General features: G+C 47.9%; 61 protein-coding genes, 4 tRNA genes and 1 pseudogene (1 of these 66 only partly in view). 31 read left to right on the forward strand and 35 right to left on the reverse strand.

Features of this window, described 5'->3' with window-relative positions:
• From KGI06_00005 to KGI06_00030, 6 genes are all read right to left on the reverse strand, one after another.
• Window positions 1-485: hypothetical protein (locus KGI06_00005; GenBank protein ID MDE1870613.1), on the reverse strand; the 485-nt coding region annotated here is incomplete at its 3' end.
• Between the two features lie 8 nt (window positions 486-493).
• Complete coding sequence (locus KGI06_00010) at window positions 494-706, reverse strand: hypothetical protein (GenBank protein MDE1870614.1); 213 nt, start codon at window positions 704-706, stop codon at window positions 494-496.
• A 51-nt stretch (window positions 707-757) separates the two neighbouring features.
• Window positions 758-919: a hypothetical protein gene (locus tag KGI06_00015; protein ID MDE1870615.1), complete on the reverse strand. Its 162-nt coding sequence runs from the start codon at window positions 917-919 to the stop codon at window positions 758-760.
• A 105-nt stretch (window positions 920-1024) separates the two neighbouring features.
• Window positions 1025-1483, reverse strand: a complete 459-nt coding sequence (locus KGI06_00020) for a hypothetical protein (GenBank protein MDE1870616.1) — start codon at window positions 1481-1483, stop codon at window positions 1025-1027.
• Between the two features lie 500 nt (window positions 1484-1983).
• Window positions 1984-2092: transfer RNA gene (locus KGI06_00025), tRNA-Leu, on the reverse strand.
• Window position 2093: 1 nt separating this feature from the next.
• The gene (locus tag KGI06_00030) at window positions 2094-2831 is read right to left on the reverse strand and encodes a proteasome assembly chaperone family protein (protein MDE1870617.1); all 738 of its coding nucleotides are present in this window, start codon (window positions 2829-2831) and stop codon (window positions 2094-2096) included.
• A 178-nt stretch (window positions 2832-3009) separates the two neighbouring features.
• On the opposite strand from KGI06_00030, the gene KGI06_00035 reads away from it, so the two are divergent.
• Both KGI06_00035 and KGI06_00040 read left to right on the forward strand, forming a co-directional pair.
• Window positions 3010-3234, forward strand: coding sequence for a hypothetical protein (locus KGI06_00035; GenBank protein MDE1870618.1), 225 nt, complete (start codon window positions 3010-3012; stop codon window positions 3232-3234).
• 64 nt (window positions 3235-3298) lie between these two features.
• A complete protein-coding gene (locus KGI06_00040) occupies window positions 3299-3697 on the forward strand; it encodes a hypothetical protein (protein MDE1870619.1) in 399 nt (132 codons plus the stop codon).
• On the opposite strand, the gene KGI06_00045 is transcribed toward KGI06_00040, so the two are convergent.
• Window positions 3692-4093, reverse strand: coding sequence for a DUF192 domain-containing protein (locus tag KGI06_00045; GenBank protein MDE1870620.1), 402 nt, complete (start codon window positions 4091-4093; stop codon window positions 3692-3694). The genes KGI06_00040 and KGI06_00045 overlap by 6 nt on opposite strands.
• A 7-nt stretch (window positions 4094-4100) precedes the next feature.
• Window positions 4101-5729, reverse strand: coding sequence for an aldehyde dehydrogenase family protein (locus KGI06_00050; GenBank protein ID MDE1870621.1), 1629 nt, complete (start codon window positions 5727-5729; stop codon window positions 4101-4103).
• Between the two features lie 198 nt (window positions 5730-5927).
• Between KGI06_00050 and sufB the strand changes: the two genes are divergently transcribed.
• The 6 genes from sufB to KGI06_00080 are packed head-to-tail and all read left to right on the forward strand — an operon-like array spanning window position 5928 to window position 12510.
• Complete coding sequence (sufB, locus tag KGI06_00055; protein MDE1870622.1) at window positions 5928-8429, forward strand: Fe-S cluster assembly protein SufB; 2502 nt, start codon at window positions 5928-5930, stop codon at window positions 8427-8429.
• A 27-nt stretch (window positions 8430-8456) separates the two neighbouring features.
• Window positions 8457-9752, forward strand: a complete 1296-nt coding sequence (locus tag KGI06_00060; protein MDE1870623.1) for a SufD family Fe-S cluster assembly protein — start codon at window positions 8457-8459, stop codon at window positions 9750-9752.
• 8 nt (window positions 9753-9760) lie between these two features.
• Window positions 9761-10072 carry a hypothetical protein gene (locus KGI06_00065; protein MDE1870624.1) on the forward strand — a complete coding sequence of 104 codons (312 nt, stop codon included), beginning with the start codon at window positions 9761-9763 and terminating at the stop codon, window positions 10070-10072.
• Window positions 10073-10081: 9 nt separating this feature from the next.
• Window positions 10082-10822 carry a Fe-S cluster assembly ATPase SufC gene (sufC, locus tag KGI06_00070; GenBank protein MDE1870625.1) on the forward strand — a complete coding sequence of 247 codons (741 nt, stop codon included), beginning with the start codon at window positions 10082-10084 and terminating at the stop codon, window positions 10820-10822.
• A 7-nt stretch (window positions 10823-10829) separates the two neighbouring features.
• On the forward strand, window positions 10830-12101 hold the full coding sequence (locus KGI06_00075) for a cysteine desulfurase (protein ID MDE1870626.1): 1272 nt from the start codon (window positions 10830-10832) through the stop codon (window positions 12099-12101).
• Between the two features lie 4 nt (window positions 12102-12105).
• Window positions 12106-12510, forward strand: a complete 405-nt coding sequence (locus tag KGI06_00080) for an SUF system NifU family Fe-S cluster assembly protein (protein ID MDE1870627.1) — start codon at window positions 12106-12108, stop codon at window positions 12508-12510.
• A 32-nt stretch (window positions 12511-12542) separates the two neighbouring features.
• On the opposite strand, the gene KGI06_00085 is transcribed toward KGI06_00080, so the two are convergent.
• The 3 genes from KGI06_00085 to KGI06_00095 all read right to left on the reverse strand — a co-directional run bounded on the left by KGI06_00085 (window position 12543) and on the right by KGI06_00095 (window position 14114).
• A tRNA-Gln gene (locus KGI06_00085) sits at window positions 12543-12615 on the reverse strand.
• A 54-nt stretch (window positions 12616-12669) separates the two neighbouring features.
• Window positions 12670-13524 (reverse strand): proline dehydrogenase family protein, encoded by an 855-nt coding sequence (locus KGI06_00090; GenBank protein ID MDE1870628.1) that lies wholly within the window; start codon window positions 13522-13524, stop codon window positions 12670-12672.
• Window positions 13518-14114 carry an HAD family phosphatase gene (locus KGI06_00095; protein MDE1870629.1) on the reverse strand — a complete coding sequence of 199 codons (597 nt, stop codon included), beginning with the start codon at window positions 14112-14114 and terminating at the stop codon, window positions 13518-13520. Before KGI06_00095 ends, KGI06_00090 begins: the two co-directional genes overlap by 7 nt.
• Before the next feature lie 52 nt (window positions 14115-14166).
• Here KGI06_00095 and KGI06_00100 point away from each other — a divergent pair, with 52 nt between their 5' ends.
• Window positions 14167-15087: a carbamate kinase gene (locus tag KGI06_00100; protein MDE1870630.1), complete on the forward strand. Its 921-nt coding sequence runs from the start codon at window positions 14167-14169 to the stop codon at window positions 15085-15087.
• 11 nt (window positions 15088-15098) lie between these two features.
• Here KGI06_00100 and KGI06_00105 read toward each other — a convergent pair whose 3' ends face one another.
• On the reverse strand, window positions 15099-15953 hold the full coding sequence (locus KGI06_00105) for an undecaprenyl-diphosphate phosphatase (protein MDE1870631.1): 855 nt from the start codon (window positions 15951-15953) through the stop codon (window positions 15099-15101).
• Between the two features lie 174 nt (window positions 15954-16127).
• On the opposite strand from KGI06_00105, the gene KGI06_00110 reads away from it, so the two are divergent.
• Together KGI06_00110 and KGI06_00115 are read left to right on the forward strand one after the other, a co-directional pair.
• A complete protein-coding gene (locus tag KGI06_00110; GenBank protein MDE1870632.1) occupies window positions 16128-16778 on the forward strand; it encodes a hypothetical protein in 651 nt (216 codons plus the stop codon).
• Between the two features lie 24 nt (window positions 16779-16802).
• Window positions 16803-17642 carry a hypothetical protein gene (locus KGI06_00115; protein ID MDE1870633.1) on the forward strand — a complete coding sequence of 280 codons (840 nt, stop codon included), beginning with the start codon at window positions 16803-16805 and terminating at the stop codon, window positions 17640-17642.
• A 55-nt stretch (window positions 17643-17697) separates the two neighbouring features.
• On the opposite strand, the gene ilvA is transcribed toward KGI06_00115, so the two are convergent.
• The 5 genes from ilvA to KGI06_00140 form a co-directional block, all read right to left on the reverse strand.
• Window positions 17698-18948 (reverse strand): threonine ammonia-lyase IlvA, encoded by a 1251-nt coding sequence (ilvA, locus tag KGI06_00120; protein MDE1870634.1) that lies wholly within the window; start codon window positions 18946-18948, stop codon window positions 17698-17700.
• 4 nt (window positions 18949-18952) lie between these two features.
• Window positions 18953-19339: a Rid family detoxifying hydrolase gene (locus KGI06_00125; protein ID MDE1870635.1), complete on the reverse strand. Its 387-nt coding sequence runs from the start codon at window positions 19337-19339 to the stop codon at window positions 18953-18955.
• A 68-nt stretch (window positions 19340-19407) separates the two neighbouring features.
• Window positions 19408-20124: a DUF998 domain-containing protein gene (locus tag KGI06_00130; GenBank protein MDE1870636.1), complete on the reverse strand. Its 717-nt coding sequence runs from the start codon at window positions 20122-20124 to the stop codon at window positions 19408-19410.
• 31 nt (window positions 20125-20155) lie between these two features.
• Window positions 20156-20416, reverse strand: coding sequence for a hypothetical protein (locus KGI06_00135; protein MDE1870637.1), 261 nt, complete (start codon window positions 20414-20416; stop codon window positions 20156-20158).
• Window positions 20417-20478: 62 nt separating this feature from the next.
• Window positions 20479-20615: transfer RNA gene (locus KGI06_00140), tRNA-Trp, on the reverse strand.
• A 73-nt stretch (window positions 20616-20688) separates the two neighbouring features.
• Here KGI06_00140 and KGI06_00145 point away from each other — a divergent pair.
• Window positions 20689-21480, forward strand: coding sequence for a DUF929 family protein (locus KGI06_00145; protein MDE1870638.1), 792 nt, complete (start codon window positions 20689-20691; stop codon window positions 21478-21480).
• Between the two features lie 9 nt (window positions 21481-21489).
• Here KGI06_00145 and KGI06_00150 read toward each other — a convergent pair whose 3' ends face one another.
• Entirely contained in the window at window positions 21490-22911 is a 1422-nt protein-coding gene (locus KGI06_00150; GenBank protein ID MDE1870639.1) for a sulfatase-like hydrolase/transferase, read from the reverse strand.
• A gap of 183 nt (window positions 22912-23094) precedes the next feature.
• Between KGI06_00150 and KGI06_00155 the strand changes: the two genes are divergently transcribed.
• On the forward strand, window positions 23095-24258 hold the full coding sequence (locus KGI06_00155; protein ID MDE1870640.1) for a glycosyltransferase family 4 protein: 1164 nt from the start codon (window positions 23095-23097) through the stop codon (window positions 24256-24258).
• A gap of 29 nt (window positions 24259-24287) precedes the next feature.
• Here the strand turns inward: KGI06_00155 and KGI06_00160 are convergent, their stop codons facing one another.
• On the reverse strand, window positions 24288-24650 hold the full coding sequence (locus tag KGI06_00160) for a DNA-binding protein (protein MDE1870641.1): 363 nt from the start codon (window positions 24648-24650) through the stop codon (window positions 24288-24290).
• 153 nt (window positions 24651-24803) lie between these two features.
• Here KGI06_00160 and KGI06_00165 point away from each other — a divergent pair, with 153 nt between their 5' ends.
• Window positions 24804-25622: a P-loop NTPase gene (locus KGI06_00165; protein MDE1870642.1), complete on the forward strand. Its 819-nt coding sequence runs from the start codon at window positions 24804-24806 to the stop codon at window positions 25620-25622.
• A 7-nt stretch (window positions 25623-25629) separates the two neighbouring features.
• Here the strand turns inward: KGI06_00165 and KGI06_00170 are convergent, their stop codons facing one another.
• Complete coding sequence (locus KGI06_00170) at window positions 25630-26205, reverse strand: hypothetical protein (GenBank protein ID MDE1870643.1); 576 nt, start codon at window positions 26203-26205, stop codon at window positions 25630-25632.
• Window positions 26206-26389: 184 nt separating this feature from the next.
• Between KGI06_00170 and KGI06_00175 the strand changes: the two genes are divergently transcribed.
• The 6 genes and pseudogenes from KGI06_00175 (at window position 26390) to KGI06_00200 (ending at window position 30280) form a co-directional block, all read left to right on the forward strand.
• Complete coding sequence (locus tag KGI06_00175) at window positions 26390-28051, forward strand: TCP-1/cpn60 chaperonin family protein (protein ID MDE1870644.1); 1662 nt, start codon at window positions 26390-26392, stop codon at window positions 28049-28051.
• Window positions 28052-28085: 34 nt separating this feature from the next.
• Window positions 28086-28661, forward strand: a complete 576-nt coding sequence (locus tag KGI06_00180; protein ID MDE1870645.1) for an AAA family ATPase — start codon at window positions 28086-28088, stop codon at window positions 28659-28661.
• Complete coding sequence (locus KGI06_00185; GenBank protein ID MDE1870646.1) at window positions 28662-29183, forward strand: DUF106 domain-containing protein; 522 nt, start codon at window positions 28662-28664, stop codon at window positions 29181-29183.
• Between the two features lie 40 nt (window positions 29184-29223).
• Window positions 29224-29550: a 50S ribosomal protein L34e gene (gene rpl34e / locus KGI06_00190; GenBank protein ID MDE1870647.1), complete on the forward strand. Its 327-nt coding sequence runs from the start codon at window positions 29224-29226 to the stop codon at window positions 29548-29550.
• Window positions 29551-29568: 18 nt separating this feature from the next.
• Window positions 29569-30096, forward strand: a complete 528-nt coding sequence (locus KGI06_00195) for a cytidylate kinase family protein (protein MDE1870648.1) — start codon at window positions 29569-29571, stop codon at window positions 30094-30096.
• Between the two features lie 4 nt (window positions 30097-30100).
• Window positions 30101-30280: pseudogene (locus tag KGI06_00200) on the forward strand (50S ribosomal protein L14e).
• A gap of 75 nt (window positions 30281-30355) precedes the next feature.
• On the opposite strand, the gene KGI06_00205 reads toward KGI06_00200, so the two are convergent.
• On the reverse strand, window positions 30356-31558 hold the full coding sequence (locus KGI06_00205; GenBank protein MDE1870649.1) for a metallophosphoesterase family protein: 1203 nt from the start codon (window positions 31556-31558) through the stop codon (window positions 30356-30358).
• A 131-nt stretch (window positions 31559-31689) separates the two neighbouring features.
• Here KGI06_00205 and KGI06_00210 point away from each other — a divergent pair, with 131 nt between their 5' ends.
• Window positions 31690-32703 (forward strand): slipin family protein, encoded by a 1014-nt coding sequence (locus tag KGI06_00210; GenBank protein MDE1870650.1) that lies wholly within the window; start codon window positions 31690-31692, stop codon window positions 32701-32703.
• A gap of 6 nt (window positions 32704-32709) precedes the next feature.
• Here the strand turns inward: KGI06_00210 and KGI06_00215 are convergent, their stop codons facing one another.
• From KGI06_00215 to KGI06_00240, 6 genes are read right to left on the reverse strand one after another with little or no spacing between them, the layout of a single operon-like run.
• On the reverse strand, window positions 32710-33717 hold the full coding sequence (locus KGI06_00215; protein ID MDE1870651.1) for a DHH family phosphoesterase: 1008 nt from the start codon (window positions 33715-33717) through the stop codon (window positions 32710-32712).
• Window position 33718: 1 nt separating this feature from the next.
• Window positions 33719-34063 carry a prefoldin subunit gene (locus tag KGI06_00220; protein ID MDE1870652.1) on the reverse strand — a complete coding sequence of 115 codons (345 nt, stop codon included), beginning with the start codon at window positions 34061-34063 and terminating at the stop codon, window positions 33719-33721.
• Window positions 34064-34071: 8 nt separating this feature from the next.
• Complete coding sequence (locus KGI06_00225) at window positions 34072-35169, reverse strand: NADH-quinone oxidoreductase subunit D (GenBank protein MDE1870653.1); 1098 nt, start codon at window positions 35167-35169, stop codon at window positions 34072-34074.
• Between the two features lie 3 nt (window positions 35170-35172).
• On the reverse strand, window positions 35173-35544 hold the full coding sequence (locus KGI06_00230) for an NADH-quinone oxidoreductase subunit C (GenBank protein ID MDE1870654.1): 372 nt from the start codon (window positions 35542-35544) through the stop codon (window positions 35173-35175).
• Window positions 35480-36070 (reverse strand): NADH-quinone oxidoreductase subunit NuoB, encoded by a 591-nt coding sequence (gene nuoB, locus KGI06_00235; protein MDE1870655.1) that lies wholly within the window; start codon window positions 36068-36070, stop codon window positions 35480-35482. Before nuoB ends, KGI06_00230 begins: the two co-directional genes overlap by 65 nt.
• Window positions 36071-36115: 45 nt before the next feature.
• Window positions 36116-36412, reverse strand: a complete 297-nt coding sequence (locus KGI06_00240; GenBank protein ID MDE1870656.1) for an NADH-quinone oxidoreductase subunit A — start codon at window positions 36410-36412, stop codon at window positions 36116-36118.
• A 121-nt stretch (window positions 36413-36533) separates the two neighbouring features.
• Here KGI06_00240 and KGI06_00245 point away from each other — a divergent pair, with 121 nt between their 5' ends.
• The 3 genes from KGI06_00245 to KGI06_00255 are packed head-to-tail and all read left to right on the forward strand — an operon-like array spanning window position 36534 to window position 42089.
• On the forward strand, window positions 36534-37319 hold the full coding sequence (locus tag KGI06_00245) for a hypothetical protein (protein MDE1870657.1): 786 nt from the start codon (window positions 36534-36536) through the stop codon (window positions 37317-37319).
• Window positions 37306-39312: a hypothetical protein gene (locus KGI06_00250; GenBank protein MDE1870658.1), complete on the forward strand. Its 2007-nt coding sequence runs from the start codon at window positions 37306-37308 to the stop codon at window positions 39310-39312. Before KGI06_00245 ends, KGI06_00250 begins: the two co-directional genes overlap by 14 nt.
• Window positions 39313-39332: 20 nt before the next feature.
• Complete coding sequence (locus KGI06_00255; protein MDE1870659.1) at window positions 39333-42089, forward strand: DEAD/DEAH box helicase; 2757 nt, start codon at window positions 39333-39335, stop codon at window positions 42087-42089.
• A 3-nt stretch (window positions 42090-42092) separates the two neighbouring features.
• On the opposite strand, the gene KGI06_00260 is transcribed toward KGI06_00255, so the two are convergent.
• From KGI06_00260 to KGI06_00270, 3 genes are all read right to left on the reverse strand, one after another.
• Window positions 42093-42596 carry a tRNA (cytidine(56)-2'-O)-methyltransferase gene (locus tag KGI06_00260; GenBank protein MDE1870660.1) on the reverse strand — a complete coding sequence of 168 codons (504 nt, stop codon included), beginning with the start codon at window positions 42594-42596 and terminating at the stop codon, window positions 42093-42095.
• Window positions 42597-42665: 69 nt separating this feature from the next.
• A complete protein-coding gene (gene gyrA, locus KGI06_00265; protein ID MDE1870661.1) occupies window positions 42666-45095 on the reverse strand; it encodes a DNA gyrase subunit A in 2430 nt (809 codons plus the stop codon).
• 3 nt (window positions 45096-45098) lie between these two features.
• A complete protein-coding gene (locus tag KGI06_00270) occupies window positions 45099-47009 on the reverse strand; it encodes a DNA gyrase subunit B (GenBank protein MDE1870662.1) in 1911 nt (636 codons plus the stop codon).
• A gap of 152 nt (window positions 47010-47161) precedes the next feature.
• On the opposite strand from KGI06_00270, the gene amrS reads away from it, so the two are divergent.
• From amrS to KGI06_00295, 5 genes are all read left to right on the forward strand, one after another.
• The gene (gene amrS, locus KGI06_00275) at window positions 47162-48217 is read left to right on the forward strand and encodes an AmmeMemoRadiSam system radical SAM enzyme (GenBank protein ID MDE1870663.1); all 1056 of its coding nucleotides are present in this window, start codon (window positions 47162-47164) and stop codon (window positions 48215-48217) included.
• Between the two features lie 12 nt (window positions 48218-48229).
• Complete coding sequence (locus KGI06_00280; protein MDE1870664.1) at window positions 48230-49555, forward strand: GTPase; 1326 nt, start codon at window positions 48230-48232, stop codon at window positions 49553-49555.
• Window positions 49552-49947 carry a vitamin K epoxide reductase family protein gene (locus KGI06_00285; GenBank protein MDE1870665.1) on the forward strand — a complete coding sequence of 132 codons (396 nt, stop codon included), beginning with the start codon at window positions 49552-49554 and terminating at the stop codon, window positions 49945-49947. The genes KGI06_00280 and KGI06_00285 overlap by 4 nt, the downstream gene beginning before the upstream one ends.
• Window positions 49940-51079: an HD domain-containing protein gene (locus KGI06_00290; protein MDE1870666.1), complete on the forward strand. Its 1140-nt coding sequence runs from the start codon at window positions 49940-49942 to the stop codon at window positions 51077-51079. The genes KGI06_00285 and KGI06_00290 overlap by 8 nt, the downstream gene beginning before the upstream one ends.
• Window positions 51080-51123: 44 nt before the next feature.
• Window positions 51124-51233: transfer RNA gene (locus KGI06_00295), tRNA-Lys, on the forward strand.
• Between the two features lie 18 nt (window positions 51234-51251).
• On the opposite strand, the gene KGI06_00300 is transcribed toward KGI06_00295, so the two are convergent.
• The 5 genes from KGI06_00300 to radA are packed head-to-tail and all read right to left on the reverse strand — an operon-like array spanning window position 51252 to window position 55485.
• Window positions 51252-52214 carry a hypothetical protein gene (locus KGI06_00300; GenBank protein ID MDE1870667.1) on the reverse strand — a complete coding sequence of 321 codons (963 nt, stop codon included), beginning with the start codon at window positions 52212-52214 and terminating at the stop codon, window positions 51252-51254.
• A gap of 32 nt (window positions 52215-52246) precedes the next feature.
• Window positions 52247-52543, reverse strand: coding sequence for a hypothetical protein (locus KGI06_00305; protein MDE1870668.1), 297 nt, complete (start codon window positions 52541-52543; stop codon window positions 52247-52249).
• 42 nt (window positions 52544-52585) lie between these two features.
• Window positions 52586-53758, reverse strand: a complete 1173-nt coding sequence (endA, locus tag KGI06_00310; protein ID MDE1870669.1) for a tRNA-intron lyase — start codon at window positions 53756-53758, stop codon at window positions 52586-52588.
• A 4-nt stretch (window positions 53759-53762) separates the two neighbouring features.
• On the reverse strand, window positions 53763-54521 hold the full coding sequence (gene dph5, locus KGI06_00315; GenBank protein MDE1870670.1) for a diphthine synthase: 759 nt from the start codon (window positions 54519-54521) through the stop codon (window positions 53763-53765).
• Between the two features lie 4 nt (window positions 54522-54525).
• Window positions 54526-55485, reverse strand: a complete 960-nt coding sequence (gene radA, locus KGI06_00320) for a DNA repair and recombination protein RadA (protein MDE1870671.1) — start codon at window positions 55483-55485, stop codon at window positions 54526-54528.
• 75 nt (window positions 55486-55560) lie between these two features.
• Here radA and KGI06_00325 point away from each other — a divergent pair, with 75 nt between their 5' ends.
• Window positions 55561-55761, forward strand: a complete 201-nt coding sequence (locus KGI06_00325; protein MDE1870672.1) for a hypothetical protein — start codon at window positions 55561-55563, stop codon at window positions 55759-55761.
• Window positions 55762-56012: 251 nt separating this feature from the next.
• Window positions 56013-56445, forward strand: partial view of a DUF92 domain-containing protein gene (locus KGI06_00330; protein ID MDE1870673.1) — the 5' portion only. The gene runs 269 nt beyond the window's last position; only the first 433 of its 702 coding nucleotides appear in the window; the start codon lies at window positions 56013-56015; its stop codon lies beyond the right edge, outside the window.

Here is a 56445-nt window from a genome sequence, read left to right on the forward strand (position 1 = left end):
TCTTTTCTTATGCGTATTTTTGCGTTTTTATGCTTGGATATCGAAGCCAGTATTATCGTCCAGTACGCATAGGAATCCACATCCAGGCTGCCTTCGGCAAAATTCACGTTGTAATTTTTCGGGGGCTTCGTGGGATTTTCCCTGATTAGAGATACGTATTCGCTGAATTCGTCTTTTAGGTATCTAAGTGCGTGATTGAATACGATTTTATTGGCATTCTGGTGCGAAACTATGTTTGATATTAGGGGATCGTCTTTTCTGTAAGTAGCAACCTTGACCAGGTCGCCAAGTATGAATCCAGGGGTGTCCTTGCGCGTAGCTATAACATTTAGTACCTCGGATCTTTTTTCGTATCCGTAGGTTCTTGAAGGCTGCAGGATTATGTTGCTTATCAGGAGCCATCTTGGCATTGGATTGTTTACTGTCCTTAGGTCGTTTTCGAATTCGTTGAGGTGCCTATTTGCCTTATGGTGCATTTTGAACATAGATATCGCTATTTTCTTGTTTTGCGGGATGGCGTTATTCCCTGGGATACAAGATGACGCCGAACGGTTTGTATTGATATGCCAAATTCCTCTGCAATATCCTTCATTGTTTTCCCCTTTTCGTTAGGGGCATTTTCAAGATATGCCTTTTTTATTTCTGGGGCAATGGAGTTATAGTTTAACGGGGTGCCCCGCCTTGCCTTTATGTGGTGCTTTTTCATGAAGTTTGAAACGGTGATTTGGGTCGTATTGAGAAGGGCTGCAAGCTGCTCCTACGTCGAAGTTTCATAAAGCCTCTTTATAAGCGCCGCGTAATCGTCAGGGATCCTCTTCTGGTTTTTGTGCGATACGATTCTGGATCCGGCAAGGCGCAGCAGTTTGGCATATCCCTCTGCATTATGCGATTTGGCGCGTAGGGTATCTGTCATCGGCAAATCATCACTTGTCTTTACTTTTACTAATAGTAAATAATAGTTAGTAATGCGTTTTTAGTAATATTTATAATTATCTTACAGAGAGGTTTGAATTCACGAAGATGCTTATTTCGGCAAATTTACTTTAATTTCTAGGTTGCTAATTTTTGATTTAAGAATGTCTATATCTTTCTTTTCCTCACCTGCATTAAAATAGGACAGGTACGTAACCCCATTGGAAATAAATTTTAATGAATAATCCGGGCCGAGTATGAACTTTCCTATTTCTGCATTGGTTATGCTAGACCAATTAATATGATCAACTTTTAGCCCTAGCCTTTTTATTGTTTCCGCAGTAGGGCTGGCCCTTAATTCCTTACGCAAATTATCTATTTTCATCTGATCTTTCATCATTGGCGAGGGGAGACCATGACCAGCACCGACAGAATTGCCTCCCCACAATGTTAGGATATCATAGGCCTTTCTGGCATTTGAAAATTCAACAAAAGTAATTACAACGATCTCATCTTCCGCGAATATCAAGTCTTGATAACGGTTTTCTGTTTTAAATAATACATCATTCATTATTACCAATTGCTACTTAGTTATAAAATATGCCTTAACATTTTTTCTAGTCAGATAATATATTACGACCGACGCAAGTACGGCTTTTACTAACACGTTGATTACTGTAGATATAGGGTTAATTAATACGCTTAAAAAAGTAACAAGTATTATTAATATGGGGTATAAAATTGCAAGCGTCCAACCCCATTTAATCCTCGTCCAATAACCGTATATTACCATAACACCAATTATGCTCAGGACCAAATATAGTATTCCGACAATCAGATAATAGGAACCTGCTAAAGAAAGACCATAAGCTACAGACAAGTAGTATATCGCCACAAAAAACGTCAATAACATCAAAATGGTGATGCCTAGTGGTCTCTTAGGTATATTTGCCACCATTATTCATATTGTAATGTGCATATTTTTAAATGTTAGTAATTTGATTCTGGCAGTTCAAATCTTCTTCTGAAAATCTTACTTATGAATACTATCTTGTCATCTGTTTCCATGTGTGCAGGGGGTGAGATTTGAACTCACGAAGGTGCTAGACCACAGGATCTTAAGTCCTGCGCGATTTTCCGTGGCATAGCTTCTTGCCAGACCAGACTCCGCAACCCCTGCGTTAAGCATACATCGATGGGCCCGTGCTGTCCACAGTCTTCTTGTAATTGTCGTGCGTTTCCTTGTGCTTGTTTATCAGCTCCCTTATTTTTACCTCCACAGCTTTAGCCTCCTTCTCCAGCTCAGCCACGTCTATATTGAGGTTCATGAGCTTGTTTATGCTTTTTATCGCTATTTCAGCATATATGGGATTTATCACGTTCTGCTTCACCGGTACCATTATGTCTATCGCATTCAGTGAGTTTATGGAGGACCTGATGAGCAGCATGGCGCTTACTCCTGTTGCTACGCCCTCGTTTATGGACTTAAGTCCTGCGTCCTGCGCCTTCTTCAGCGACTTGGAATTTGAAGCAACCACGAAAGGAGTGTCGTTCCCGTCCTGCTGCATAGGTATGCCACCAATCGAATATACGTCGGTGATTCCGTTTTTCTTTATGAAATCGTACACCGAATCGCTGAGCGCGGATACGAGCTCTATGGTTATTGCAAACTCTGCAAATATCGTTATGATCCTCTCTTTCTCGGAGCAATACACGCGTATAGGCGGCATCGGCTGGCTCTTGTGTATTGAGATCAGCGGCGGAAAGTTTTCGCTTTCCATGTAGCCCACGTATTTCATCTGCAGCTTGTCTATCATGTAGCTTATTGTCATTGGTCCGACTAGCCCCGCGCCAGGAAACCCCTCTATGAAAGTATAGCCTTTGAAGTTTTTGTCCTCGAAAAGTTTTATCTCGATCATCGTATCACAGCATATATCCTTTAGCCGTAAAGTATATTAAAACAACACGCATTTTTATTCCTCGAAATCCCGTCGTCAGGAAAAAACACGTTGTTGCAAAAAAATGGTAATTCCTTTACTGACGGTATATCGACGATAGTTATTTAAACCTATTCTGAGATAAAAGCTTGGTGAATTTATGGCAGAAAGAATAGGCTCAGAAAGGCTACAAAGAGAAGACGGATATCTTTACTTCCTAGGTAAGGATGGCTTCGTATGGAGGACTCCAATGAAGACAAATCCAAGAGGCCGTAAGGCAAAGATTGGGAGTGAAAAGATAAGGAGGGAACAGGGATTCCTCTACTTCATAGACAAGAGCGGATATGTAGCAAGGGCAAAAATGAACAGGAAGGGAAGGAGATAATTAATTACTTTTTCTTTTATTCCTATTTTTTATATTTTTTCTGTGATAGTTAACCAGTGGTCTGATGGCCAGAGGTAAAAAGCGTAGAGTAACGGATTTCACCAGAGGCAAGAGGCCCCTGGGAGTTGCACTTATCACGGTATTTGAGGTAGTTGCGGCACTGTACATGTTGTTAGGTGTTGTTTCGTTCAGCGCCATAAGGCATTTTATGGGCATGGGCAATTTTGTCGGAATGATAGCAGGGTTTGGGGGCGCAATCCTTCTTTTAATCGGGATTGTGCTGCTTTTTTCTGCATATGGTTTCTGGAGCGGAAGCGATTGGGGCTGGTGGCTGGGAATTGCAATATCCGGTTTTCTCATATTCAGCATAGTGTTCCTAAACGTTTTGGGCCTTGTGCTTGGGCTTGCAATGGTATATTACATTACCAGAAGGCGCGTCAAGAGATGGTTCGGGGTTTTATAATCGGTTTAGCCTTGCCCCAATTCTTATCTTGTATTTCTTAACCGCTCCAGCATTGAGTTCCGCCACGTATTTTGCCTTTGCAACAGGCACATATGGTTTGCAGCCAAGGAAAGATTTACATGGCTTGAACCCTTCCATTATATCAACAACGCACAGCTTTCCGTCAAACCAGACAACATCTATTGCGAATTGCATATTGTACATCCATATCCCGTGGAAACCCTCGTAGGGAAATACGAAAAGCATGCACTTTCCACTCCCAAGGCTTTTCCTGAACATCAGCCCTATCATCCTCTTGGCCTCGCTGTCCGCAATTATGGCCCTGAGCCTCTTCCCGTTTATTGATATTGCTTTTTCCCTGTATTTCTGCATCCTGTAAATTAGCTTCAGCAGCAACACACCACTATTTCGTTATTGAGACGCTTTGCTCCCTCATGAACTGCTGCAGATAGAACTTGCTGCCCGTGCCCTTCCCGGTAAGGGCGCTTCCCTTCCATCCGACGAACGTGTGTACCCCTACGATAGCACCGGTTGTGGCGCTTATTTCCCTGTTTATGTATATGACCCCCGCATTTATGTTATCGATAAACCTCTTGATTTCCTTCCCGCTCTTGCTGTAGAATCCTGCAGTGAGGCCGTATTCCGTATCGTTGGCAAGTCTTATCGCATCGTCCAAATCTGAGAAGCTTTCTATTGTAAGTATGGGAAGGAAGAGTTCCTTGTGCACGAGCTCGTTGTCGTGGTGCACCTCTATTATTGTAGGCTCGACATAAAATCCGTCTGCAAACCCGGTTTTCACTATGTTGCCTCCATATAGTATCCTTCCGGAGGTCTTTGCCTTGCCTATCATCTCCGTATAGCGCCTGAACGCGCTTTCGCTTATTATAGGGCCTATGTATATGCCTTTTTCCAATGGATTTCCTATCTTTAGCTCCATCACCTTGCTTATAAGCTTGCTTACGAACTGCTCCTTTACTGACTCGTGCACGTAAACCCTTGAGAGCGCGCTGCACTTCTGGCCCGCGAATCCGAACGCCGCGCTGGAAACCCCGGCTACGGACCTGTCAAGATCCGCGTTCTTTGATACTATGGCAGGGTTCTTCCCACCCATTTCTACTATGAACACCTTCTGCTTCCCCATGCTGAAGCACTTCGATACCATTGACATCCCAGTAATTCGCGAGCCCGTAAATGCGATGCCGGATACGTCTTCATTTGTCACGAGCTCGTCACCAACCACAGAGCCGGGCCCTGTCACATAGTTGAATACACCTTCTGGCACGCCGGCATCCTTGAAAAGCTCATATATCTTCAATCCGGTAAGCATAGTCATGTTGTCCGTTGACGAGGGTTTGAAAACAACGGTGTTGCCAGTTATTAGCGCTCCGACGCTCATGCCTATCGATATGGATATAGGGAAATTGAACGGCGCTATGACCCCGAACACCCCGTAAGGCTTCATTGAGATCTTTATCTTTTCTGCGCCTGAAGGCGCACCCTGGAACCCGGAATCCACGCCCTTCCGGCTTTGCATTATCTTGTTGCTCCTGGAATACCCCTTGTTTATGGCCATTTCATTGGCGTAATACCTCATGAAGTCTATCGCCTCGTCCACTTCGCCGATAGATTCGTATCTTGATTTCCCGTTCTCGTAACTAAGTATTGCTGCCACTTTGAATTTCCTTTCCGAAAGAAGGTTTGCGGCATTTTCAAATATAGCCATTCTCTGCTTGTAGGGAGAATTGGACCATTGCCCAAATGCCTTTTTAGCTTCAGATATTGCGAGTTGCGCGTGCTCCTTGGTGCCTTTCTGGAAGGTTCCGAGAACCGTCTTGAAGTCTATTGGGGATTTTTCTTCTATGCGCTCGTTAGAGTATACCTCTTTTCCGCCTATGTACATCGGATGGTTCTTCCCGAATTCGTCCTTTACGCCGATTACTGCATCATCAAAAAGCCTGTCGAATTCATCCTCACTTCCGCCGTCCAAATAACTCTTGTAAGTTGACTCGTTGTTAAATTTATTTTTGGCCATCCTATCAACCTAAAATAAGTAGACTAATTTCTCTGTCAACGTTTTTAGCCTTATTGCCAATGCTTGCAGTGCATGTGCATATATTGGATATAAGCATGCATGCAATTTTTGTATCTGATTATCGGTTTAAAGCATAAGGTTTTAAATACCTTGAAAATAACTTATAACTGAGTTATAATTATAGCAAGAGGTGCATCTATGACGGATTCTTCTGTAAATGCCGAGAAAGTAGTAGTTGGAGATGAGGAGTACAAAAGGACATACGGGTTCAACGATTCGTTCGAATACAAGTTTAAGACAAAAAAGGGCCTGTCTGAGGAGATAGTCAGGGAGATTTCGGCAATGAAAAATGAGCCTGAGTGGATGCTGGAAAAGAGGCTTATAGGGTACAAGCAGTTTGTCAACAGGCCGACCCCGCAATGGGGTGGCAATCTCAATGAGATAGACTACAATGACATCTATTACTACCTGAAGCCAACGGACAAGAAGGGCAACACCTGGGAATCTGTGCCCAAGGAGATAAAAGATACCTTCGACAAGCTCGGTATACCGGAAGCGGAAAGGAAGTTCTTTGCTGGAGCAGAGGCACAGTACGATTCTGAGGTAGTATATTCGCATATAAGGGAGGACCTTGCCAGAGATGGTGTCATATTCACAAGCACGGACGAAGCAGTTAAGAAGTATCCAGAGATTATGAAGAAATATTTTGGGACGATTATACCACCAACAGACAACAAGTTCGCAGCACTTAATACCGCAGTATGGAGCGGGGGATCGTTCATCTACGTCCCGAAAGGAGTAAAATTGAAGATGCCACTCCAGGCCTATTTCAGAATAAATTCTGAGAAGGCAGGTCAGTTTGAGAGAACATTGATAATTGCAGATGAAGGAGCTGATGTTACATATATAGAAGGGTGCCTGCCTGCTGATGAATTAGTAAGCAAGGGAGATACTTTTGAGCCAATAGTGAATATAAACACAAATGACTCTGTTGTAACACACAATGGGACACATGAAAATGTAAGTAGATTGTTTGTGCACGAACATGAAGGGATAATGTATGAGATAACACCCGAGTCTGGCTTTAACGGATTTAGATTAACAGGAGAGCATCCAGTGCTATGCATAAAAAGAAATGATGTTTTGGCCAAAAGGGCAAAAAGGGGCGATTGGCTACCTGAAGCTTCTACAAAATTGCTTTTGGATGCAGAACCTCAATTCATAAATGCGAATCAGTTAGATGTTGGCGACTTTTTGGTATATGTTGCACCTACTTTAAGAGAAGATGATGAATCATTAGATGAGGACCTACTTCAAATATTAGGTTTATATCTAGCAGAAGGCAGTATATCACAGAATAAAGCTTTAAGAAATATAAAATCAGTATCATTCAGCTTTGGTTATAGCAATAAAGAAGCTTCCATTGCCAAATCACTGCATTCTCTCCTTAATAAAAAAGGGTATAGAAGTTCCATATGCAGAGGTAAAGGTAAATACTACATAGTAAGTTCTTACTCAAAAGAATTAATTGAAATATGTGAAACTCATTGTGGAAATGGAGCCGCTACAAAGAACTTATCATCAACGATAATGAAACTTCCACCAAAAAAACAAAAGATCCTCATAGATAATTATTGGAAAGGGGACGGTAGCATATATGTAAAATATGGTAAAAGATTAATGAGAGCTGCAACGATAAGCAAAATACTAGCATTGCAGATACAGGAGATACTTGCGAGAAATGGAATATTTGCAAATCTAAATGTCAGAAAAGGATCTGATGATAAGATTTTAGGCAGAAAGATTACAAGAAAGGACCAGATAATAATAGAATATACAGAAGATAGGAATATTGGTGGAGTGAGGAGAAAAGGAAATTCCTTCTTTGTACCAATAAAGAAAATAGGCAAAAAAGATTTCAAGGGTCCTGTTTATAATTTCAGTGTGAATAAAGACGAATCTTATCTTGTTAGAGGATTTGCAGTACACAATTGCACAGCGCCGATATACATGAGTTCATCTCTGCATTCCGCAGTAGTGGAGCTCGTAGCCCATAAAAATGCGCACATAAGGTACGTTACCATCCAGAATTGGTCAAAGAACGTTTACAATCTTGTCACGCAGAGGGCCTTTGCCTATGAGAATGCACATGTCGAATGGATAGACGGCAATATTGGCAGCAAGCTCAACATGAAGTACCCCAGCGTGTTCCTGAAGGAAAGGGGCGCGAGGGGGGAAATAATGTCAATAGCGGTAGCGGGCCCTAAGCAGGTACAGGATTCTGGAGGTAAGATATATCACCTTGCTCCGGATACCACATCGCAGATAATATCGAAGAGCGTTTCGTCTGGCGATGGGATAACGACATACCGCGGCTTGCTGCACATAGGCAAGAATGCGTCAAATGTAAAATCAACCGTGCGCTGCGATGCCCTGCTTCTGGATGATGAATCCAAGACCAACACGTTCCCATATATGGAGGTGAACAGGGACGACGCGACGATAACCCACGAGGCCAGCACGGGAAAAGTAGGCGAAGAGCAGCTTTTTTACCTGATGTCCAGGGGGCTCAGTGAGGAGGAGGCACTGACGACAGTGGTTCTTGGATTCCTGGACCCTCTTGCAAGGGCGCTTCCTTTGGAATATTCCCTTGAGTTGAGGAGATTAATAAAGCTGGACATGTCAAATTCTGTGGGCTGACCGACCCTATCAGGTGTAGTGATAAATTTGCAGGATTACAAAAGTTTCATTAGGGAGGCTGTTGAGCAATATGGCAAGCTGCCGCAAGAAACAAGCGAGCTTTACAAGCACCATTACGTGAACATACCATTTGATCTTAAGGCATTCAGTGGCAACCAGCAGGACGGCGATCCCATAAAGAGTTCCGTAAACCTATGGGCGTCAAAGCTGGGGATAAGGTTCGGTCTGGCTTTGGGAAGCCTTGATTCAATAGTAAATAATGACCTTGTCAGAGTGGAGAGGACAGAGAGCCTTGACAGCTCTTTGATCAACAGCATGTTTAAAAGCGAAGAGGACAAATACGTTGCCTACATAAATTCCAATTCGGAAAGATCCGTTTTTGTAAACGTACCGGAAGGTAAATCGGCAAGCATCAACATAATGCTGCTAAATTCTTCCAAACCGCTCAATGCAAGAATATTCATTAATGTAGGGGACGGCGCGAAGCTTAACGTGCTTGAATACTACGGCTCAGCCGCATCCATGCCCACCTCGCTTGGGGTAATTCATGAAGCAAGCATAGGTAATGGCTCTGAGCTAGAGCTGAATGCCGTGCATAACGAGGATGCCAATACCTTATGCCTGGGCTTCTGCAAAAACAGGATAGGTGAGAGGTCCCATTTCAGGTTCAACTCATTTTACAACGGCTCATCGCACACGAGGATCAGGAACTCTGTAAGGGCAGACGGCAATGAAAGCAAGGTGGACGTAAATGAGGCGATATTCGGATCCGCAAAACAGAAGTTCGACATAAACACATACATAATAAATGCTGCCAAGCACACCCATGCGAGCCTCGAATCCAAGGCTGCGCTAATGGACGAGTCTTTCTGCATAATGAAAGGGTTTGCAAAGATACTGAATGGCGCAGCCAAGGCAAGGTCTTACGTTCACGAAAGGGGCATACTGCTCGACAAGGGCGCTAAGGTTGACGGCCTGCCAGATATGTCCGTAGATGAAAATGACGTAAAGGCGACGCATTCTTCAGCCACTGCGCCTGTCGATCCCGAATCCGTTTTTTACCTCATGTCGAAGGGAATTGGAGGGGAAGGGGTCAGGAAATTGCTTGTAACAGGATTCTTTGCGGAGAGCATTTCAAGGATAGGCAATCCCCTAATGAGGGAAATCTCGATGTCTTTGATAAACAGCAAGCTCGCGGAAAGGAATTACGGGAGCATGCCGAGCATGGACACGAGGAACATTTGGGTGGGATTGGGAGGAGCCCAGGATGCCCCGGAATCCGACATGTTTAAAGGGCACTACAAGTATAGGGGAACCGAATAGGCGATAACATGATGACTGACTATGAGAGGGTCGTAAAGAGCTTCATACCTGCTTTCAGGCTGAAGGCAGCAAAGATTATGCTCAAGGAATATGGAATAAAGCAGCAGCAGGCTGCAGTTATCTTAGGGACGACGCAGGCCGCAATAAGCAAATACCTGAAGGAAAATCCAGGAAAATACGAAAATATCAAGATAGATTCAAAATCCTTGAGGGATTTTGTTGAAAGAATGAAAGAGAACAACGAGCATGAGGGACAAAAGGTAATGTGCAACGTATGCCAGAGCAACAAGAAGTTCGATTGCGCTTTTATAGTTAAATGAAGTGGTTAGATGATGCTGGAAATAAAGGATCTGCATGTAAGCGTGGAAGGCAAGGAGATAATAAAGGGGCTCAACCTCAGGATGAAGCAGGGGGAGACGCACGTGATCATGGGGCCTAACGGCTCTGGAAAGAGCACGCTTGCAAGGACCATAATGGGGCACCCGAAATCCGTAGTCACGAAGGGGGACATACTCGTAGACAATCAGAGCATCCTGGGCCTGACTACTGACAGGCGTGCAAAGTTGGGGCTTTTCATGCAATTCCAGAATCCCGTAGAAGTCGAGGGCGTCGGGTTCATCAATTTCCTCCACCTTGCGAAGCAGTCTTCAGGCGATAGCGCAGTAAGCACAAAGGACTTTATGAAGGACATAAAGAGCAACATAAGCGAGCTGAAGATGGGCGAGGATTTCCTCGGAAGGTCCTTAAACCAGGGATTCTCCGGAGGCGAAAAGAAAAAGGCGGAAGTGCTGCAGCTATCGATACTGAAGCCCAAGATAGCGATCCTTGACGAGCCGGATTCGGGGCTTGACATAGACGCGATAAAGGTTGTATCGAATTCAGTGAACAATCTTGCGGAAAGGATTGACTTGGGGTTGCTCATAATAACCCACTACAGCAGGATACTTTCGTTCATAAAGCCGCAGGTTGTGCACGTCATGGTGGACGGCAATATAGTTGCGGAAGGGGGGAACGAGCTCATAGAAAAGCTTGAAAAAGAGGGCTACAATACATATATAGATCCTAAATAGTGTGAAAATGGCGGAGAGCATAAAGTACTCAAAAAATGAATTCAAGGTCGAAAATATAAGGGCTGATTTCCCGAACCTGAAGGTGGAAATGAACGGGAAACCCCTTGTTTATCTTGACAGCGCGGCAACCTCGCAAAGGCCGCGGCAGGTACTTGAGGCAATGGACGGCTACTACAAGACCTACAATGCAAACATACACCGCGGAATATACAGGATTGCGGAAAAGGCAACGGAGGAGTACATAGATTCCAAAAACAAGGTTGCAAAGTTCATAAACGGAAGCTCAATTGAGGAGATAGTATACGTAAGGAACGCAACGGAGGCCATAAACCTCGTGGCGCTTTCATGGGGCAACATGAACATAGAAAAGGAGGACCACATACTCATATCCGAGATGGAGCACCATAGCAACATGGTCCCTTGGATGCTGCTTGCAAAGAGGAAGGGCGCTTCGCTCGACTACATACCGCTTGACAGGACCAACAGCAAACTGGACATGGCCGGATTCAATAAGATGCTGGACAAAAATCCGAAGATAGTTGCAGTTACGCATGCCTCGAACGTGCTAGGCACTGTCAACGACGTAAAGGAGATAACGAAAAAGGCACACAAGAAAGGCGCAAAGGTCCTGATCGACGGCGCGCAGTCTGTGCCGCACATGAAAGTTGACGTTAGAGAAATAGATTCTGACTTTTTCGCCTTCTCCGCGCACAAGATGCTAGGCCCGACCGGGCTCGGGGTTCTGCATGCAAAGGCCGAGATACTCAATGGCATGGATCCGGTTATCGGAGGAGGGGACATGATAAAGAGCGTAAAATACGATTCCTGCAGCTGGAACGACCTGCCGTGGAAGTTCGAGGCTGGGACCCCGAATATAGCAGGTGCAATAGGGCTTGGGGCTGCAATAGACTATCTAGAATATTTCGGAATGGATAGCATAAGGGAGCATGAAAAGGAGCTTACAGCATACGCGCTTGAGAAACTCACGAAGGTGAAAAATGTCACCATATACGGCCCCGGAATCAAGGATCTTGATGCCAGGCTCGGGGTCATAGCATTCAGCATCGACAAAGTGCATCCGCATGATGTGGCGCAGGTACTTGATGCAGAAGGGGTAGCGATAAGGGCAGGGCATCATTGCGCCATGCCGCTGGTGACCCAAAAGCTCGGGGTTCCAGCTTTGTCAAGGATGAGTTTCTACATCTATAACAAGGAATCAGAAATAGATGCGGCAGTGGAGGCATTGGAGAAGGTCAAAAAGGTATTCAAGGTTGTGTGATTGCATGCCGATAGACATTTATGCGGAGGAGATAATAGCACATTACGAGAAGCCCCACAACATAGGGGAAATTCAGAACCCCAGCATCAGCTTCCATAACAACAATCCGCTGTGCGGGGACGACCTGACAATGTACTTGATGATAGATGGGAACAAGGTGCAGGATGTGAAGTTCAAAGGCACGGGATGTGCGATAAGCATGGCAAGCGCGAGCATGCTTACTGATTTTGCAAAAGGGAAGACCCTAAAGGAGATAGAGGACATGAACGTGGATACCATAATAGATCTTTTAGGGATAGATCCGGGCCCTGCCAGGCTCAAGTGCGCTACGCTGTCCTTACGAACGCTGAAAGAGGCCACGTTCTTGTATGAGCACAAGGAAGTGGACAGGGAAACAAAGGAGCTTTAGGCTGTAAGCAATTCTAAGATTCGTAAATGAAGTAGCCCCGACCGGATTCGAACCGATGTAAACGGGTCCAAAGCCCGCTATCCTTGGCCACTAGATGACGGGGCTGCAGTAAGTCATTTGTTTTTGGTGATATATAAACTAAAATATTTTGGTATATACTTACCTTTCAAATAATGACATTAATATTAGGTACGCGTGCCGTTGCTCGATCATTCTCCTGTATGCGAATTTTATCCAGTCGCTGCCGAATGGAAGGTATATGTATACCTTTTGCCCTTGGTTTGCAAGGTATCTTGCGTATCCGTTCCTTATCCCGTTTAGCATTGCGAAATCCATCTTCCTTTTGTACCTTTTATTCAGTTTTATCGCCCTTTCTATGATGCGTATGTCATGTGTTGCGATCATGAATTCATTGGAATGCTTGAATAGCATATCCATCAAGAGCATGTAGTTATGTGTTGCAGCCTTTCTTGAATCGAATATCCCGTCGTCCTTTATCTTATATGCACCTTTCACAAGCCTTATCTTGGCCTTGCGTTTGATAAGCTCCTTGATGTCCGATTCGCTCCTTTTCAGGTATGACTGTATGCATATGCCCGTATTCCCATACCTGAGTGCTGACTTGTAAACCCTTATCGTATCGCTTACGCACTTGGGGGATTCCATGTCGAGCCATACGAACACGCCGTTTTCCCTTGCAAGTCTCACCAGCTCAAGGTAATTGCGGCGCATTTCGCCGTAGCTTATCGAGAGGCCTATTTGCGTCGGTTTTAACGATATCTGGGCTTTGAGTTTTTTTCTCTTTATCTCCTTTATCAACTGGGTGTAAGTACGCATCGTTTCCTTTATTTTATAGCGGTCCGACAGATCCTCCCCAAGAAAATTTATGGACGTGCCTATGCCTTTTGAATTGAGGAATGCCGTCCTGTCTACCGCGTCTTTCAGATAATATCCCGCAATCCATTTTCCCGCAATAAATTTTTCTGCGCTAGCATTCAAGTTCAAACTTACCATCGGATCCCTGTTTTTTTCAGCCCTTTTACAAGATCTGAATAGCCTGTGAATTGTATTACGCCTATGCCTACCCTCCTGGCTCCGTCAGTATTTCTCTTTAAGTTATCTACAAATATCGTTTCGTGTGGCTTGGCGTTCATCTTTTTGAGCACGAACCTGTATATTCTGCCGTCTGGCTTTGCCATTCTCAGGTAGCATGATGTGAACATCTTGTCGTATTTTACGTTTTTCAGGTATCTTTCCATCTTTGCAATATGCCTGCTCCTGCTCACATTGGTCAATATTGCGATGTCGTATTTTTTTGACAGCTTTGCTATCAATTTTATGACGTTTCCGTTCAACCGGTTTAGTTTCGTGAAAGCCACATCCCACTCCAGGCTTTTTTTGGTCACGCCGAACTTCCTTGAAAGCGCTTCTTCAAGCTGCACCAGGTTTAATTTCCCTACTTCCATTTTGTCGAGCATCGGGATTAATGCACCCTTGAATTCCTTCGGGTCAATATCTAGTTTCCTTGATATGTATTCCACATACTGGCTCTCGTCAAAAGTATCTATCACGCCGCCTACATCGAATATTATTAACTTGATCATCTCAATATCATCTTATATTTTAATAGACAGCATTAATAATAAAGTTGATTTTATGAAGACCGTCGTCATCGCGCTTGGAGGAAATGCGCTGCTTGATCCTTCCGGCAAGCAGTCCTTTTCCATGGAAAACGAAAACATAGGTAGGGTCTCAAAAAGCATTGCAGAGTTATGCAAAAACAGGAACTACAGGGTTGTCATAACACATGGCAATGGATCACAGGTTGGCGACGAGCTCATGAGGAACGAGCATGCAAAGATGCAAGTCCCGAAGCTCCCGCTGTACATCTTAAATGCCGAAACACAGGCCCTGATAGGAAGCATACTGGAAACCTCGTTGCGCAACAGCCTCAATGCAATGAAAGTGCGAAGGAGCGTTTGCGTAATACTAGCGCACGTCCTGGTTGATAAGGAGGATGGCGCTTTCAGGAACCCATCCAAGCAGATAGGCCCCTTTTATGGGAATAAGGAATTGGGACGGGAGCTTGCGCTCGGCAGATTTGACTACATAAAGTCCGGCTCAAAGTATCGCCGGGTGGTTTCATCCCCCAAGCCGAAGGGCATCCTTGAATTGGACCCCATAAAATCGGAGGTTTCAAGGCATATTGTGATAACCTGTGGTGGTGGAGGGATACCTACAGTGAGGAAGGGTAAAATGTTTTATGGGATCGATGCTGTGATTGACAAGGACCTTACAACGCAGCTGCTTGCCAATTCAATAAATGCCGAAAAGATGATAATACTCACGAATACTGACTATGTTTATGGGAATTACGGCAAGCATGCGAATAGGATAAAGGAGGTAAGGGCAAGTACAATCAAAAGGCGCCTTGAAAAATTTGAAAACGGTACGATAAGGCCCAAGATTGAGGCTTGCGTGAGGTTCATAGAGAATGGAGGAAAGGAGGCATACATAGGGGATGTTTTCAGCCTTGACGCCATATTGAAAAGAAAATCTGGAACGATGATTCACTGAGACTGCCAGTTTCATACCTTGAATACCAGGTATATTACACCGCTTGCCATTGCTATTATCCCCAATGCCGCAGTCACGTATACTATCTTTGATTTCCCGGCGACTTTGACAAGGAAATCTATAAGGAATACGCTTATGATCGTTGCTGTAGCAATTGCGACCAGTAGTCCGACTATGCCTATGCTTGCCAATGCAGTAGTTACGTTCGCCCTTGATGCGACCAGGGTCAGGCCGAATGCAGCTATGGCCGCAAATATACCTATAAGGAAGGAAAGCCTGAACGCCTCGTCAGGCTCAACACCCATCACCAGCATTGTGCTCGTTGTTATGCCCGACCTGCTTACACCCGGTAGCGCAGCGATTCCCTGCGCTATGCCAACCAGTATGTAGTCTTTCATCTTTAGGTCCTTGAATTTCTTAGTGCCGGCGCCCTTACTCTGAATTTTTTTTGAATACCTTATCACCAGCGCATCCCCTATTAGGACAAGGCCTATTATCATCATTGGTATTCCCAGGGATATCCCGGTTATTGAGTCCGCCACAAGGTAAAGCGGTGCGCCTATTATTCCAGTTGCTATCGTACTTACCAGGACATACTTGAAAAGCCTCCTGCCCTCCTCCGATTTCGATCCCAGCAGTACCCTTGCCAGTGTGGCTATGTCCTTCCTGAAATATATTATGGCCGCAAGGATTGTTCCTATTTCCATGAACAGCCCGAACGTGTACGCCTGCTGGAAGTTCAGGTTAAGCAGGTAGTTTGACGCAACGAGAACCTGCGTCTTGCTGCTTATCGGAAGCCATTCGGATATGCCCTGCACTACCCCTATTATAACGGAATACAGCAGATGGATTAGGGTGTTTTGCATGCTAATACTTGTCCATAAAAGATTAAAAGCCTAATTAGTCCTGATTTTTGATGCTGGATTTGGGGATTTGTAAAATCCAATAGAGACATATCGTATGTATTTAATTACTTTGTATGTTAATAACTAGGTATTATGAACAGAGGGGTTTTTGGCTTAGTTTTCCTGCTGGCGTTAATGGTACCTTCGGCCTTGCTAGTTTCTTATGCGACCGGACCTACCGGCGTGGAAAACATAACGCTTTCTTCGCACTCCGTAAAGCTGTCGCCCGGAGGGAATGCAATAGTGAGTTACAGCCTTAATTACGTAAGCGGGTATTACCTGTATGGCACCGAGTTGTACGTTGTCGGATACAATCAGCTCGGCTCAGAAAACATAACCGTGCTGATCACGAACAAAAGCGGGAACCCGCCGATTAAAGGAACAATGTACATATTTTTATCGCATGCATTGCAGCCAGGGACATACAACATAACTCTTGCGGGGAACAGCTCTGGTACCAAGGTAAACCCGGACACGCTGATACTGACAGTCCTCTCGCCCTACAATACAACTACGCGCTCAACGGTGAGTGCGCCAACTTCCACAATTTATGGCTCCACAGGACCCAGCACGCAAGCAACAACAGCACCGCCGGGCTCTTCCACGCCCAAATCAACAGTATATGCAACGCAGGGATCCCAGTCCCAGAATAACACAATGTATTACGCATTGGCAATCGTTGCGATAATCATACTGATAGCCATAATCTTTGCATTTGGCAGGATGCGCAGGAAGGAAGAGGAAAAGCCAAAGAAGCAGCAAAATGCACAGCAGCCGAATGCTTGATGTGCCTACTGTTAGGTTACCATCATGTTGAAACCTTACGGCTATTTTGGGCTGGCCCTTGTAGTTTTTGCCGAGATAAATTTTTCGCTGAAGATACAGCCTTTTGCTGCGTGGTACATACCAATAGTCTGGTACGGGTTCATCCTGTTTGTGGACAGCGTGGTCTTTAGGATAAAAAAGAAATCGATAATATCCACATATCCCAAGGAATTCGTGCTCATGCTCGTCGTTTCTGTGCCGTTTTGGCTGATATTTGAATTGTATAACTTTTTCACGGTCAGCTGGATATACACGAACTACGTCTGGTACTTGCACCTTGTAGATTTCACTACAATAATGCCAGCGGTGCTTGAGGTATTTTCGTTGATTAGTGCCCTTGGGATAGCTTCGAGCTTAGACTCTATGAAGAACCATGCAGGAAAGACGAGATCCAGTACACCGCTACAATCCGCTGTGATAAAATTTCTCGTAGCTGTGGGAGCATTTGCAGTGGTAATTCCAATACTTGCACCGGTAATTGGTTTCCCTTTAATGTGGATAGGCATTTTCCTTTTTATAGATCCGCTCAACTATTTGACAGGAAAGCCAAGTATTATTGCAAAGGTCAGCAAGGGGTCGAAAGGCATTCTAATAAGGTTGTTCCTTTCAGGGATAGTGATGGGCTTCTTCTGGGAGTTCTGGAACTTCCAGGCTTATCCAAAATGGACTTACAATCTCCCATCATTCGTGCCTGCAATAAAGCTCTTCGAGATGCCTTTATTGGGCTATTTGGGCTACCTGCCCTTTGCCATAGAGGTATTTCTGTTCTATGCCTTATTGAGGTCTTTTGTGTTCAATTATGAAAACCCGCTGCTTTCCATGTAAAATATGCAGGTGCATGCAGGCCCTGCATCTAGCAGGCTTTTCAACAAGCACATAGTTATATTATGTAGTTGTAAAGCAGATCGTTGTCGGTAATTTGCATGTACGTTATTCCGATCTTGTCCATCCTTGCAAGCAAGGGCTCCAAGTCCTCCTTTTTTATCAGTTCTATCCCTACAAGGGCTGGGCCGGTTTCCTTTGATGTTTTCTTTATGTACTCGAATCTTGCTATGTCATCGGTAGGTCCTAGTATGCTGTTAACGAAATTCCTTAGCTGCCCCGGCTTTTGGGCAAATTCTATTATGAAATAATGCTTTAGGCCTTTATGGATAAGGCTTCTTTCCATTACCTCGGGATAGCGGAGTATGTCGTTGTTTCCTCCGCTGAGTATGCACACTATGGTCTTGCCTTTTAGTTTGCCTTGCATGTTTTCCAGTACAGAGATGGATAATGCACCAGCAGGCTCCACAACTATACCTTCGTTCTGGTATAATTCGATCATCGTCGTGCAAACCTTGCCCTCTTCGGCAAGGAATATATTGTCGACTAGCTCGTTTACTATCTTGAACGTCTTTTTCCCCGCACTCCTTACCGCGGCGCCGTCTACAAACGTGTCTATTTTTTCCAGCGTGATTGGCTTGCCTTGCCTGATAGATTCGTACATGCTCGGGGAACCGAAAGGCTCTGCGCCTATAATCCTAGTCCTCTTTGACTTGGCTTTCATGTATGTAGAAACCCCGGATATGAGCCCGCCGCCACCTATTGGACACACTATGTAATCCGCTTTTGGCCCGATCTCATCATATATCTCCTTGGCTATTGTACCTTGGCCAGACATTATTTTATAGTCGTCAAATGGATGCGCAAATGTTGCACCGACGCTGTTGCAGTATTCCTTTGCAACTTTGTACGTTTCATCGTAATTCTGCCCCACGAGCCTTGTCTCAACCCATTTTCCGCCGAATGCATTTACCCTGCTGATCTTCTGCAAAGGCGTTGTTATCGGCATGAATACCACCGCCTTTATCTTAAGATGGAATGCACTGAACGCGACACCTTGTGCATGATTCCCGGCGCTTGCACATACAACCCCGTTTTTCCTTTGTGAAGGAGACAACGAGCTCATTAGGTTGTATGCGCCCCTTATTTTGTAGGATCTTACTTCTTGAAGGTCCTCCCTCTTCAGGTAGATTTTGGCACCATACTCCCTTGACAGTCTTTCCGAGAACCACAATGGAATTCGGGATACCACTCCGTTTACCCTCGCCGCTGCATCATCTATGCTTTTAACGCTTATTTCGTCTGCCATAAGCTCAATCCAAATAGGCTGTGCATGAAATTTCTACCTTTGCGCCCTTTGGCAGTGCTGAAACCCCTGCAGTTTGCCTTGCAGGCTGTGGATCCGTATTGAAATACTTGGAGTAGACATCGTTGAATTTCTTGTAATCATTGATATCAGAAAGGTATATTTCGGTCTTTACAACGTCTTCTAGCCCTGCACCTGCCTCAGAAAGGATTGCAGTGATATTTTTCATCGTTTGGTCCGTTTCATTTTCCACGCCGCCTTCCACAAGGGTCCCTGTCTTTGGGTTTATCCCTATTTGGCCGGAGCAGAGAACGAATTTGCCTGCAAGTATAGCTTGCGAATACGGGCCTACGGGTTTCGGCGCATCTGCTGCGGTTATTTTTTTAATATCCATAGCATCACCATAACATTAGCCGATAAAGTTAATTGGACGGTTAGTTATTTAATTCCAGCCTGCAACGCCTAGGCAGTGTCTGCTTCTTTTTTCCTTGTACTGCTAAAGAGCATTCCCGCCCCGGCCCCAAACACCCATGAACCGTAAAGAACCGAAGATAGGGTCTCTTTTATGGCTATTCCAGGGTATACTCTTGTTGAAAGTATTGCCAGCGATGCAAGCCCTGCAGACACGGTAACAGCGCCTATGGCTTTCTTGTACCCGTCTTTCAAAAAACCGGTGCCGAGGATTATAAGCGATGCGGATGTTGCGGCGAAGTATCCTGTTGCCGCAGGCACATGCATGAATGACAAGTCGCCATGGGATATGCTAACGGCAGCAAGAGATGCACCACCTATTCCCAAAAGTATGGCCCCTGCCCTCAACGTGTTGGAATCTGAGTATTTCTTGCCAAGTCCATAGGCAGATGCTGATGTGAGGATCCCGGAAGCAAACAGGCCTGCGGTTAGCACCCCGTCAGCCCTTGTGCTGAAAAAATCGCTTACGGCCTGGGTTTTCCATGAGAAGCCGGCATAATTCCTTGTTGCTACGTAAAGCGAAACCCACCCTATTGCAGGGCCCAACATGCCCGCCATCCCGTAAAATTTTTTTACGTGGCCGGATTTATCTTCGATGCAGCTATCAGTACTCTTATTTTCTTTTCTGATTAAGTCTGAAACATGTGTTTTGTTCCGGAGAGCTATCGTATCCTTGTGGCTCGATACATCGTATGGTTTAGTAGCCATGATAAACCCCACATGGTTCCTTTATTCCAAATCACTTCCGTGCCCCTTTCTTCGCGCCTGTCCAATTGTATATCAAGGCTATCAAAGCACCGGCTACGGCACCGTCAAAGAAAGCCTCTATGCCACCTATTATGCCGCTGACGAGTCCGGAGCCATACCCAGGATATACGGTGGAGAAAACCTGTACAAAGCCGGAAGCCCAGAATGGGGATACGAGTCCAGCAACAAGGACGCACAGCGCCCAGGGTATTCCAATACCAAGAGCTAGTCCTTTCACGCTCAATTTATCCATGCTTGTCACAACTGGATATATGATTAAACGTTTATATATGTAACGATGCCATGGCATAAGCTTGGGGTCGCTGGGATTTGAACCCAGATTTGCAGGTTACTTCATATTTTTCTGTATTCCAGATCTTAATCATCGCGTTTGCTCAATATACATATAAACATCTGGAGCCTGCCGCGCTGCCAAGTTACGCTACAACCCCTCACGCTATAATTTGTTAAAGACATAAATATATTGCTATCTAATCCATATCATATTAATTATCAGGTAGTGGGATGAAAAAGGAATACTTGATTTACATAATAGTCGGGGTTATAGTCGTAATAGGGATAGCGGCATATGTGCTGCTCAGGTCTTCTGGGTGCAGCGCTTGCGGGAAGCAGGTAAGCGGATCCTACATCCAGGGAATGTACAATATAGCCAATAATTATACGCTTGCGGACAACATAGGCACAGGAGCCATAGTCCCAGGACCGCAGGCAAACCTGCCCAAGCACGTAAATGCAACACCGCTAACCTCAAACGGAAAGCCGGAGATACTCTACGTAGGAGGGGACTACTGCCCGTATTGCGCAATCACAAGGTGGGGACTCATACTTGCGCTTATGAGGTTCGGCAACTTCACAAGCCTGAACTACATGGAGTCTACGAGCAGGGACATATATCCGAATACCGCGACATTCTCGTTCTCTGGTTACGGATACAGCAGCAGCCTTGTCAGCTTTGATGCTTTCGAATTATATGACAGGAATGAACAGAACATAACGTCAGTGAATTTCACCCAGAAAGACCAGTTCCTTTTGGCTAGATATTCAGGGGGCGGGATACCCTTCATCGATTTTGCAAATAGCACAGTGCAGAGCGGCTCAGTGATAAGCCCGCAGATAATCCAAGGAGAGGACTGGAGCCAGGTGCTTGCGGATCTTTCGAACCAGAATTCCGTAGTCGCGCAGGAGATAATAGGAAATGCAAACATATTCACGGCATATATATGTGCGAGCAACCAGACGCTAAATTCAACGGCATATGCGTGCAAGCAGCCTTATGTAAGGAAGGTACTGGGCTGATTTGCCAGCTCAGTTATGCATTGAGCTGACCATTGACAGGGCTATGCTCCTGTTGCTGTCTATCACGTTCGAGCTTTCATTGGGATCTTTCTTTATGTCGTATAGTTCGTCCTTTTTTCTCCCGAAATAGTGGATCAGCTTCATTCTGCCGCTGTAAACCGCAGTTACTTTGTTGTTGTAATGCCGCTTGGCCTTCAGTATGCCTGCCGCGCTCTTCGATCTTGGGGACAGCATCCTGAGAAGCTTCTCGTCCCAGCCTTCGCTTATACCAGTATGCTCGCAAAAGACATACCTGTCCTTCCTTAGGTTACCGTTAAGGTAATCATACCTTCCCGATGCAAGGTTTAGTATTGAGTTGTGCAGGGCCGATATCGAAACAGGAGTATCGACGCTGTCCTTCATGCGGATAAGCTTGCCGTTTTCATAGTTTGCGGCTATCAATGGCACCCTTGAAACGCTCTCGTATGGCGGCAGCGAATGATAGAGCATGTTGTGCTCCCCGAAGAACTGTCCGTGGTCCGAAGTTATTATTATGGTTGCGTTATCCAGGATTCCCTTCTCCTTGAGCATTGATATGGTTGCATTCACTTTCCTGTCAAGGTACTTCAGCCTTTTGAGGTAGGCAATGTGGAGCTGGTGCATGTTGTAATCGCTCATCTCTTCGAGGCCGCTAAGGTATAGCCACTTGTCCTGGGGCACCTTCATGTCATTCACAGGATAGTTTTCGTGAGCCTCCATGTAGTTTATGAACATGAATTGCGGCTTGTAGTTGTAGTTGTACGTGAAATGCTCCTCCAGCAGTTTTATCGTGTCGTTTGCCCCCCTGTCCATCATGTAGGTCCCGTCTACTTTGGAAGCCGAGGTGGCCATCTTCTTTCTTAGCCTGATGTATACCTTGTCCATCATTTCGCTTGGCATCCACCTCGTCGCTGCATATCCCATGTCCATCATCCTCGCAAACGAGCTTGCCCCGCCGTCAAGTATGAAGTTGAACCTTTTTGCGAATGACCTGTTGTATTTTACGTTCGATGACAGCCATATGTCGTGTATTCTATCGAATCCCAATGCAAGGTTCGTGTAGCTGGTGAGGAACGGGTTGTTTGACAATAGAACGGACTGGTAGCCGTAAACAGATACCTTTTTTGCAATGGTCTCCGTGTTCTCACCAAGGAACTTTGTCTTGACCATCCATGGCTCCATCTTGTACGTGCCGTTGCTGAGGAAGTTCTTTGACACATGCCTTATCTTTGATACCCTCCTGTCGGTAAATAGCGCTGCGTGTGCTGGCGCCGTCCACGTACCTGGCGAAACGGCGCACTCGTACTTCGTTGCGTTCCTTGAAATGCCATCCAGCGTACCCAGGGAGCTGTTTCCGTATATGTCGCTAGCCCTTGCAGTATCCATTAGTATTACAATTACGTTCTTTTTCATCATTACACGCGCATTACTAATCCTGAAACCATATATATACGTTGTCTTGAAACGGTTTCAGCATATTCAATTGCTATCATTTTATTTAAGCCTTGCTTATACATTTAAAGTATTGCCGTCCAATACTATATTTCATCCCTTATGCATTTGCTTTTGGATAAGGTTGCTTATCGGTGATTATTCTTGGATATATGCGTTCTCAATCCGTTCTTTTACCCTTACAAGGGAGGTACTGAAAAGGTACTGCTTGAGGTATACAGGAGGCTCGCCAAAAGGCACAACATAACTGTAATAACTTCTGCACCGTTGGATAACAACAGGCATTCGGTGGAGGAGGTCTTTGGGATAAGGGTGGTTCGCTTGAGGACTTTCCAGGAGCATGTGCCGATATTCCCCATGCCTTTCCTCTTTTTTGACGGCCTCAAAAGGGCGCTGGAACGGGAGAGGGGCGACATATACCACATAAACAATAGGTACCAGTTCTTTGAAGACAGCGTAAAGGTGATAAAGGGAATGGACAGGAAGATAGCCCTTACGATACACAACGCGCTCCCGAAGAACATAGACCCGCTGACCGACGAGCTCGGTGAATTTTACGACAGGATCTGGGGAAGGAAGCTGATGCACGCCGCTGACATAATAACAGGGGTTTCGACCAGCACAATAAACACCACGATACCAAGGTCGGAGCGGCACAAGACGCACCTTGTCTTCAACGGGGTCGATTACAGGAGGTTCAGAAGGCTTGGCAAGCGCAATGAAAGTGTTGCAAGGATATCGAAAAGGATGGGATTTGGCGCGGATAGCACGAATATACTCTGCAATGGAAGGCTGGTAACGCAAAAGGGCCAGAAGTACCTTTTGCACGCGTTTGCCGAATTGGTGACCAGGGACCACGAAGACCTGAACATGCTCATCATCGGGAAGGGCCCTTTGAGGAGGCAGCTCTACAGCATGGCAAAGAAAATGGGTGTCGAAAGAAGGTTCAGGATAACATATGGAATAGATGACGACAATTTGCCCTACTACTATAACGCATGCGACATATTCTCGCTTCCCTCGCTGTACGAGCCTGCCGGGCTTGCGCTTCTGGAGGCGCTATCGTGCGAATTGCCTTCAGTCATATCAAGAATAGGAGGCATGCCGGAGATCGCAGGAAATTGCGGTATATACGCGAAACCAGGAGATCATCGTAGCATCAAAAAGATGGTAAAATACGTGCTGGAAAACGGTGATGATGCCTCAAAATTGGCAAGCAAGGGAAGGAAGCGCATCATAAAGTACCACGACTGGGACAATATATCCAAGCAGTATGAGGGACTTTTCCTTGGTTGCCTTAGGAGATAAAGCCAAAAAAAGAAGCAATCCCGAATGATTTATTCTTCGGGCTCGTCCATTTCCTCCTCCGACTCGCTGTATTCGGACTCCTCCGAGCCGCCGCCGGATCCCTTCTCGACTACGGTTATCTTGCCGAACTTGCCTGAAGCAAGCTGCGGCGTGCCCCTGAACTCGTTCACGTACCCATTGGTAACTTCTATCGTGTCCCCTACGTCCACGGTGCTTATATCATTGCCCCATAATGACATTGCTATAGAGCCGGTGTCGTCCTGAAGCGTTATGTTTGCAACGCTGAGCCTCTTGCCATACTTTGTCACTACCTCCCTGGGGGAGTCCTTCTGTGTTACCTTTGCCTGAATAGTAACATTGCTGGCACCGACTTTCAAATCACTTATCTTCATTTTCTCGCCTTACAAATAGATTTTTCACTACAGGTTATTTTATGATTAGAAAGCTATTTAACACTATTTCTTTTTGGCGGGAGCTATTTTTCAGCATAATTACCAATGAAAATGAAATGTAATATAAATTTGAAACAACAATGGTATGAGCATATGGAAGAAACAGGCAATGCAGAAAGGCCCGTTGGGATGCACCCGTCCTTCGTAGGGGTAATAAGGCAAAAGGAGAGGCTGAAGGAGAAGCTTTCCAACATATCCCACAAGATAGGAGTCTATAGCGCCAAGGGGGGCGTAGGCAAGACCACGGTTGCCGTAAACATAGCGTATACGCTTGCCGAGATGGGCTTCAGGGTGGGACTCCTGGATGCTGATATAGACACGCCGAACGTGGCCCTTTTCGTGGGCTCGGAGGACAAGTTCGACACCTCCAAGATGCCGCTCAAGCCTGTTGAGAAATATGGAGTAAAGATAGCGTCGACATCCATGCTGGCCACAAATCCAGAAAGGCCCATAATATGGAGGGGACCGATGATGGTCAAGATGCTTGGCGAATTCTTCGAGAATACAGACTGGGGTAACCTCGACTACCTGATATTGGACCTTCCCCCTGGGTCAAGCGACACCCCATTGACAATAATGCAGGTCCTGGATCTTGACGGCTTCGTCATAGTGACTACCCCGCAAAGGATAGCTTCGATAAATTCGATAAGATCTGGCATTATGGCGAAGAAGCTCAACATCGCGATATTGGGCGTTGTGGAGAACATGTCAGACGGCAGCGAAAGCAAGAGCACAAGGGACGTGATCAGCGCCCTTGATACCGGGCTTCTCGGGGTCGTAAAACTTGATGGCAGGTTCAATTCCTACAGCGATACCGGGAAGGTTCCAGTTCTCGAGGACGATGAGATATACAAGACGTTCGAGGGAATAGTGATAAAACTTCCCGGAAGCTTTGATGGGAAAGGGCCGTAGCAGTATGTTATTTCCTTAGTATTTTCTGCGCCGGCTTTTTGCAGTATGCGTACAGCTTACCGTTGGTGTATGCGGCAACGCCGTAGCCCATGCAGGTGGCCTCAAAGCGCTCGTTTATGCCCCTTTCCCTGCTTTTCCTGTCCTTGAAGTCATGGTCGCCCACCAGTATTAGCCCTGCCTTCAAGGTCGTTGCAGCTATAAGGTCAGTGATCACGTCCTTGCTTGCGCCGCTTACGGAAGTCCTGACAGTGTATGAAACGATGCCCATGGCCCTGTCGAACGAATCCACTATTCGCAGATCCGCTGCAGCCCCCCTCAGCGCCACTGCCGTTGATACCCATGAAACGCCCCTTACTTCTGCCGCGGAGCGCGCCGCGGTCCTCGCCTTCTCTACGGTATCTTCCTGGAAAATAACCCATTTTTGGCTTGGCTTGTCCGCGGGGTTTGGCCTAAGGAAGCTTATATGGCCTATGCTTGAGACAAAATCCCTGAATTCATCGAAGCTTTTTTGAGGCAGCTTCCTCTTGAGCAGGTCCATCATATCTGCGTCTGGTCTATTGCTTTCGTTGTACTTTTCAGCCATTTTACCACATTTTTGATTATGCATCCAATATATTTATACCAGTGCGGTGCCGCTTTATCGGAGCAATATATATAAATGTTTAACCCCAATAATTATTGTATAAGATAAGGCTGTGCGCATCTTGCCGGCTATTTTTGAAGTTTTCTTGTTATCTGATAATGCTTACACTCAATAGGTGAAATTTATGGCAGAAAATAATCTAGGCGGACAACAGGTTCTATTGCTTCCCGACGGAGCCACAAGGCTCATAGGCAGGGACGCGCAGAGGACGAACATTGCGGTAGCTGTGGCCGTTGCAGGCGCAGTAAAGACCACGCTTGGCCCAAAGGGGATGGACAAGATGATGGTGAGCGACCTCGGGGACGTGGTGATAACGAATGACGGCGCAACGATACTTGAGGAAATGAACGTGGAGCACCCCGTTGCGAAGATAATGGTTAACATAGCAAAGACGCAGGACAAGGAGGTAGGCGACGGGACAACCAGCGTGGTAATACTTGCAGGAGAGCTACTGAAAGGCGCAGGGGACCTTCTTGAGCAGGGTATACATCCCACTACGATAATACGCGGATACAAGATGGCCGCAAGCAAGGCAAACGACCTGCTTTTGAGCCGCGCCAGGAGCGTGGATCTGAACGACGACAAGACGTTGGAGAAGATAGCCATGGTATCCATGGGCTCGAAAAACGTAGGGGACGAAAATACGAAATTGGTGCTCGGGAAGATGATAATAAAGGCGGTAAGGCAGGTAATGGAGAAGAATGCCGAGGGCAAGGTCGTCATAGACCACGACTTCATAAAGGTCGAGAAAAAGGCAGGCGGAAGCATAGCTGACACGCAGTTCATAAACGGGGTCCTGATAGACAAGGAGATAGCCCATCCCGGGATGCCCAAGTCCATGAAGAACGCCAAGATAGCCATACTGGACATAGCGCTTGAAATAGAGAAGACGGAAACGGATGCAAGAATAGAGATAACATCGCCAGACCAGATGCAGGCGTTCCTGCAGCAGGAGGAAAGGACGCTGAAGGAAATGGTTGAGAAGATATCGAAGAGCGGGGCCACTGTGGTTTTCACGCAGAAGGGGATAGACGACGTGGCGCAGCACTTCCTTGCAAAGGCTGGGATTATAGCGGTCAGGCGCGTCAAGAAGAGCGACATGGAGAAGCTCGGAAGGGCGACCCAGGCTAAGATAGTCACAAGCCTTGACGATCTAGGCTCCGAGGACCTTGGCTATGCAGGGATAGTGGAGGAGAGGAAGATAAGCGGGGAGCAGATGGTGTTCGTTGAGAAGTGCAAGGACCCGAAGAGCGTTACGATATTCATAAGGGGAGGCAGCGAGCACGTGGTAGACGAGGCAGAGCGATCGATAACGGACGTGATAGGCGCTGTGTCAAGCGTGATAGAGGACGGCAAATACGTGATAGGCGGCGGAAGCATAGAGATAGACCTGGCCAACGGGCTCAGGTCATATTCCGGCGATGTAGGAGGGCGCGAGCAGCTCGCTATACAGAAGTTTGCCGATGCACTCGAAGCGATACCAAAGACGCTGTCCGAAAGCGCAGGAATGGACGCGATAGACACGCTCGTGCAATTGAGGAGCAAGCACAAGTCAAAGGAAGGCAGCGTATACGGAGTGGACATATTCCGGAATACCGTAGGGGACATGAGCAGGAACGGCGTCTACGAGCCCCTGAAGATAAAGAGCCAGGCGATTGACAGCGCCAGCGAGGCCGCAGAGATAATCCTAAGGATAGATGACATGATAAGCTCAAAGGGCAAGGCCAGAGGAGGAGGAATGGGAGGCCCCGGAGGGATGGGCGGCATGGGAGGGGAGATGGACTGATTCCCTCTAAACAATTTGAATGAGTTAGTCTTTCATGGCAAATAAGATAGTCTTCGTTTGCGGTTCCCCTGGTGCGGGAAAGAGCACCATAGTAAATTCCATTGCAAAGGACAGGAAATACAAGGTCCTGAACATGGGAACCCTCATGATGGACATTGCATTGAGCAAAAAATACGTGAAGGACAGGGACGAGCTGCGTTTCATGAGCAGGGAAAGGGTAAACGAGCTCCAGATCTTAACGTTTCAAAGGATATCCAAAATGAACGGCAACATAATACTTGACACGCATGCGACTGTCGAGGAGAACGGCAGGTACCTTCCGGGATTTGCGGTAAGCCACATAAACCACCTCAAGAGGCTAGTGGGGTTCGTATACATAGATTCCCTTACAAGCGACATAGCTAAAAGGAGGAAGTCGGACAGGACCCGCAGGAGGGAAAACGAGAGGCTTGATTTCATAGACGTGCAGAGGGAGATAAACCTTTCCATACTTTCGACCTGCTCCACATACTTCGACATGCCGCTTTACGTGGTTTTCAACGAGCAGGGCAAGCTCAGGGAGAGCATAAAGCAGACAAAATCCCATCTTAAAGATATTTTCGGTGCTTAAATGGGCCTTATACCTTCAATACCTTCACTCCCCACAAATGTCGAGATAATAATAATAGTAATGGCATTGGCGTATACAGGAATATCAATCGCCGCGCAGAGGCTTCTCAGCAACCCGAAGAGGATGAGGGAGATCCAATCCAAGGTGCAGGCGCTGCAGAAGGAATTGAACAGCATGATGAAAAGCAATGCGCCGCAGGAGGAGCTGATGAAGAAGCAGAGGGAGATAATGCCGCTTCTCGGCGAGCAGATGAAGAGCAGCATGAAGCCCATGATTGTAATTTTCCCGCTGCTTATACTCACGTACTATGTCGTAATACCGCACATGCCGCTCCTTTCCAAGTATGTTTCTGCCTCGAAGAGCCTGTTCTTCATACTCGTGTTCATAATAGGCATCATAACCGCGATAGTTATATTCATCTACGACAGGAAGATGCTGAAGGAGGAGAGGGAGTTCAGGAAGGACGAGAAGATCATAGACCAGAAATATTCTGGTAATAACGGCCCGCAGAACAATCAATAAACCTTTCAATGCTAATATAGTTGTTTAACAAGGTGTGATTATGCCAAAACCAATGCACAGATCAAGAAGTTTCAAGAGATCTGACAGGATAACGCTCAAGGGAAGGCACGTTGTGCATTTCAAGAGGGCAAAGAACGAGTTCCCGCACTGCGCAATATGCAGGGTCGAGCTCAACGGGATAAGCATAAATTCAAAGAAGGGAGGGAGGTCAAGGAGGACAAACAGCAGGCTGTTCGGGGGCGTACTCTGCGCAAACTGCACGGCTGACGTTGTTAAGCTCGGCAGCAGGGTTGAGCAGGGCGAGATGAAGCTTGACGACATAAGCATAAGGCAGCGTGCATACGTGCTGCAGCTTGTAGCGCACTAGGCCCTTAGGGGCGTACCAATGCCTAGGCTAATAATAACCATATCTGGCCTTACTGGATCAGGCAAAACCACGCTGGGCAGGAAGATAGGAAAGATGCTCGGTATAAGGCACATATGGAAGACGCACAAGGCGTTTTCGGGCAAGGCCAAGGTTGTGGAGTTCACCAGGAAGGCTTCTGTGGGCTTTGAAAGGTCGTTTGACAGGAATATAGTTGGCGAGGCCGGAAAGCAGGATTGCGTGGTGACAACATGGCTAGGCCCGTGGCTGATAAAGGAAGCCAGTGTCAGGGTGTGGCTCTATGCAGATATTGGCTCGCGAATAAGGAGGAAGGCTGATGAATTGAAGGTTTCTGCAGTCATGGCAAGGAAATACGTAGAGGAAAAGGACAAGCTTAATAAGGTGCGTTTTAAAAAGATTTACGGCATAGACATCGATGATCATGGCGGCTTTGACCTGCTTATCAACACGTCAAGGCTGTCCCCGGGGCAGTGCGCCAACATGGTAATATTTCTCACCCAGGAGAAGATGAAGAAAAAATTCGCGTGATACAATGGCATTATTGGAGCAGGGAAGAGTCTGCATAAAGAAATACGGAAGGGACGCAGGAAGCAGGGCGGTGATAACAAAGGTTCTGGACGGCGGTTTTGTCAACGTAATAACTGCTGTAAGGCACAAGGAGAGGAGATGCAACGCAAGGCACCTGGAATTCCTCAACGAGAAGATAGACGTCAGTGACACAGCACAGGTAAACAAGACGCTCGGAATAAAACCAAAGGAAGAGCCAAGGGCAAGGAAGGCGAAGTAGCTATTCGTTTCCGTTCAGGAACTCCATAGCCTCCTTCAGCACCTTTTCCTTCTTGGAGTCGTTGCTAAGTATGCCGAAGAGCTGCTCGTGGTCAATTTTTTCGTCGAATTTCTGCTCCTTGAGCTTTTCGGAAAGCATCTTCATCCCCAGATCCTTAACGGGAATGCTCCCTATCTTGTTGTCCCTAAGCTCCTCTATGCTGGACTGCAGCTCTGGATTCAACAGCTTTGAGTTGTCTATCTCTATTACCGCTTTTTGGGAATACTTCATGAGTATTGACTGTAATGGCATGTCGGTGCTCCCGAAACCGGATTCTATGGTGCCGCGTAGCTTCAGCCTTATTATCGGTTTAGTCTCATGCCTGTCCAGGATCTCGTCGATCTTGCCCTCGCACCTTTCCTTGACGTCCTTGGGCCTTGCCATATCGAAATCAAGTTCTACCGATACGAAAGGCCTTGATTTTATCTTTACGAATTCGTACCTATAGGTTGAGGTATCAAACAGTATGAACCCCTTGCCGTTCTGCTCGCCGTCCTTGAGCTGCGTCAGGACCGTGCTTCCAGGTATTAGGAGCTTCTTGCCGTGCACGTCTGCTTCAACCATGTTGTGTATGTGCCCGTCAACGTACAGGTCAAACCCTTTCGGCAGATCGTCATAATGAATGAAATCCTCGCTGAAAGGAAGCAGTTCATACGTTGACTGGTGGAACATGAATATGTTGAATGCGCCGCTTACCGGCCTTGGTTTGAGCTCCTTGAGCGACTCCATAACCATTTCCTCGGACAGGCCACCCAACCCGAATATCGCGACCTTTTCGCCGCCTTTGCCCACTATCGTAGTCGCCTCGCTGGTATCTACAACGAGCCCTGCAAGTCCCAAAAGGCTGAACGGGTTTTCCTTTCCGAACGCCGTCCTTTCGTGGGTTCCGGATATTCCGATTACAGGCACATCCGTGTGAAGATTGCTTCCTGTGAAGCCTATAACTTTCGCATCCCATTTCTTTTGCGATAGTTCCCTGAAGATGTTTATCGCCTGGGCTATTACTTCTGGCTTCGGGGAGCGTTTGTCGAAGATGTCACCAGGCATTATTATCAGGTCTGCAAGCTCGCTTGCCTTTTCAAGGGCCTCCTTAGCCTGTACGTATGCATCCTCGGCGAAGCGCTCGTACCCTATGTGCATATCTGACACTATTGCAACTTTCATTTCCCCACGCAAGAACTTGATGCATATATTACCCACTTGTACTATAAATAAGTTTATGGGCAAGGATGACGATACCTTGGCTAAGCCGCAGGCTGGGAAACAAATAAATATATCGGCTGCGTTTTATCCTCATGGCAGTAACTGCGAGGCCGATTGCAGGCGATAAGCCCAGAGGGAGCGGAGCCATAGGCGACATTTATCCGGAGAGGCAGTTCGGCGGGCTTGGGGCTTCGTATAACGGCGCTGCTGCAATCATTGCAGACCTAATCATTATAATCGTGTTCGTACTTGCGGGATTGTATTTTGGAAGCGTCGTTGGCGCACTCATAGCGCTCCTTGTGGGCATCATATTCGTGTCGATAGTTTCAGTGAGAATAATAAAGGAATGGAACAGGGTAGCCGTTCTCAGGCTGGGCAAGTTCGTGGGCATAATAGGGCCAGGCGTCTTCCTGATTATGCCCTTCATAGAGTCAACCCCGATAACCGTTGACACGAGGGTAATAAGCACCACGTTTACAGCAGAGAAGACGCTTACAAAGGACAACGTTCCCGTGGATGTCGATGCGATACTTTTCTGGAGGGTGCATGACCCGCAGAACGCGATACTCAATGTGCAGAACTATACCGATGCCGTTCTGCTTGCGTCGCAGACCGCGCTCAGGGACATCATAGGAAAAAGCGAGCTTTCCGACATGCTTGCTGGAAGGGACATAATCGGGAAGGACATACAGGAGCTCATAGAGGAAAGGATACAGAACTGGGGCACAGACGCGATATCGGTGGAGATAAGGGACGTGAAGATACCTGATGAGCTGCAAAACGCCATGGCAAGGGTCGCCACGTCTGACAGGGAGAAGCAGGCCAGGGTCATACTTGCGGAGAGCGAATCTCTTGCAGCGGACAAGATGATAGAGGCAGCGGCAAAATACGAAAGGGATCCTTATGCGATGCAGCTCAGGGCGCTGAACGTGATGTACGAGATAAGCACCAGCGGCAAGAACCTCATAGTGTTCATACCTACGGAGAACAAGGGATTCAGCATGCCCACGCCGATAGGCATAATGGGCCTTGAGGAGGCGATGAAAAGGACGCAGCAGGGCCAAGAAAAGAAAGACAAGGGCAAGAAGCAGGAGCAGGGCGCATGAGCGGCATTAATCTGCTGCATTTCCCTTTCCGGATGTCTTTTCCCTTATTTCCTCAATGAACCTTTCCATTAGCAATTGTGCGCCATCCCTGTTTGAGCCGTATGCCCCGGCAGCGCATGGGTGCCCGCCGCCCTGGCCGTTCACCAACGGGGCAAGGGACTTCATGATCCTTCCGAGGTTTATCCCGTATTCCCTGTCAAGCGTAGGCCTCAGCCTTGCAGAAAACGATATTTCAGCGTTGTTTGACGTGTAGAACAGCGCCACGTCAGCACCTATCTTTATTGCATCGTCTGCTATCTTATTTGCATGCACATGGGCGCTTCCGTACAGCATTAGAACCGACTTGCTCCTGATTATCTTGGAGCTGAACAGGTCTGTTATGAACCCCTCCCTGTTATGCACAGGGGCTATGTGCTGCATGTCGAGGAGTAGCGATTGGTAGTCCATGCCTCCATTCTGCAACAGCTCGCCGAGCTGCACGAACGTGTTCGGGAATGCGTTTCTTAGCTCCGCGGAATCGGATATTATCCCTGCCGCAATGAGCCTCGATGTATTTTCGTTTGCCTTGAAGCCCAATGATTTCATAATTTCGTATACGATGCTTGCGGTTGAGTTATATGACTCGTCGTTGAACACGTACACGTTGTCCTGATCCATCGGGTTGGGTGTATGGTGATCGATTATTATTATCCTGCCCCTGAAGCCCTCCAGTTCCTTCCTGAACGCGCCGCAGTCCGCAAAATTGTTTACGTCAAGGAGCACAACCGCATCCGCATTCCTGTCGAATTCTGTTTTGACTGATTGATCATCGAACCCGAATCTCTTGAGTATGCGCCGTGAATTGCCTGTTATGAAATCAGGAGTAGCTATGGCGGCATTTTTAAGGATGCTGCGGATTGCGAATGAAGACGACACTGAATCGGTGTCGCCTATTGAGTGGAAAGTTACGAGCACTTTCTTACCGGAGATTTCGTTTATTGCATGCTTGAGCGACTCGAAATCTAGCTCTTTCATTTCAATCCTGCTGCTTAAAATCCTTGAGGGCTGTTGTTATGTCGCTTCTCAAGGACTGCTCCTTCTTTGAGGCCTCGTCGAACTGCTTTTCCACTATAGTGAGCCTCATCGCGTTGGAGTCCTGCTTTTCCTTGAGGCTCTTGATTGCAGTGTCCTTGTCAACGTCAACCATTATTCCGCCTATGGCGAGAAATATCTTCCCCTTTGCCTTCTCCGCCTCTTCCACCGCCTGCTTGAGCTCCTCCTTCTGCCCTTTGAACTGCTCCTTCTGCATTGCAAGCGCCTGGAGCTGCTCCTGCAGTTGCTGGTAGTCCCTTGTCAGTTTTTCCAGTTGGTCCCTTTCCATATGATCACTCACTTGTCCACTTCCCCCAATACCACATCAAGGCTTCCCAGTATTGAGAATATGTCAGCGAACTTTACCTTTTCCGTTAATACGTTTAATACTGCGAGGTTTATAAATGTGGGGGACCTCAGCGATATCCTGTAGGGCCTTTGCTTGTCTGGTATCATGTATATCACACCTTCACCCCTTGGAAGCTCCCTGCTTACAAGAACCGGGTCTGGCTTTGCGCTTGGGCCTATGAGCTTTATGGGCATACCCTTTACGTCGCCATCCTCGGGCATGATCTCTAGCAGCTTGCGTATTATCCTTATGCTCTGGATCATTTCCTCGTACCTAACCTTGTACCTGTCGAAGTTGTCGCCCTGCCTTCCTGTTGGAACCCTGAACTTCACCTTGTCATAAACATAATACGGGCTTGATTTCCTTGCGTCATCCATTACCCCAGAAGCCCTGAGCACGGGCCCGCTGACCCCGTAGTTTATTGCATCCGCCTTGCTTAGCCTTCCTATGCCCTTGGTCCTTTCCATGAATACAGGATTGCCCTCAAGCACGTCGGGATATTCCAATATCTTCCCTTCGAGGTAATCTGCTAGGGAGTGCGACCTTTCCCGAAAATCCGGAGGAAGCTCCTGGTTGAGCCCGCCCAGCCTGAGGTTGACGTAGAACATCCTGCCTCCCGAGACATCCTCAAGAAGGCGCAGCACCTTCGCTCTTTCCCTGAAGGCCCAGCAGAAAACCGTAAGCAGCTGGCCCATGTCGTTGCACAATGTTCCGAGCCAAAGCAGATGGCTCGCTATCCTTTGGAACTCAAGCAGTATGGCCCTTGCATATTGCGCCCTTTCCTTTACCTCTATGCCTATCGCCTTCTCAACCGCGGATACGTATAGGTCGTCCCAGCTGAGCGGCGCTATGTAATCCAGCTTCTCGGTATATGAAGGGTTCTGCATGTACATCCTGGTTTCCATCAGCTTCTCCACGCCCCTGTGCAGGAATCCGATGTGGGGCTCTACCCTTTGCACGGTATCTCCGTCGACATCAACTATCAGCCTGAGCACCCCGTGCGTGCTTGGATGTATCGGCCCCACGTTTATCCTCATTATAGCCATGTCCTACAGCCTCTTGTAATTCGGGTTGCCCCAAATGAACCCCTTCCTGAGCGGGGGCTCTGAGCCGTTCCATTTCTCCAGCAAAAGCCTCTTGGATTTCCTTCCGGTGATCTTTATCCCGAACATCTCCGCCATTTCACGCTCGTACCAGTCGGCGGCCTTGTATATACCAATTACGGATTCTATCGACGGGTCTTTCGGATCTAGCTTCACCTTGACTATTTCGGTCTTGCCGCTTGAGGTGCCGTACAGTATGTACACTGCCTCGATATGGCTGACATAGTCGACAGCCGTTATCTTCTTCAGGTAGTCAAATCCTCCTGTTTTCAGTTTTCCTAACGTTTTCGCTAATGCTTCTCTCTGAATTTCCTGCAATCTTTCCACCTATTTTTTCCTGCAGCTTCATGAGCGCCGCAAAAAGGTTCTCCGGTTTAGGAGGGCATCCTGCAACATACACGTCGACAGGCAATACCTGGTCTATGCCCTGTATTATGTTGTAGCTCTCCCACCATGGCCCTCCAGACGTTGCACATTCCCCATAGGCTATTACGTAGTTTGGCTTTGACATCTGCTCGTACAGCCGCTTGACCCTGGGAACCATAGCTTTTGTCACCCATCCGGCAACCACCATTACGTCGCACTGCCTGGGCGTGCTCCTGAACAGCAGGTATCCCTTCCTTTCGGCATCTATCCTTGAGGCTCCGAAGTCCATTAGCTCTATCGCACAGCAGGCAAGACCGAACTGCATGGGCCATACGGACTTCTCGTTGCCCCATTTTATGAAGGGCTTAGCTGTTGCCTTTGACATGTCGCTGAGCTTGGCAAATACGGCGTTTGTGGGTATCTTGTACTTCTTTGACGATTCCTCGAGTATCTTGTTCATTTCCTGCTCTGCATTCATGAATTCCTCTTTCGTGTAAGGCGCTTCCTTGTTTGGGTCGTCCATTCAACCACTTGCGATCCTGTATCCCACGAGGGCCAGTGCCGTTGAAAGCACACCAAGCACCATCATGGCCATCCCGGCAGCGAATCCGGAGCTTCCTGCAACGAGTGACCATAGTAGCAGCGCCACCATTATCACCTCGAAGGGCAGGAATATCATGAAATGCGGGAGGTACTCGTTGTCTATGTCCCTGCTGCTGCCAATGGTCTCCTCTCCGCTCTCGTACGGCGCGTTCTTCACAGGGTTTCCCTTCCTTCCTCTGCCTATCAGCTTAAAGGTGAGTATGAAAGACGCAGGCATAAAAGCAGCAAATGCAACGAATACCACCAGTGCAAAGTAATTATACAACATCCGCGTACCCCTAGATATTATAAATTTCATCTATAAAACCTTTATGTTGCTTCCTGGCAGGTGAATTTGAGTGGTTTGCTTCGTTTATTCCAAGGACGTCACATCATCAAACATAGCCAGCTCGCTGAAGGCAGAGTTGGGCCTTGAGGAAGCAGAAAGTTTCCATGGAATGAGGAGTTTCGTGGCCGACAGGATAAGGATGATAGAGATAAGTGACGCGCTCGTGCATGCGGAGTCGCTTGACGGCATACTTGACGACACGGCGATATTCCTGAGCAGGCATAGCAGCAGCATGGGCATAGCCTCGTTTACAGTACATGCGGAGGGAAACTGGTCATCTGAGAATCCGCTTGGCGGAAGGCCAAAATCCCTGAGCGTTTCATCGCCAGTGGGCATGATTAAGGTGCTTGGTGCCATAGGCAGGATGAACATTTCTGGCATGGGCACCACGTATGAGGCCACGCATCACGGCCCGTATCTTGATAATCCGTCGTTTTTTGTCGAGCTGGGGGGAAACGAGGACATGATGAAAAGCGTGGCGCATGCCAAGCTCATCGCTTCTGCGATAGCAGTTTCGCTGGATGAAGAGCCAGAGTACGACAAAATAGCGGTAGGGATAGGGGGCATGCACTACCCTGAAAAATTCACAAGACTCGCGCTTGAGGGCAAATATGCATTCTCTCACATAATGCCCAAATACCACATAGCGTGCATCGACATGCTCGGCAGCGCGTTTGAGAGGAGTGACATCGGTGCCGAAATTGCAGTAATAGAATGGAAAAGCATAAAAGCGGTTGGAAGAGAAATGATAGTTAGAGAACTTAATCGGTTAGGTATAGATTATGCGAAAGTATAATCTCTTTAATTACGCGACCTTTGCAGTTTTTGCAGCGCTGATGCTGGTAAATGTAGCGTCAGCGCAGTACTGGTTCCAGAGCGGAGCAAGGGGCTCGGGAGGCGCGGTTTTAAACAGCGGCGCGGCGATTTCCATACAGACGGTTTACCAGAATGCCACTAACGGATCCCTGGGTTTCTGGGTGGGGGAGGACCTGTCAAACGGGGCATTCATACAGGTAGGCTATGAGATAACAAATGCTACAGGATACTATTCTTCCTCGTGCATGAATTCGACGAAGAGCGTTTACCTGCATGCCGGCGTTCCCACCTGGTTCTGGGAATATTTCGGCCCTGGAAGCACTAACGACTCCTTCTGCGGCGGGATAGGACCAAATGGATCCGCTGGGCCCGGGGGCTCATTCAACGAGTATTCATTCAGGTCTTCGGGCAACGTATGGAATGCGTATTTCAACGACCAGCTGATAGGGACAATAAATCTCGGTACTGACAATTCCGGACACAATTCGCCGTCGGCTTTTGCAGAATATGCAGATACCAACACCAACAAATGGCCGCTTAAAAACGTCACGTTCAGGGACCTGCTGTATTACATAGGGAACAGCTCCAGGCTTGTCCCTGAAGGCTATGCATCCATAGGGTACGGGGTTTCGAGCCTTACCGCGCTGACCAATCCGTACAGCGTCGCAGAGGTGAAAAACTACTCGAACTATTTCGTCGTAGGCTCAAACGTCCAGCGCGTCAAGAACTCCGCCGTATTGTGGAAGACTGGATACTCCGTAGCTGTGTATTCCGCCTATGGTAACATAACAGGAGCAGGAAACTACATAGCATATTCCCAGGTGCCGCTGTATGCGCCTCCAACAGTGAACGTAAGCAGCGGAGTAAGGGAGGTTTTCAACGGATGGACAGGCACCGGATTCAGCTCGTATACGGGCATACAGGAGAAGGTCTACATAACGCTTTACGACAACGTCACCGAAACTGCAAAATGGACGAGGCAGTACTACCTCAACGCGACTTCGCAGTACGGCAGGCTTTCCGGAAACGGGTGGTACGATGCAAACAGCACAGCCTACCTGTCGTTGAATTCAAACATCATAATGATAGGCCAGGGCTCGCGTGCGGTATTTGAAGGATGGAGCAACAACGTCTCTTCGGGCAGGACAAGCATATATCTTGACAGGCCAAGAGAGGTGCATGCGGTATGGATGATACAATACTACCTCAACGCGACTTCGCAGTACGGCAATGCCATCGGGAGCGGGTGGTACGATGCAAACAGCACAGCGACTGTATCCTTGCAAAAGAGCTTTGAGCCGATAAACCAGACGGAGAGGCTTGCATTCAAAAACTGGAGCAACGGGGCGAAGTCCAACACCACGAAAGTAGTAGTCTCCTCGCCGATGAGGCTTTCCGCGGTTTTTGAAAGGCAGTACCTAGTGGGCCTTGTTCCGGAGGACTCTAGCGGCAACGCCCTTAGCAACGTGAGTTATTACAATGTCAGCGGCCAGCAAAGCAGCTCCAACAGCATATTCGCATTTCCGGGCTCGCCGTACAACATAGAATACATATACTACAAGGGAGCAATAGTGACGGCAAACCACAAATTCAGCATAGATTCCCCGTCGATAGTGACGTTCAAGGTGCCGGTATACGACATAATTGTAAATACGCAGAGCATATTCAGGACTCCGGTAAATGCAAGCATGAATATAACCTTTAAGAACAATACAAGCATAAATACGTATTCAGGGAATTCCGGCAGCAGGGTCTTCAACGACGTGCCGTATGGATATGCAACAGGATATGCAGAGTATTTCGGGGTGCGGCAGAGCATCAATCTGGAATACGGGGTTGACTCATACCTTACTTTCTTAACGGCATCGCTTATTGAATTCATATTTGCTGGCGTCGTGCTCATAGTTGCGATTGCAAAAGCGGCATCGTATTATGAAAACAGGCGCTCCGCCGGGCGCAGCAGGGGCAGGTAAACACACATTTGGTGCCGGCAATGGTGGACTTGTATTCGTCGTTTTTAGAAAAGCATTCCGATTTCACAGAGATACAGAAGCTTTCGATGGGCATTATCGAGGGCGGAAGCAACTGCCTGATAGTGGCGCCCACCGGCGCAGGCAAGACAGAGGCTGCAGTGCTGCCATTGCTAAGGGCTTTGGCAGGAAGGGGATTGCCGCCTATAAATGTACTTTACATCACGCCGTTGAGGGCCCTGAACAGGGACATGCTGGGAAGGCTGGAGGAGCTTTGCAAGATTGCAGGCATAACCATAGGCGTCAGGCACGGCGACACTACGCAAAAGGAAAGGAGCAGGCAGGCAAGATTGGCGCCTTCGCTGCTCATAACTACGCCGGAAACGCTCCAGAGCATATTGCCCACGAAATACATGGGCGCCTACCTCAGGAACCTGAAGGTTGTTGTCATAGACGAGCTGCATGAGCTGTACCACAACAAGAGGGGGGCGCAGCTTTCGGTTGCGCTTGAGAGGCTGGAGGAGCTTTCGCCGAACTTCCAGAGGATAGGGATCAGCGCGACAATAGGGGACACGCAAACGGCAAAAAGCTTCCTCTGCGGCGATAGAAACTGCAAGATAGCAAAAGTAGGTTCGGTAAGGGACGTCAGGCTGTCTGTAGAGATGCCGCAAAATCCTGGCAAAGGATCGGAAGAGATGAGGGACAGGTTCGGCCTTGACGGTCCCTCGATGGCGCGCCTGGAGAGGATATCGGAGCTTGTCAGGCATTCAAGGTCCGCGCTGATATTTGCGAACACAAGGCAGATAGTTGAAAGCGTAGGGAGCAGGCTGCTTTACCTTAACGGAATAAACCCGTTCGGCGGAATGGGCATACACCACAGCTCGCTGGACAAGGCGGAACGCATAGAGATAGAGAACAGCTTCAAGAACGGAAACATAAGGGGCATAATGTCGACCAGCTCGCTGGAGCTTGGAATAGACATAGGCAGCATAGACCTCGTCATACAGTACGGATCGCCGAGGCAGGCGCTCAGGCTTGCGCAGAGGGTGGGAAGGAGCGGGCACACGCATAAGGGAACCGCAAGGGGCGTTGTCATAGCAACCAATCCCATGGAAGCGCTCGAGACCTTTGCTATATTCAGGATATTGAAGGAGGGTGAATTCGAGAGGTTCAGGCCGCAGCTGGGTGCGCTCGATGTCCTTGCTAACCAGATATGCGGGATAGCACTGGACAAGGGGAAAATAGAGCTGGAAGCTCTGCTTAGGATAATCAGGAGGTCCTTCATTTACCGCGATGCGGATTCTGCATTGCTGGCGAGGCTCGCAGGGTTCATGCTGAAGCTGAGGTTGATAGGATTCGACGGGAAGTTCATAACTTCAGGGAGCAGGACAAGGATGTATTATTACAGCCACTTGAGCACCATACCTGATTCCAAAAGGTTCATTGTGAAGAACGTAATGGAGAACCGCACGATATCATCCCTTGACGAGAGGTTCGTTGCCAACAACGTTGACGAAGGCAGCATATTCATAACCAAGGGCCTGCCGTGGCGCGTTATCAGCATAGACGGAGGCGTGATAAGCGTTGAGCCGAGCACGGACCTGGAGGCTGCGGTCCCGGATTGGACCGGGGAGGATATACCGGTAAGCGGGAAAACCGTTGAAAACGTGTTCGGTTTCTTCGGAAGCAAGCGTATGGATCAGGGGGCAGAGTTGGATCAAGGCACTTACACGGCCATGAAGAGGCTCGTGGAGAGCCAGAGGCAGCACTTCATACCATCCAAATCTGAGCTTGCGATAGAAAGGCTGGACGACCACTGCATAATATACACCGGACTGGGCACGCAGGCAAACGAGGCCCTGTCAAGGCTTCTTGCCCACCTTGTCAGCCTGAAGCTCGGCGCCAGCATAAACGTGAAGTCCTCACCTTATATGATCATGCTTGATGTGAATAGGGACTTCGACATCGCTGGCATTTTGAAAAGCATGGGACCAGATGCCGCGGAGAATGCATTGAGGGAGGCGCTTTCAGATACAGAGCTTTTCAGGTACAGGTTCATAACAGTTGCAAAGCTCTTCGGGATAATCGACAGGGATGCAACCGTGTCCAGATCCGTTGCAAGGAAGGTCATGCGGGTGATGCAGGGCACCCCGATGTACGATGAGACTTTCAGGGAGCTCATGGAGAACTACTTTGACATAGGTGCATTGAGGGAATTCTTCGGGATGCTAGATAAGGGATTGATTGACGTAAAGCAGTATGACCTTGGATCTGCCTCTCCGCTGACAAGGCTGATATTGAACTCTGCTTATTACACCAAGGAGCTCATAACGCCTTTAACGCCGAACAGCGCGCTTGTCGAATCGTTTGCGCGTTTTATAATGCAGAAGAGCGCGAAGCTCCTGTGCACATACTGCGGCTTCACCTTCTCCAGGAAGCTTTCGGAGATAAAGGATTCCGGAAGGATATCGTGCCCGGGCTGCGGGAGCCCGATGATAACATTTTACGAGGATTCGTATGCAGGTGTCATACGCAAGCGGATTGGATCGAAGCGCCTGAATGCCAAAGAGAAATCCGTGCTCAAGGAAATGCTGCAGTATTCAAGCCTGATTGAGGCATACGGGCCTAAGGCTGTGATAGCGTTATCGGTCTATGGGGTAGGACCGAGGAGCGCTGCCAGGATCCTCATGATGCTGAGGAGGGAGGAGAAGACCTTCTTCCTGGACCTGATAGAGGCGCAGAAGAGCTTCATAAGGACGAAGAAATACTGGTCAGTGTGAATTCTACCTGCTGCTTACTTCCTTTACCTCCACGTCGTGCTCCTTTGGGATAACCTTGTACTTCGCGTTCTCGAAATGCATCGCCAGCTCCCTACCGTTGTAGAATTCATGCAGGAATATTGCTATGGCTGCAGAGCTGCAGTGCGGCTGGGATGATACGCTTATGTTGAAATCTGCGAGCTTGTGCACCTGCTTCGCCTTGTCGTTGTCCTTGAGCGTAACTATGAGGAGTATGTTCCTGTATGTCTTTAGGGAGTATTTTTTCTCGTGAAGTGGAACCCCGTACCTCGTGAGATAAACCTTGATGTACTTGGATGACGGCGCCAGCAGCTCCCTGTGGCTTTTGGCGAAGTTCACCCTGAACCTCCCGCCCCAGTTTTTGTTTAGTTTGGAGACGTATCCGAGGATCTTCCTGTCTGCAATGCCCACAAAAGTTATTTCAGACGCTCCCAGAGCCCTGGACGTCAGGCACAGGTCAAGGCTCGAAGCGTATGTGCTTTTACCCATGGCTAGTACGCTTATCGTAAATTGCACCCGATATTTACCGTTGTCAAACTTAATAATTGTTTTGCGCGGTTACGCAACCTTTTCATCCACGTATTTGGTTATTGTCTGTGCGTCCACTATCGTTGCACCGTCATCAAGCCTCATCAGCCTCACGCCGCTAGCTGCCCTTCCGGTCACCCTTATGTCTTCAACAGGGAACGTTATGGATATGCCCTTTGAGCTGATTAGTATCACGTTGTCGCTGTTGGCGACTTTCAGGGCCTTTACCACGTATCCAGTCTTCTCTTTCGTCTTGAGGTTTATGACGCCCTTGCCGCCCCTCGCCTGCGTCCTGTACCTGTCTAGCTCTGTTACCTTCCCGTACCCCTTTTCCGTTATCGATGCTATCAGGTCGCTGCCGTTGGCTGAAAGGACGTTTACAACCCTGTCCTCGGGATTGAGCCTTATGCCCCTTACGCCATGCGCGATCCTGCTCATCGGCCTTATGCCCTCTTCCCTGAACCTGAGCGCTTTGCCCCTTCTGGTAGCTATGAAAAGCTCAGAATTGCCGTTGGACAGGCATACATCAGAAAGCTCGTCGCCATCTCGGAGAGGCATGGCCATTATGCCGTTCGCCCTCGGCCTGGAGAACTTTTCGGCCCGCACCCTCTTTATCTTGCCCTTTGCCGTTATGAACGTAAGGTAAGATTTCTCGAAGACCCTTGTGTTTATTATGCTGCCTACCTTTTCCCCTTCGCTGAACTTCACAAGGTTTACCGCTGCCTTCCCTATCCCGTATCTTCCCTCTTCCGGGACCATGTAGGCCTTGAGCCAGTACGCCCTTCCCTTGTTTGACAATACAAGGAGATAGTCCTTGAGCATGCAGGATACTATCTGCTTGACGAAGTCGCCCTCCTTCAGCTGTATGGCTATGACGCCCTTGCCGCCCCTTTCCTGGGATCTATAGACCTTTGTTGAAATCCTCTTCATGTAGTTATTGTTGGTGAGGATGATTGTGGCTTCCTCGTCCTTTATGAGATCCTCGTTGTCGAATTCCTTTTCCGGGACGTTCTTGTCTATGTCGGTGCGCCTGTCCCTGCCGTATTTCCCCTTTATGTACGCAGTCTCCTGCTCGATTATATCGTATACCTTTTTATCGTCCTCAAGAATCGCCTTCAGGCTGGATATGCTCGCTGTCAGCTCTCCCCTTTCCGTTTCAAGCGAGCTAGTCTCGAGGTTGGTAAGCTTGCTCAGCTTCATGTCGAGTATGGCGTTTGCCTGCCTCTCGCTTATCATGTATTTTTCCATGAGCGTGGACCTTGCGGACTTCAGGTCCTCGCTGGCCTTGATTGCAGATATCACGCCGTCTATGTCGCGTACCGCGACAAGCAATCCCTCGACTATGTGAAGCCTGTCAGAAGCTATGCTTAGATCGTATTGCGTCCTTTTCGTTATGACGCTTATCCTGTGCTCTATGAATATCTTGATGAACTGCCTCAGGTTCAGGGTCACAAGGTTGTTCCCTATAACTGCTATGTTCATCACAGGCATGGAGGTCTCAAGCTGAGTGTGCCTGTATAGGGTGTTGAGCACGACATCAAGGTCGGCGTCCTGCCTTAGCTCTATGACTATCCTTATACCCTCCTTCCCGCTTTCGTCCCTAAGGTCGGATATGCCGGTTATCCTCTTGGTCTTCACAAGGTTTGCTATAGCCTCGACCATCGAGGCCTTGTTTACGGTGTATGGTATTTCGGTTATTATTATCGCGCTCCTGTTCTTTATCTTCTCTATGCTGTGCTTGCCCCTTATCGTCACCGTCCCCCTCCCGGTTATGTAAGATGATACAAGCGCGTTGTTGTAGAATACAGTGCCGCCGGTAGGGAGGTCCGGCCCCAGAACGTACTGCAGGAGCTCCTCAGAGGTTATTTCGTGGTTCTTGATATAGGCGATTATTGCGTCGCACAGCTCGGAAAGGTTATGTGGCATTATGTTAGTGGCTACCCCTACAGCTATGCCCGAGGCCCCGTTGAGCAGGAGATGGGGAAGCTTCGTAGGCAGAAGTAGCGGCTCCTCCTCCGTATTGTCAAAGTTCGGCACAAATGTAACTGATTTCTTTTCCAGGTCCGCAAGCATCTCGTCGGAGATTTTGCTAAGCCTGACTTCCGTGTACCTTTGCGCGGCAGGCGGGTCCCCGTCAATCGATCCCATGTTCCCCTGCCCTTCCACGAGCATGTGGTTCATGGAGAAGTTCTGCGCCATCCTTACGAGCGTGTCGTATACTGCCATGTCCCCGTGAGGATGGTATTTGCCCATGCATTCGCCGACTATCCTGGCGCTTTTCTTAGTTGGCTGGTCATGGGTGTTGTTGATCTTGTACATCGTGTAGAGTATCCTCCTCTGCGCCGGCTTCAGGCCGTCCCTTGCGTCGGGAAGCGCCCTGCCGACAATTACGCTCATCGCGTAATCGATGTAGCTTGACTGCATCTCTTTCTCAATATCGGAATCTATTACTTCCTCCATGTTTCACACGTCCAAGAACGATACCTCGCTGGAATGCTCCTCGAGGAATTTCCTCCTCTGCTCCACGTCAATCCCCATGAGTATTGAGAATATCGCATCCGCTATCCTCGCGTCCTTTATCGTTATCTTCTTGAGCATCCTGTTTTCCGGGTTCATTGTGGTTTCCCAGAGCTGCTCCGGATTCATCTCTCCGAGACCCTTGTAGCGCTGCACTGACGCCTTGCCATCGTACTGCTGCATCGCCTTGTTGAGCTCGGCGTCGGAATAAAGGTATTTTGATTCCTTGCCCTTTGTAACCCTGTAGAGGGGAGGCTGGGCTATGTATATGTTGCCCTTTTCTATAAGGGGGCGCATGTACCTGTAGAAAAATGTGAGCAGCAATGTCCTTATGTGGCTGCCGTCGACATCCGCATCAGTCAGGAGTATTATCTTGTTGTACCTTAGGTTTTCCGGATTGAACGATTCCCTTATGCCTACCCCAAAGGCGGTTACCATAAGATGAAGTTCCGAATTGTTGAATATTTTTTCTTCAGATGCCTTTTCAACGTTGAGCACCTTTCCCCTTAACGGGAGTATGGCCTGGAAGTGCCTGTCCCTGCCCTGCTTGCTGGAGCCGGCCGCGCTGACGCCCTCGACTATGAATATCTCGGACTTGGAGGGATCGCTTTCCGTGCAGTCGGCGAGCTTGCCGGGCAGTACGGAACCCTCGAACAGGCTCTTCTTCCTTGCCAGCTCCTTGGCCCTCCTTGCTGATTCCCTTGCCTCTGCAGTACTTGTTATCTTCCTTATTATGCTAGCAGCCTCTGCAGGATTCTCCTCCAGATAGGTCGATAGTATGGAATATAAAGTGGTGTCGACCACGCTTTTTACGGTGCTGTTACCTAGCTTTTCCTTTGTCTGCCCTTCGAATTCGGGGTTTTGCATCGATACTGACAAAACCGCTATAAGGCCCTCCCTTGTGTCCTCTCCCTCGATGTTAACCTGCTGCTTTATTTTTTTGCTGCTCTTCTGCAGGTAGTTGGTGATTGCACGTGTAAGTGCAGTCCTGAATCCAATGACGTGCGTTCCCCCTTCCGGAGTCCTTATCTTGTTTACGAACGATAGGAGGTCCTCGGAATAGCTGTTGACGTACTGCATTCCAAGTTCTATGTTTATCGAATCTGCATGCTTGCTCACGATTATCTTGCTTGTAAGCGGCTCCTTGCCATCCCTTATAAACTCGAGGAAATCAGATATCCCTTTTTCTGATGTGTATTCTGATATTTTCTCGTTTGTGGGGTCCCTCTTGTCTATGAGCACTATCCTTATCCCCGGATTTAGATACCCGAGCTCCTTGAGCCTTTCGTTGAGCTCTATCGAGTCGAAGCTCTTAGCAGAGAATATTGTAGTGTCTGGCTTGAACCTTATCGTAGTGCCGGTATCGCTTGTTTCGCCCATCACCTCTAGCGGCTTTGATACCGCGCCCTTGCTGAATGTCTCCCTGTACATTTTCCCGTTTCTTTTCACAGTAACTTCGGTGAACTCCGACAGCGAGTTCACGACAGTGAGCCCGACCCCGTGCAGTCCTCCGGAGACCTTGTATATTTTGTTGTTGAACTTTGCGCCTGTGTGAAGGGAGGTCATTATTACCTCAAGCGCAGACTTCCCCTCTTTTTCCATAATGTCAACAGGTATTCCCCTGCCGTTGTCGCTTATTTCTGCAACGTCCACATCCTGGTCCCGCGTGAGCACTATTTTTATCTCCTTTGCATAGCCTGCCTGCGCCTCGTCCACCGCGTTGTCCACTATCTCGTAGAGCAGGTGAAGGTAGCCCTTGCTGCTCGTTGAGCCTATGTACATTGCGGGCCTTTTCCGCACGCCCTCGGTGCCCGAAAGCGCCACTATATCCTTTGCGCTATACTCGTTAGTTTCCATGCTGCTACCACTGGATTTAGAAGTCATTTAATACTCTATTTTTTATCTTTAAAACCCTTTCTATAATGATAGCAAAAAACGGGAAATGGCTACCTTGCACAACAGGCGAAAAGAAATAAATATATCAAAATCCAAATACCATTAGGGTTGAAATGGATAGCGTGGCGAGGCTGTGGAAAGGGTCAGGAAACGGGAAGGTTGAGTGTACGGCTTGCGCTAGGAGATGCAGGATCCCGGAAGGATCCAATGGCTTCTGTTTCGTGAGGCAAAACCACAACGGAAAGCTACGTCTAGTGAATTACGGGAAGCTGGAGGCGATACAGATAGACCCGATAGAGAAGAAGCCATTCAACCATTTCATGCCGGGAAGTTATGTCCTTGGTGTAGGGACTTCCTCGTGCAATTGGGGGTGCCTTTTCTGCCAGAACCACAACATATCCAAGGAAAGGGAGATAAACGGGAGGGATGTCACGCCGGAGGAGGTTGTGGGGCTTGCGCTTGAAAACAACGCGCAGTGCATTGCGTTTACGTACAACGAGCCGACAATCTTCATTGAATACGCGATAGACGTAGCGGGGTTGGCACATATGAGGGGGCTTTACAACCTTTTCGTCACAAACGGCTACATGACTGAGGAGGCGGTGGAGCTGATGAAGGGCAACATAGACGCCGCAGTGATAAACCTCAAGGGCAATGGGGAGCAGAAATTCTCGAACAAGTATGAGGTGGTGATGTCGAACAAGCCGGTAAAGGAATCGCTTGTAAGGCTGAAGGATTCCGGGATACATGTGGAGATCACAGACTTGATAATACCTGGCGTCGGGGATTCGCTGAAGGCGTGCGACGAGCTGACAGGATGGATAGCGGATAATCTGGGAACTGATACGCCATTGCAGTTCACGCGTTTCCACCCGGATTACAAAATGCTGGATTCGTCGGTTACTCCGTATCAGACGCTTGAGAAGCACTACGATGTGGCAAAGCGCAACGGCCTCGATTACGTTTACATAGGCAACGTCCCAGGAAATCCCCACGAGAGCACCTATTGCCCGTCCTGCAATTCCGAGGTCATAAAAAGATATGGGCATTACATAACAGGATACGGGATTGATTCAGGCGGCAAATGCAAAAACTGCAGCTTCAGGATACCTGTTTTCGGCAGGCCACCGAAAGTATTTAGATATGAAAGTGTGAAAGCACTATATTAGGCGGCGTTTCCTATGGACAGGAAAAAGGTAATAATACTCGGTGCTGCAGGTAGGGATTTCCACAATTTTAACGTCCTTTTCAGGAAGGATGATTCCTACGAAGTCGTTGCGTTCACCGCAAACCAGATACCATACATATCCGACAGGATTTATCCCAAGGAGCTCAGCGGCAAGTTATATCCCAAGGGCATAAAGATATACGACGAATCGGAGCTCTCCACTTTGATAAAGAAATCCGGTGCGGACATCTGCATAATGTCCTACAGCGACCTGCCGTACGTCGATGTTATGAGGAAGGCCAGCATGGTAAATGCCTGTGGCGCGGATTTCTGGCTTGTTGCGCCTGAAAGGACGATGATAAAATCCTCAAGGCCAGTAGTTGCCGTATGTGCTGTAAGGACTGGCAGCGGAAAAAGCCAGACGTCAAGGTATGTCGCAAAGATCCTCAGGGACATGGGGGTTAAGACCGTCATAATCAGGCATCCGATGCCATACGGGATCCTCAAGGACCAGATAGTGGAGAGATTCAGCACGATAAAGGACCTGGAGAAATACAAGACAACCATAGAGGAGAGGGAGGACTACGAGCCACACATAAGGAACAGGTTCGTGGTCTATGCAGGGGTAGACTACGGGGAGATACTGCACAAGGCCGAGGATGAATCGGATATAATAATATGGGACGGCGGGAACAACGATGCCCCTTTCATAAAGCCGGACCTCTTCATCACAGTAGCAGATCCCCTGAGGGCAGGAAACGAGCTCACGTATTATCCGGGGGAAACGGTAGCCAGGATGGCTGACATTATCATAATAAACAAGGTAAACTCCGCCACCCCGGAGGAGCTGTCGCTGCTTGAGAAGGACATTAGGCAGATAAACGGCTCGGCAAAGGTGATATATGCCGATTCCGTGGTGATGCCGGACAATCCCGAACTCATAAAGGGGAAAAGGGTGCTTGTTGTGGAAGACGGACCGACGATAACCCACGGGGGAATGAGGCTTGGCGCGGGAATGGTTGCAGCGAAGGACTTTGGGGCAAGCGAATTAGTAAGGGCCAAGGACTACGCAGTGGGGGAGATAAAGGCAACCTTTAAGAAGTACCCGAACCTTGGGGTTGAGCTTCCAGCGATGGGCTACAGCATAAAGCAGATAAGGGACCTTGAATCGACCATAAACAACGCCGATTGCGACGTTGTGATTTCGGCCACGCCCACAAACCTCAGAAACATAATAAACATAAATAAGCCGATAGTGCAGGTCAATTACGAACTGGCGCCTAGGGGAAAGGAGTTCGACTCAATTATAAGAAAATTTGCAGAAGGTGAAAGGGGATGAGGAAAAAAATAATACTTGCGGTGCTTTTGATATTGGGAATTGCTGACGCATCCTACCTGACGGTTGTGCATTTCCTGCCCCGCGCGCTGGAATGCCCTTCGATAGGGACAACAGTAAATTGCGAGGACGTATTGGGAAGCGTATATTCAACTGTGTTCGGTATCCCGCTCGCGGCTATCGGGCTTGTATGGTTCGTCGCTTCGCTCATTTTCCTTCTCCTGGGTTACAACAGGATAATAAAGAACATATGGATGCTTTTCGGGATTGGCGGAATCATATATTCTGCCACGACGCAGAGCATATTGGGGAAGATATGCATTTACTGCACAACGCTTGACGTGCTGATATTGCTCAGCGTCTACATGTTTCTTATGGTGAAGGACCTTGAATGATTACAAGATTGAGGTAAGGGATCCTATACATGGAAACATACTTTTGGACGAGACTGAATCAAGGATAATAGACACCCCTGAAATGCAGCGGCTGCGGTACATAAAGCAGCTCGACATGTCATACCTTATATTTCCAGGAGCTAATCACACAAGATTCGAGCATTCGCTAGGCGCCATGCAGGTAACCAAGGAGCTGGTTTCCAGGACCTACGGTGATGACGAAAAGGAATTCCCGTATGTCGGGCTCCTTCATGACATAGGGCACGGGCCTTTTTCGCACCTCTCGGAGCATTTCATAAAGGAGATTGCAGGGAGGAACCATGAGCAGATAGGGGAGGATATTATAAGGAATTCGGAGATAAAGGACATAATATCGGATTCTGGGATGTCCTTCAAGAAGATAATGAGCTATTTCAATGAAGCTGACAGGATAGACATTGTCGGGGGGATACTGGGCTCTGACAGGATAGATTACCTTATGAGGGATTCATATTATACGGGAGTTGCATACGGGATCATAGATTACGACAGGATAAAGAGCAGGATAGTTCTTTCGGGCGACAGGATTGCGATCCTTGAAAGCGGCATATCCGGAGCTGAATCCATACAGATCGCAAGGTACTTCATGCATTCCAATGTTTACACACACCATGCCAAGCTGATTGCTTCGAGGATGCTTCATCGCGCTATAGCCTCTGCCATTGAAAACAGGGTATTTGACGTAGGCAGGCTGGAGCGCATGTATGATGACGAGTTGATTGGCAGGTTGCTTAATTCCGGGATTGAAGAGACTGCAAGAATGGCAAGAAGAGTCATGGAGAGGCAGCTTTTCAAGAGGGCATATTACGGAAAGCTGCACAGGGACATTCATGCTGGCGAGATAGAGGATGCGATAGAAAAGGCGGGATATGGAAAAAGCAGTTTCATAGTGCACATAGTGAGCCTTGGCGGAGGGAGCGATGACATAAATGTCGTGGATTCCGATGGTAATCATGTGGGCAGGCTTACGGAGCTTTCCCCGCTTATGCAGACGCTGTCGGGAATGCTTTCCGGCTCAAGAAGGCTGATGGTGGCATGCGATGAAAAGGATGTCAACAGCATAAGCGGCATCGTGAAAAGGGCTTTGGGCTAGCTGGTTAGTATTATATTAATCTTTCTCCATTAAATATCTGTTGTGGGTCCATAGCTCAGCCTGGTCAGAGCGGCTGGCTCTTAACCAGTAGGTCGGGGGTCCAAAGTAAAATTTTGGCTAGTGCTGAATTTTAGAGGAAATCCCCCTGGACCCGTAATGTTCCAATCCTTTTTCAAGGATACCTTTTTCTCAATTCAACCAGTTTATCCATAAGGCCGTCCATCATGGGGGTAAACTTCAGCTTGTACTTTTTCAGGTATTCGATATCCCTGAATGCAAGCTTTCTGCCGTGGTGGCGCATTATGCCTGCCTCAAATATCGACAGGTAAAGCGTCTCTGTTTCTTTCTCGCTAAGTTGCTTGTCCATAACCAATTTCAGGGCAAGCTTCCCATATTCAGGAATATCTTCCTTAATGAGATTTTCGATGCCTTTTTTGTCTGCAGGATCGGAGAATATTATAAGGTAATTCTCGAAGCTCTTCAAAGAGCCTACGCCCCACGGGTTGTTTATTCCTATTCTTTTGTAGCTTTCGAGCAGCTTTTCCCTTATTGATCCTGTAGGCCTTATATTTATGGTGTCCATAATGGATTTTGCGTTTTCGAGGTTTCTCTTGGACGGCTTATCCTTTAGGAACAATGTGGATTCGTATATCTTGTTTGCGGTTTCCTGGCTTATCCTTGCCCCTACAATGCTTGTGTATTTTTTCAATGAAGATACAAGATGCCCGTACGGCACATCCGTTATCAATTTGACGATGCGGTCGTTTTGGCTTTTGGATATGTTTATGCCCGCGATTTCCCCCATCAGCTTTATCCTGTCCATCTCGACGTTGCTTATGTAGCCGCTTTTTTTGGCGAACTCCGACATCCTGTTGATTATGGCGTCGTAACCAGCGGCTACAACATCCTTTTCCTTGCCCCAATCAAGCTTTACGCCTGTATTTTTAATGTAGAGCTGCGCGTTCCCTGGTTGGCCCCCGAAAATGAAATAGCGTATGTATTCCTTGACGGTCCATGTTGAGGAAGGGCCGGACTTCCTTAGCAGATTACCCGCGTTTTCGAGCTCTCCTCGCTCCAGCTTTGCGATGAGATCGTCATTGAGCAGCTCTTTCGGAGCAGATTTTTCCTTTTGCATGGGCAATCACAGATATGCAAAAATAGGCTTGATCATGCTGGCTGCCTTTCTCCAGGGTCCTTCCTCCTAAGCTCCTTAAGCTTCCTTTTCCCCGCAGATATTGCTATGGGTACTGCAGGAGCTATCGCTGCGATATAAAATGCACCAACGTGATGGCTTTCCAGATTATATATTGATTTGTCGGCATATGCAAATGCGCTTAGAAATAGGATGTTTTCCATGCTTACTATCGTTCCCCTTATTACCCCGTATCCCAGCGAAAAGCGTTGCTTCTTCGAATCTGTCATTGTTGCATGGGCTTCTGGATTATCCTTTGAAACTGAAACCATAATATCACTATTAAGCGCTTTGCCTTGTCCAGATATTTATACCTATGGCTGCATCCAGTCTATCTCGTAATACTCGTAGTCGCTGCCCTGCAGCTCTATCCTCTTGACCCTGTAGTATGTTACCGATGATTCCCTGTCGGCTATTGCTATTATGAGCTCCTGCCTGTTTGACTTCGCCTCGTTTATTATCGCTGATAGTTCTGCCCCGCCTATGTACTCCTCCTCGCTTAGGGAAAGCATCCCGAATCTCGGCTTGGTTTTTTCCGGGGTTTCTATCTCGTTGCCCCGCCTGTGGTATAGCGCGAAGTCTATCGCCAATGTCTTTCTCCTGCTTTTTCCAGGTATTGCGAGTATGAAGGTCTTCCTTACCGAGTGCGCCACCCTTATCACCCTTGCCCATTCCGATATCAGGAGCTTCGTATCCCTGGGGAACACGTGTATGACGTGCATCGAATGTATCCACGATGAATCGGTCTTTACAGGCTGTGCCCCTGGAAAATACACCCTGAAATGCGTACCGAACTTGAATCCGGTCTTTATCACGTAGCCCTTGGACCTCCAGTCTGCATATACGGAATACAGCTTTTGGAAGTCCGATCTCCTTTTTTCTGCGATCTTTATTATTTCCCTTTTGGTGAAATTGGATACGCCCAGTATTCCGAGGTTTATCAGGAAAAGTGTTTCGTATATGTCGAGCTTGTTAAGCCTGCCGTGCTCCTTCACCTTATAGGTCCCGTGCTGCCCGAACCAGTGCTCGTTGTAAATGCTTCTTCCCTTTTCCTCGTCATCAACAACGGTTATCATGTCTTCTATGAAGAAAACCCCTTTTATTGCACGTGCCTTGACCCTCAGCTGCTGCGCGTGGTATTTTTTAATTTGCATGTTAGCCTTCCCAGCGACAGGTTCGTATTTTTCAGGACCCTTTATTATAAGTCCGCGGTCCCTCCAGTCCTTGTAGGTGAAATATCTGGCCATGAACTTCTTGCCCGTGCTGAATTTCGAGGCGACGTCGTTGAACGAAAGCTCTGTCTCGCCATCGGGGGTCGTGCACCTCGCATTCCTCACGTCCATGAGGTACAATGCCTCTTCGGGAAGCATGACAAGTTTTCTTCCCTCTACTGTTCCGAAGAAGCTCCCAGTAAGTATGTCCTTAGTAGACTGGTCCACAGCGTATGTGCTCTTTTGCGTTGAATCAAAATGTATTAGCAGTGACATCCTATCATTCCGTTGCCCTTGCTGACAAAGCCTCCTTTTCTATATCCTTTAGCTCTGCAGGTATTATTATTACGTTGACACCACCGTAGTCAAGCGATTCCGCCTCTTTTATGCTAGTAAGCACCACTTTGGCATCATCCTGAAGCATGTTGTGGAGTATGATTATCCTTGTAGCGGGGTTTATCACCCCTTTCTTGTAATGCGCCTCGGATTTCTCGATTATTGAAACTGCTTCCCTTATGCTTATCGTGCTTTTGCTTTTTGAATCGTAGTCCAGAAGCAGCATCGTGTGCTCGCCGTTATTAAGGTTGGTTGCTATCTTTTCGTAAAATGATACAGGGGAATAATGCTCGCTCCACCGCGGTATTGTGCATGTGCTTCCGAACCTGTAGAAATCCAGCCCGCTCTCTCCTATCGCAGTAGTCATTATAGAGTTTGCGTGGACGGCAACAGTTTTGACATTGTGTTTTTTTGCCTCTATGTAGAGTATCTTGTGCGTTGTGGCTATCAGCGGATCCCCTCCGACCAGTATCGCTATGTCCTTCACCGAAGCCATGCTTACAAGCTCTGCCGCGCTGTCCTCCATGTCCTCCCTTGAGAGCTCGGTTATCCGCTTGCCGGTTGCGCTGGTTATGTAGTCCTTTGTGCTTTCGCCAACCGCGCTCGTGAATGTATCGATGTAGAGCTCGCAGTTCCTGCATACATCAATGGCTCCTGCGGTTATGTCCTTTTCCGAAAGGCCGAGTCCCACTAAAAAGAGCATGAAATCAGTCTTTTATCCCTGTAGGGGTTATCTTTATCACGCATTCCCCCTCAGGCATGTTTGGCGAATCCACAAGCCTTGCAATCCTCTTGTCCTCCTTGCTCTTCTTCATGTAGAGCCTTGTTGTGGCTGCATGTGCAAGAACGTTTCCGCCTATCGGCGTAGTGGGGTCCCCGAATAGTATCCCGGGATTGTCCATCACCTGGTTGGTTATGTATACTGCAAGGTTGTACTTGTCCGCAAGCGTCTGGAGCCTGTGTATGTGCTGATTCAGCTTTTGCTGGCGTTCCCCCAGTGCGCCCCTACCTATGAATTCGGACCTGAACAGCGCCGTAAGCGAGTCAACAACTATGAGCTTTATGCCCTTTTCCAGTATCAGCTTGTCGGCCCTCTCGACGGTGAGCACCTGCTGCTCGGTTGTGGTGGCGCGGACGACCATTATCCTCTCCAGGGATGATTCTGGATCCATGCCTGCGGCCTCTGCTATCGACTCTATCCTCTCCGGCCTGAACGTCCCTTCAGTGTCTATGAACAGGACAGACCCGTCAACCCCTCCTTTGTCCTTGGGAAGAAGCGCATTAACGCATAGCTGGAAGCCGATCTGGGTCTTCCCGCTCGCGAACCTGCCGTAAGCCTCTGTTATCGCGCACGTTTCCACGCCGCCGCCTATGAGCTCGTTGAGGCCCTTTGAGCCTGTCGATATCTTGCCGATTTCTTTCCTTTTCTTGTATACCGCGCTGCCGGTCTCATAGCTTATGGATGTCGATTCCTTCGCGGTTTGGATTGCCTTCTTTGCAGCATCAACGCTTATCCCAGCAAGCTCGTTTAGCTCATGGGGTGAAAGGGTTGCGATCTTGTCAAGCGAGTCTATCCCGGAAGACCTAAGCTTTTCCGCGGTTGTTGGACCGATGCCAGGCAAGTCCTCTAGCTCCTTTATTGATTTTTCCTTAGCCATCAAAATCAGTCATTTAGATTATGAATGAATAGGTATTTAAGTTTTGCAATATATGGTATCAAGGCAGCAAAATAAGGCGTTTGAATGACCACCGCAAGGAAAAGGCCAATGGGCAAGAGCGATGCAATACTGGCAACGGCGCTGAGAAGATGGGAGCAGCCGGAGGTCAAGGCGGCATTCAGGAGGGAGTTCCATAAATGGGAGTTGAGGCTTAAGCCGCATGTGGATGCCATTCGGCGCTCCGAGACCGTAACGGAAGAGGACCTCATGGCAAGGGTGCACTAGAAATGCGCAGCTGCAGGGGTTGTTATCTTTATACATATGGCTGTGCTGTAGTTTATAATAAGGGCAAGCCAAGATATACTGAATGGGGAGAAATCAATTACAAAGAAGGAGTGCCAGCATGGATTACCACGCTGGCAAGACGACCAGTTTTTCACGACCTTCCTACAGTAGAGAACCCGTAATAATGTAAGGAAATATGGGTTTAAAAACCTTCCTAAATAGCGGAATATTTTCATTTAAATGGAATATACATGGAGTTTTTGACTCTTGATATGTGGGGAGTGGTCCTTGCGATAGTTTTCGGAGTGCTTATGCTGGTACTCGGCTCTGGACTTGGAGCGTTCTTCCTGCTATCAATGATAGTTTTCCTTCTCCTTTCGGCCATAGTCACTTATACAGGGATAAAGTACAAGAGAATGCTAAAGATAGGCCAGGAGCCGCGCGGCATAAGGAACGTAATGGCCAATGGCGTGCCTCCCATCATCATGGTTGTACTTTTCTATGCCTTTGATGTTACAGGGAACGGCCAACTTGCGTTGCTTGCCGTGATAGGCTTCCTCGCAAGCGTTGCCGCGATAACAACCGACAAGTTCAGCAGCGAGATAGGGGTATTGAACGGCACGCCATATTCCATATTCTCAATGAAGAGGGTAAAAAAGGGCACTTCCGGAGGTATAACGGTTC

The organism is Candidatus Micrarchaeota archaeon, assembly GCA_028866575.1.
GTDB lineage: Archaea > Micrarchaeota > Micrarchaeia > Micrarchaeales > Micrarchaeaceae > UBA12276.

Bases quoted from the DNA above. Each gene is read 5' to 3' on its own strand.
- KGI06_00175 (MDE1870644.1), top strand. From the start codon at position 26,390: ATGGCAGAAAATAATCTAGGCGGACAACAGGTTCTATTGCTTCCCGAC.
- amrS (MDE1870663.1), top strand. From the start codon at position 47,162: ATGGATAGCGTGGCGAGGCTGTGGAAAGGGTCAGGAAACGGGAAGGTT.
- KGI06_00270 (MDE1870662.1), bottom strand. From the start codon at position 47,009: ATGGAAACTAACGAGTATAGCGCAAAGGATATAGTGGCGCTTTCGGGC.
- KGI06_00105 (MDE1870631.1), bottom strand. From the start codon at position 15,953: ATGCAAAACACCCTAATCCATCTGCTGTATTCCGTTATAATAGGGGTA.
- KGI06_00195 (MDE1870648.1), top strand. From the start codon at position 29,569: ATGCCTAGGCTAATAATAACCATATCTGGCCTTACTGGATCAGGCAAA.
- KGI06_00145 (MDE1870638.1), top strand. From the start codon at position 20,689: ATGAAAAAGGAATACTTGATTTACATAATAGTCGGGGTTATAGTCGTA.
- KGI06_00325 (MDE1870672.1), top strand. From the start codon at position 55,561: ATGACCACCGCAAGGAAAAGGCCAATGGGCAAGAGCGATGCAATACTG.
- sufB (MDE1870622.1), top strand. From the start codon at position 5,928: ATGACGGATTCTTCTGTAAATGCCGAGAAAGTAGTAGTTGGAGATGAG.
- KGI06_00260 (MDE1870660.1), bottom strand. From the start codon at position 42,596: ATGGGTAAAAGCACATACGCTTCGAGCCTTGACCTGTGCCTGACGTCC.
- KGI06_00305 (MDE1870668.1), bottom strand. From the start codon at position 52,543: ATGGTTTCAGTTTCAAAGGATAATCCAGAAGCCCATGCAACAATGACA.
- KGI06_00020 (MDE1870616.1), bottom strand. From the start codon at position 1,483: ATGAATGATGTATTATTTAAAACAGAAAACCGTTATCAAGACTTGATA.
- KGI06_00115 (MDE1870633.1), top strand. From the start codon at position 16,803: ATGTTGAAACCTTACGGCTATTTTGGGCTGGCCCTTGTAGTTTTTGCC.
- KGI06_00100 (MDE1870630.1), top strand. From the start codon at position 14,167: ATGAAGACCGTCGTCATCGCGCTTGGAGGAAATGCGCTGCTTGATCCT.
- KGI06_00285 (MDE1870665.1), top strand. From the start codon at position 49,552: ATGAGGAAAAAAATAATACTTGCGGTGCTTTTGATATTGGGAATTGCT.
- KGI06_00300 (MDE1870667.1), bottom strand. From the start codon at position 52,214: ATGCAAAAGGAAAAATCTGCTCCGAAAGAGCTGCTCAATGACGATCTC.
- gyrA (MDE1870661.1), bottom strand. From the start codon at position 45,095: ATGGAGGAAGTAATAGATTCCGATATTGAGAAAGAGATGCAGTCAAGC.
- KGI06_00110 (MDE1870632.1), top strand. From the start codon at position 16,128: ATGGTACCTTCGGCCTTGCTAGTTTCTTATGCGACCGGACCTACCGGC.
- KGI06_00220 (MDE1870652.1), bottom strand. From the start codon at position 34,063: ATGGAAAGGGACCAACTGGAAAAACTGACAAGGGACTACCAGCAACTG.
- KGI06_00225 (MDE1870653.1), bottom strand. From the start codon at position 35,169: ATGGCTATAATGAGGATAAACGTGGGGCCGATACATCCAAGCACGCAC.
- dph5 (MDE1870670.1), bottom strand. From the start codon at position 54,521: ATGCTCTTTTTAGTGGGACTCGGCCTTTCGGAAAAGGACATAACCGCA.
- KGI06_00185 (MDE1870646.1), top strand. From the start codon at position 28,662: ATGGGCCTTATACCTTCAATACCTTCACTCCCCACAAATGTCGAGATA.
- KGI06_00240 (MDE1870656.1), bottom strand. From the start codon at position 36,412: ATGCCTGCGTCTTTCATACTCACCTTTAAGCTGATAGGCAGAGGAAGG.
- KGI06_00075 (MDE1870626.1), top strand. From the start codon at position 10,830: ATGGCGGAGAGCATAAAGTACTCAAAAAATGAATTCAAGGTCGAAAAT.
- KGI06_00150 (MDE1870639.1), bottom strand. From the start codon at position 22,911: ATGAAAAAGAACGTAATTGTAATACTAATGGATACTGCAAGGGCTAGC.
- rpl34e (MDE1870647.1), top strand. From the start codon at position 29,224: ATGCCAAAACCAATGCACAGATCAAGAAGTTTCAAGAGATCTGACAGG.
- KGI06_00255 (MDE1870659.1), top strand. From the start codon at position 39,333: ATGGTGGACTTGTATTCGTCGTTTTTAGAAAAGCATTCCGATTTCACA.
- KGI06_00130 (MDE1870636.1), bottom strand. From the start codon at position 20,124: ATGGCTACTAAACCATACGATGTATCGAGCCACAAGGATACGATAGCT.
- sufC (MDE1870625.1), top strand. From the start codon at position 10,082: ATGATGCTGGAAATAAAGGATCTGCATGTAAGCGTGGAAGGCAAGGAG.
- KGI06_00065 (MDE1870624.1), top strand. From the start codon at position 9,761: ATGATGACTGACTATGAGAGGGTCGTAAAGAGCTTCATACCTGCTTTC.
- endA (MDE1870669.1), bottom strand. From the start codon at position 53,758: ATGTCACTGCTAATACATTTTGATTCAACGCAAAAGAGCACATACGCT.
- KGI06_00215 (MDE1870651.1), bottom strand. From the start codon at position 33,717: ATGAAAGAGCTAGATTTCGAGTCGCTCAAGCATGCAATAAACGAAATC.
- KGI06_00250 (MDE1870658.1), top strand. From the start codon at position 37,306: ATGCGAAAGTATAATCTCTTTAATTACGCGACCTTTGCAGTTTTTGCA.
- KGI06_00040 (MDE1870619.1), top strand. From the start codon at position 3,299: ATGGCCAGAGGTAAAAAGCGTAGAGTAACGGATTTCACCAGAGGCAAG.
- KGI06_00170 (MDE1870643.1), bottom strand. From the start codon at position 26,205: ATGGCTGAAAAGTACAACGAAAGCAATAGACCAGACGCAGATATGATG.
- KGI06_00135 (MDE1870637.1), bottom strand. From the start codon at position 20,416: ATGGATAAATTGAGCGTGAAAGGACTAGCTCTTGGTATTGGAATACCC.
- KGI06_00165 (MDE1870642.1), top strand. From the start codon at position 24,804: ATGGAAGAAACAGGCAATGCAGAAAGGCCCGTTGGGATGCACCCGTCC.
- KGI06_00280 (MDE1870664.1), top strand. From the start codon at position 48,230: ATGGACAGGAAAAAGGTAATAATACTCGGTGCTGCAGGTAGGGATTTC.
- KGI06_00180 (MDE1870645.1), top strand. From the start codon at position 28,086: ATGGCAAATAAGATAGTCTTCGTTTGCGGTTCCCCTGGTGCGGGAAAG.
- KGI06_00125 (MDE1870635.1), bottom strand. From the start codon at position 19,339: ATGGATATTAAAAAAATAACCGCAGCAGATGCGCCGAAACCCGTAGGC.
- KGI06_00035 (MDE1870618.1), top strand. From the start codon at position 3,010: ATGGCAGAAAGAATAGGCTCAGAAAGGCTACAAAGAGAAGACGGATAT.
- KGI06_00080 (MDE1870627.1), top strand. From the start codon at position 12,106: ATGCCGATAGACATTTATGCGGAGGAGATAATAGCACATTACGAGAAG.
- ilvA (MDE1870634.1), bottom strand. From the start codon at position 18,948: ATGGCAGACGAAATAAGCGTTAAAAGCATAGATGATGCAGCGGCGAGG.
- KGI06_00210 (MDE1870650.1), top strand. From the start codon at position 31,690: ATGGCAGTAACTGCGAGGCCGATTGCAGGCGATAAGCCCAGAGGGAGC.
- KGI06_00095 (MDE1870629.1), bottom strand. From the start codon at position 14,114: ATGATCAAGTTAATAATATTCGATGTAGGCGGCGTGATAGATACTTTT.
- KGI06_00050 (MDE1870621.1), bottom strand. From the start codon at position 5,729: ATGGCCAAAAATAAATTTAACAACGAGTCAACTTACAAGAGTTATTTG.
- KGI06_00090 (MDE1870628.1), bottom strand. From the start codon at position 13,524: ATGGTAAGTTTGAACTTGAATGCTAGCGCAGAAAAATTTATTGCGGGA.
- KGI06_00030 (MDE1870617.1), bottom strand. From the start codon at position 2,831: ATGATCGAGATAAAACTTTTCGAGGACAAAAACTTCAAAGGCTATACT.
- KGI06_00160 (MDE1870641.1), bottom strand. From the start codon at position 24,650: ATGAAGATAAGTGATTTGAAAGTCGGTGCCAGCAATGTTACTATTCAG.
- KGI06_00205 (MDE1870649.1), bottom strand. From the start codon at position 31,558: ATGAAAGTTGCAATAGTGTCAGATATGCACATAGGGTACGAGCGCTTC.
- nuoB (MDE1870655.1), bottom strand. From the start codon at position 36,070: ATGAATGCAGAGCAGGAAATGAACAAGATACTCGAGGAATCGTCAAAG.
- KGI06_00010 (MDE1870614.1), bottom strand. From the start codon at position 706: ATGAAAAAGCACCACATAAAGGCAAGGCGGGGCACCCCGTTAAACTAT.